This window comes from Bacillus sp. FSL H8-0492 (assembly GCF_038006145.1).
Classification (GTDB): domain Bacteria; phylum Bacillota; class Bacilli; order Bacillales; family Bacillaceae_G; genus Bacillus_A; species Bacillus_A mycoides.
The window spans coordinates 598,358-656,028 of sequence record NZ_JBBOUP010000001.1 but is presented as its reverse complement, the minus strand read 5'-3'; the positions used below and the strand labels follow the sequence as shown (position 1 = coordinate 656,028).

At 35.2% G+C, this 57,671-nt stretch carries 48 protein-coding genes and 1 pseudogene (2 of these 49 running past the window's edge); 17 read left to right on the top strand and 32 right to left on the bottom strand.

What is annotated here, in order from left to right:
* From glnH to MHH66_RS03280, 5 genes and pseudogenes are all read right to left on the bottom strand, one after another.
* Positions 1-632, bottom strand: the 5' portion of a protein-coding gene (gene glnH / locus MHH66_RS03300; protein WP_078185235.1) for a glutamine ABC transporter substrate-binding protein GlnH. It extends 199 nt beyond the left edge of the window; only the first 632 of its 831 coding nucleotides appear in the window; it begins with the start codon at positions 630-632; its stop codon lies beyond the left edge, outside the window.
* A gap of 12 nt (positions 633-644) precedes the next feature.
* Positions 645-1,566 (bottom strand): annotated as a pseudogene (locus MHH66_RS03295) (amino acid ABC transporter ATP-binding protein).
* Complete coding sequence (locus MHH66_RS03290) at positions 1,511-2,971, bottom strand: alanine/glycine:cation symporter family protein (RefSeq protein ID WP_002010512.1); 1,461 nt, start codon at positions 2,969-2,971, stop codon at positions 1,511-1,513. The pseudogene MHH66_RS03295 and the gene MHH66_RS03290 overlap by 56 nt, the downstream one beginning before the upstream one ends.
* A 159-nt stretch (positions 2,972-3,130) precedes the next feature.
* The gene (locus MHH66_RS03285; protein WP_078185234.1) at positions 3,131-4,102 is read right to left on the bottom strand and encodes a phosphotransferase enzyme family protein; all 972 of its coding nucleotides are present in this window, start codon (positions 4,100-4,102) and stop codon (positions 3,131-3,133) included.
* 23 nt (positions 4,103-4,125) lie between these two features.
* Positions 4,126-4,812: a CPBP family intramembrane glutamic endopeptidase gene (locus MHH66_RS03280; RefSeq protein ID WP_078185233.1), complete on the bottom strand. Its 687-nt coding sequence runs from the start codon at positions 4,810-4,812 to the stop codon at positions 4,126-4,128.
* Between the two features lie 151 nt (positions 4,813-4,963).
* Here MHH66_RS03280 and gerKA point away from each other — a divergent pair, with 151 nt between their 5' ends.
* The 3 genes from gerKA to MHH66_RS03265 are packed head-to-tail and all read left to right on the top strand — an operon-like array spanning position 4,964 to position 8,658.
* Complete coding sequence (gene gerKA, locus MHH66_RS03275) at positions 4,964-6,466, top strand: spore germination protein GerKA (RefSeq protein ID WP_078185232.1); 1,503 nt, start codon at positions 4,964-4,966, stop codon at positions 6,464-6,466.
* Positions 6,447-7,553, top strand: a complete 1,107-nt coding sequence (locus MHH66_RS03270; RefSeq protein ID WP_078185231.1) for a GerAB/ArcD/ProY family transporter — start codon at positions 6,447-6,449, stop codon at positions 7,551-7,553. The genes gerKA and MHH66_RS03270 overlap by 20 nt, the downstream gene beginning before the upstream one ends.
* Complete coding sequence (locus MHH66_RS03265; RefSeq protein ID WP_078185230.1) at positions 7,534-8,658, top strand: Ger(x)C family spore germination protein; 1,125 nt, start codon at positions 7,534-7,536, stop codon at positions 8,656-8,658. Before MHH66_RS03270 ends, MHH66_RS03265 begins: the two co-directional genes overlap by 20 nt.
* Before the next feature lie 31 nt (positions 8,659-8,689).
* Here the strand turns inward: MHH66_RS03265 and treC are convergent, their stop codons facing one another.
* The 3 genes from treC to treR all read right to left on the bottom strand — a co-directional run bounded on the left by treC (position 8,690) and on the right by treR (position 12,774).
* On the bottom strand, positions 8,690-10,351 hold the full coding sequence (gene treC, locus MHH66_RS03260; RefSeq protein ID WP_063218715.1) for an alpha,alpha-phosphotrehalase: 1,662 nt from the start codon (positions 10,349-10,351) through the stop codon (positions 8,690-8,692).
* 13 nt (positions 10,352-10,364) lie between these two features.
* A complete protein-coding gene (gene treP / locus MHH66_RS03255; RefSeq protein ID WP_078185229.1) occupies positions 10,365-11,792 on the bottom strand; it encodes a PTS system trehalose-specific EIIBC component in 1,428 nt (475 codons plus the stop codon).
* A 271-nt stretch (positions 11,793-12,063) separates the two neighbouring features.
* Positions 12,064-12,774: a trehalose operon repressor gene (gene treR / locus MHH66_RS03250; RefSeq protein WP_002010502.1), complete on the bottom strand. Its 711-nt coding sequence runs from the start codon at positions 12,772-12,774 to the stop codon at positions 12,064-12,066.
* Positions 12,775-13,212: 438 nt separating this feature from the next.
* On the opposite strand from treR, the gene MHH66_RS03245 reads away from it, so the two are divergent.
* Positions 13,213-14,622 (top strand): amino acid permease, encoded by a 1,410-nt coding sequence (locus MHH66_RS03245; RefSeq protein WP_078185228.1) that lies wholly within the window; start codon positions 13,213-13,215, stop codon positions 14,620-14,622.
* 30 nt (positions 14,623-14,652) lie between these two features.
* On the opposite strand, the gene MHH66_RS03240 is transcribed toward MHH66_RS03245, so the two are convergent.
* Together MHH66_RS03240 and MHH66_RS03235 are read right to left on the bottom strand one after the other, a co-directional pair.
* Complete coding sequence (locus tag MHH66_RS03240) at positions 14,653-16,356, bottom strand: putative bifunctional diguanylate cyclase/phosphodiesterase (RefSeq protein WP_002010499.1); 1,704 nt, start codon at positions 16,354-16,356, stop codon at positions 14,653-14,655.
* Positions 16,357-17,178: 822 nt separating this feature from the next.
* Complete coding sequence (locus MHH66_RS03235; protein ID WP_078185227.1) at positions 17,179-17,508, bottom strand: hypothetical protein; 330 nt, start codon at positions 17,506-17,508, stop codon at positions 17,179-17,181.
* A gap of 380 nt (positions 17,509-17,888) precedes the next feature.
* On the opposite strand from MHH66_RS03235, the gene MHH66_RS03230 reads away from it, so the two are divergent.
* The 3 genes from MHH66_RS03230 to MHH66_RS03220 all read left to right on the top strand — a co-directional run bounded on the left by MHH66_RS03230 (position 17,889) and on the right by MHH66_RS03220 (position 22,326).
* Positions 17,889-19,418, top strand: a complete 1,530-nt coding sequence (locus MHH66_RS03230; RefSeq protein ID WP_002010479.1) for a cardiolipin synthase — start codon at positions 17,889-17,891, stop codon at positions 19,416-19,418.
* A gap of 127 nt (positions 19,419-19,545) precedes the next feature.
* On the top strand, positions 19,546-20,439 hold the full coding sequence (locus tag MHH66_RS03225) for an ATP-binding protein (protein WP_000892986.1): 894 nt from the start codon (positions 19,546-19,548) through the stop codon (positions 20,437-20,439).
* 3 nt (positions 20,440-20,442) lie between these two features.
* Positions 20,443-22,326 carry a vWA domain-containing protein gene (locus MHH66_RS03220; protein WP_078185226.1) on the top strand — a complete coding sequence of 628 codons (1,884 nt, stop codon included), beginning with the start codon at positions 20,443-20,445 and terminating at the stop codon, positions 22,324-22,326.
* 38 nt (positions 22,327-22,364) lie between these two features.
* On the opposite strand, the gene MHH66_RS03215 is transcribed toward MHH66_RS03220, so the two are convergent.
* The 3 genes from MHH66_RS03215 to MHH66_RS03205 are packed head-to-tail and all read right to left on the bottom strand — an operon-like array spanning position 22,365 to position 25,048.
* Positions 22,365-22,787 carry an NUDIX hydrolase gene (locus MHH66_RS03215; RefSeq protein ID WP_063218721.1) on the bottom strand — a complete coding sequence of 141 codons (423 nt, stop codon included), beginning with the start codon at positions 22,785-22,787 and terminating at the stop codon, positions 22,365-22,367.
* 60 nt (positions 22,788-22,847) lie between these two features.
* Positions 22,848-23,813 carry an L-threonine 3-dehydrogenase gene (locus MHH66_RS03210; RefSeq protein WP_063218722.1) on the bottom strand — a complete coding sequence of 322 codons (966 nt, stop codon included), beginning with the start codon at positions 23,811-23,813 and terminating at the stop codon, positions 22,848-22,850.
* Between the two features lie 44 nt (positions 23,814-23,857).
* Positions 23,858-25,048 (bottom strand): glycine C-acetyltransferase, encoded by a 1,191-nt coding sequence (locus MHH66_RS03205; protein WP_000095918.1) that lies wholly within the window; start codon positions 25,046-25,048, stop codon positions 23,858-23,860.
* Between the two features lie 212 nt (positions 25,049-25,260).
* Here MHH66_RS03205 and MHH66_RS03200 point away from each other — a divergent pair, with 212 nt between their 5' ends.
* Positions 25,261-25,992 (top strand): class I SAM-dependent methyltransferase, encoded by a 732-nt coding sequence (locus tag MHH66_RS03200; protein ID WP_078185225.1) that lies wholly within the window; start codon positions 25,261-25,263, stop codon positions 25,990-25,992.
* Positions 25,993-26,175: 183 nt separating this feature from the next.
* On the opposite strand, the gene MHH66_RS03195 is transcribed toward MHH66_RS03200, so the two are convergent.
* The 3 genes from MHH66_RS03195 to MHH66_RS03185 are packed head-to-tail and all read right to left on the bottom strand — an operon-like array spanning position 26,176 to position 29,069.
* Positions 26,176-26,997 carry an ABC transporter ATP-binding protein gene (locus tag MHH66_RS03195; protein ID WP_012260297.1) on the bottom strand — a complete coding sequence of 274 codons (822 nt, stop codon included), beginning with the start codon at positions 26,995-26,997 and terminating at the stop codon, positions 26,176-26,178.
* Positions 26,998-27,009: 12 nt separating this feature from the next.
* Positions 27,010-28,068 carry a FecCD family ABC transporter permease gene (locus MHH66_RS03190; protein WP_002169174.1) on the bottom strand — a complete coding sequence of 353 codons (1,059 nt, stop codon included), beginning with the start codon at positions 28,066-28,068 and terminating at the stop codon, positions 27,010-27,012.
* Complete coding sequence (locus tag MHH66_RS03185) at positions 28,065-29,069, bottom strand: FecCD family ABC transporter permease (RefSeq protein WP_002029732.1); 1,005 nt, start codon at positions 29,067-29,069, stop codon at positions 28,065-28,067. The genes MHH66_RS03190 and MHH66_RS03185 overlap by 4 nt, the downstream gene beginning before the upstream one ends.
* A gap of 172 nt (positions 29,070-29,241) precedes the next feature.
* Between MHH66_RS03185 and MHH66_RS03180 the strand changes: the two genes are divergently transcribed.
* Both MHH66_RS03180 and MHH66_RS03175 read left to right on the top strand, forming a co-directional pair.
* Positions 29,242-30,210, top strand: a complete 969-nt coding sequence (locus MHH66_RS03180) for an ABC transporter substrate-binding protein (RefSeq protein ID WP_063218724.1) — start codon at positions 29,242-29,244, stop codon at positions 30,208-30,210.
* 379 nt (positions 30,211-30,589) lie between these two features.
* Positions 30,590-31,939 (top strand): peptide MFS transporter, encoded by a 1,350-nt coding sequence (locus MHH66_RS03175; protein WP_061674012.1) that lies wholly within the window; start codon positions 30,590-30,592, stop codon positions 31,937-31,939.
* 42 nt (positions 31,940-31,981) lie between these two features.
* Here MHH66_RS03175 and MHH66_RS03170 read toward each other — a convergent pair whose 3' ends face one another.
* Positions 31,982-32,161, bottom strand: coding sequence for an acid-soluble spore protein H (locus MHH66_RS03170; RefSeq protein ID WP_002010492.1), 180 nt, complete (start codon positions 32,159-32,161; stop codon positions 31,982-31,984).
* Positions 32,162-32,368: 207 nt separating this feature from the next.
* Complete coding sequence (locus tag MHH66_RS03165; protein WP_001075217.1) at positions 32,369-32,656, bottom strand: ArsR/SmtB family transcription factor; 288 nt, start codon at positions 32,654-32,656, stop codon at positions 32,369-32,371.
* A gap of 387 nt (positions 32,657-33,043) precedes the next feature.
* On the opposite strand from MHH66_RS03165, the gene MHH66_RS03160 reads away from it, so the two are divergent.
* On the top strand, positions 33,044-33,580 hold the full coding sequence (locus MHH66_RS03160; RefSeq protein ID WP_320609108.1) for a redoxin domain-containing protein: 537 nt from the start codon (positions 33,044-33,046) through the stop codon (positions 33,578-33,580).
* Positions 33,581-33,783: 203 nt separating this feature from the next.
* On the top strand, positions 33,784-35,403 hold the full coding sequence (locus MHH66_RS03155; protein ID WP_063218725.1) for a lactate permease LctP family transporter: 1,620 nt from the start codon (positions 33,784-33,786) through the stop codon (positions 35,401-35,403).
* Between the two features lie 38 nt (positions 35,404-35,441).
* On the opposite strand, the gene aspA is transcribed toward MHH66_RS03155, so the two are convergent.
* From aspA to gloA2, 3 genes are all read right to left on the bottom strand, one after another.
* The gene (aspA, locus tag MHH66_RS03150) at positions 35,442-36,875 is read right to left on the bottom strand and encodes an aspartate ammonia-lyase (RefSeq protein ID WP_063218726.1); all 1,434 of its coding nucleotides are present in this window, start codon (positions 36,873-36,875) and stop codon (positions 35,442-35,444) included.
* A 181-nt stretch (positions 36,876-37,056) separates the two neighbouring features.
* On the bottom strand, positions 37,057-38,355 hold the full coding sequence (locus MHH66_RS03145) for a hemolysin family protein (RefSeq protein ID WP_078185223.1): 1,299 nt from the start codon (positions 38,353-38,355) through the stop codon (positions 37,057-37,059).
* A 107-nt stretch (positions 38,356-38,462) separates the two neighbouring features.
* Entirely contained in the window at positions 38,463-38,849 is a 387-nt protein-coding gene (gene gloA2 / locus MHH66_RS03140; RefSeq protein WP_001017670.1) for an SMU1112c/YaeR family gloxylase I-like metalloprotein, read from the bottom strand.
* A 91-nt stretch (positions 38,850-38,940) separates the two neighbouring features.
* On the opposite strand from gloA2, the gene MHH66_RS03135 reads away from it, so the two are divergent.
* The 3 genes from MHH66_RS03135 (at position 38,941) to MHH66_RS03125 (ending at position 42,965) form a co-directional block, all read left to right on the top strand.
* A complete protein-coding gene (locus tag MHH66_RS03135; protein ID WP_078176247.1) occupies positions 38,941-40,119 on the top strand; it encodes a NupC/NupG family nucleoside CNT transporter in 1,179 nt (392 codons plus the stop codon).
* A 332-nt stretch (positions 40,120-40,451) separates the two neighbouring features.
* Positions 40,452-41,468, top strand: a complete 1,017-nt coding sequence (locus tag MHH66_RS03130) for an LCP family glycopolymer transferase (protein ID WP_002029713.1) — start codon at positions 40,452-40,454, stop codon at positions 41,466-41,468.
* A 234-nt stretch (positions 41,469-41,702) separates the two neighbouring features.
* On the top strand, positions 41,703-42,965 hold the full coding sequence (locus MHH66_RS03125; protein WP_078185222.1) for a VanW family protein: 1,263 nt from the start codon (positions 41,703-41,705) through the stop codon (positions 42,963-42,965).
* 54 nt (positions 42,966-43,019) lie between these two features.
* Here MHH66_RS03125 and MHH66_RS03120 read toward each other — a convergent pair whose 3' ends face one another.
* Positions 43,020-43,292: a hypothetical protein gene (locus MHH66_RS03120; protein WP_002091014.1), complete on the bottom strand. Its 273-nt coding sequence runs from the start codon at positions 43,290-43,292 to the stop codon at positions 43,020-43,022.
* Positions 43,293-43,306: 14 nt separating this feature from the next.
* Positions 43,307-43,825: an RNase A-like domain-containing lipoprotein gene (locus MHH66_RS03115; protein WP_063218731.1), complete on the bottom strand. Its 519-nt coding sequence runs from the start codon at positions 43,823-43,825 to the stop codon at positions 43,307-43,309.
* Between the two features lie 399 nt (positions 43,826-44,224).
* Here MHH66_RS03115 and MHH66_RS03110 point away from each other — a divergent pair, with 399 nt between their 5' ends.
* Complete coding sequence (locus MHH66_RS03110; protein ID WP_002029716.1) at positions 44,225-44,773, top strand: TVP38/TMEM64 family protein; 549 nt, start codon at positions 44,225-44,227, stop codon at positions 44,771-44,773.
* Positions 44,774-44,836: 63 nt separating this feature from the next.
* On the opposite strand, the gene MHH66_RS03105 is transcribed toward MHH66_RS03110, so the two are convergent.
* The 3 genes from MHH66_RS03105 to MHH66_RS03095 form a co-directional block, all read right to left on the bottom strand.
* Positions 44,837-46,537 carry a M4 family metallopeptidase gene (locus tag MHH66_RS03105; RefSeq protein WP_002091020.1) on the bottom strand — a complete coding sequence of 567 codons (1,701 nt, stop codon included), beginning with the start codon at positions 46,535-46,537 and terminating at the stop codon, positions 44,837-44,839.
* A gap of 168 nt (positions 46,538-46,705) precedes the next feature.
* A complete protein-coding gene (locus tag MHH66_RS03100; protein ID WP_016089358.1) occupies positions 46,706-46,834 on the bottom strand; it encodes an NprX family peptide pheromone in 129 nt (42 codons plus the stop codon).
* A gap of 1 nt (position 46,835) precedes the next feature.
* A complete protein-coding gene (locus MHH66_RS03095; RefSeq protein WP_078185220.1) occupies positions 46,836-48,107 on the bottom strand; it encodes a tetratricopeptide repeat protein in 1,272 nt (423 codons plus the stop codon).
* Between the two features lie 199 nt (positions 48,108-48,306).
* On the opposite strand from MHH66_RS03095, the gene MHH66_RS03090 reads away from it, so the two are divergent.
* Entirely contained in the window at positions 48,307-49,770 is a 1,464-nt protein-coding gene (locus MHH66_RS03090) for a nicotinate phosphoribosyltransferase (protein WP_078185219.1), read from the top strand.
* 224 nt (positions 49,771-49,994) lie between these two features.
* Here MHH66_RS03090 and MHH66_RS03085 read toward each other — a convergent pair whose 3' ends face one another.
* From MHH66_RS03085 to MHH66_RS03060, 6 genes are all read right to left on the bottom strand, one after another.
* On the bottom strand, positions 49,995-52,349 hold the full coding sequence (locus tag MHH66_RS03085; RefSeq protein ID WP_078185218.1) for a heavy metal translocating P-type ATPase: 2,355 nt from the start codon (positions 52,347-52,349) through the stop codon (positions 49,995-49,997).
* Positions 52,350-52,369: 20 nt separating this feature from the next.
* Positions 52,370-52,747, bottom strand: coding sequence for an ArsR/SmtB family transcription factor (locus tag MHH66_RS03080; protein WP_002010461.1), 378 nt, complete (start codon positions 52,745-52,747; stop codon positions 52,370-52,372).
* A 209-nt stretch (positions 52,748-52,956) separates the two neighbouring features.
* Entirely contained in the window at positions 52,957-53,508 is a 552-nt protein-coding gene (locus tag MHH66_RS03075; protein WP_078185217.1) for a class I SAM-dependent methyltransferase, read from the bottom strand.
* Between the two features lie 126 nt (positions 53,509-53,634).
* Positions 53,635-55,050 (bottom strand): amino acid permease, encoded by a 1,416-nt coding sequence (locus MHH66_RS03070; protein WP_002063741.1) that lies wholly within the window; start codon positions 55,048-55,050, stop codon positions 53,635-53,637.
* Between the two features lie 103 nt (positions 55,051-55,153).
* Positions 55,154-56,287, bottom strand: coding sequence for an alanine dehydrogenase (ald, locus tag MHH66_RS03065; RefSeq protein WP_002010453.1), 1,134 nt, complete (start codon positions 56,285-56,287; stop codon positions 55,154-55,156).
* 370 nt (positions 56,288-56,657) lie between these two features.
* On the bottom strand, positions 56,658-57,671 hold the 3' portion of the coding sequence (locus tag MHH66_RS03060) for a glycerophosphoryl diester phosphodiesterase membrane domain-containing protein (RefSeq protein WP_078185216.1). 858 nt of this gene lie beyond the right edge of the window; the window shows 1,014 of its 1,872 coding nt (coding positions 859-1,872); the start codon falls outside the window, past its right edge; the stop codon is at positions 56,658-56,660.

Here is a 57,671-nt window from a genome sequence, read left to right as displayed (position 1 = left end):
ATCGCATTATCTGTCGTTAAAACATCGCCTTTACCAGCTTTTAACGCTGTAAATGCCTCACTATAATTTTCAAATTCTAATACAGTCGCTTCTGGTGACTTTTGACGAATGTTATTTGTAGACGTTGAGCCTTTTACCGCTAACACTTTCACACCCTTTTTCACATCATCAATACTTTTAATATCGCTTCCTTTTTTCACAAGTAACGATTGCCCCGCTTTAAAATATACATCTGAAAAATCCACTTCTTTTTTACGTTCTTCCGTAATTGTCATTGTTGCGATAATTGCATCAATATCACCATTTTTCAGTAGTGGAATACGTGTTTTAGACGTTACTTCTTTTAATTCTAGTTTCTTTTCATCTCCAAGGATTTTTTTCGCAAGCGCCTTTGCGATATCAACATCAAATCCTTCTACCTGCCCAGTGGAAGGATTTTTTAATCCAAATAAGTTCGTATCATTCTTCACCCCAACTACTAACTTCCCGCGCTTCTTAATTTGCTCAACAGCCCCGCCTTGCTTCGTATTCGTTTCTTTCGCCTCATCTTTTTTACTTCCGCACCCGGCAATGACAAGTACGAATAAACATGAAAATACGATTAAGGTAAACAACTTTTTCATTTTAAGCATAAAATTCCTCCTTTAATGATTTAACACTCTTCTTAAAAATAGACGCGCTCTTTCTTGTTCAGGACTTGCAAAAAATTGCGCCGGTGTTGTATCCTCAATGATTTTGCCATCATCCATAAATAAAATCCGATCTGCTACTTCTCGCGCAAATCCCATTTCATGCGTGACAACGACCATTGTCATTCCTTCTTTAGCTAGTGTTTTCATAACATCAAGTACTTCCCCAATCATCTCCGGATCAAGAGCAGACGTAGGCTCATCGAATAGCATAATTTCCGGCTGCATCGCAAGTCCCCTAGCAATAGCTACCCTTTGCTGTTGACCTCCGGATAATTGATGAGGATATACACCTGCCTTCTCCGGGATTCCTACTTTCTCTAAATAAAACATCGCTGTTTTCTCTGCTTCTTCTTTTGAAACTTTATTTACTTTAATTGGTGCTAGTGTAATATTTTGAAGAACTGTTTTATGCGGGTATAAATAAAAGTGTTGAAAGACCATCCCAATATTTCGGCGCAATTCATTCATATTTGTTTTCGCATTGTGTACTTCCGTATTTTGTACAATTAATTCTCCATCGGTAATTGCCTCCAATTGATTTATACACCGAAGTAACGTACTTTTTCCTGACCCTGATGGTCCAACAACAACTACTACTTCACCTTTCTTTACTTGAAGATTAATATTTTTCAAAACTTGAAAGTTACCGTAATATTTATTAACTTTACGAAATTCAATCAACATAACCCCTCCTTCCCCTAAACAAAGCATGTACATTCTTTTTATATTCAAAAATAAGCAAAAAAATAACTTTCCTCTTCATTTTGCCCATAAAAAAGAGCAAAGGGATTTCCCTTTGCTCTCTTATTCCTATTCTATTAAGATACTTCTTCTTTTTTATCTTTTCCGTATTCATGCTCCCAGAAATCTGCATTTTTAATTCCTAATTTCTGCGGATCGAATACTGGATCTTTTCCTTCTTTTTTCTGCTTTTCATAATCCTTTAATGCGATCAATGCCGGTTTTTGTAATAATAGAATCGCAATAATGTTAACCCATGCCATAATTCCTACACCAATATCTCCTAAAGCCCATGCTGTTTCTGCTGTTTTTACACAACCGTAGAATACAACTCCTAAGAATACAAACTTTAGTACGATAGACATCCAAGGACGGTCTTTATCACGATTTAAGTAAGCTATATTCGTTTCTGCAATGTAGTAATAAGCCATAATTGTTGTAAATGCGAAGAATAGTAAAGAGATTGCTACGAAACCGTTTCCAAATCCAGGGAAAACAGATTCTACTGCTGCCTGTGTATAACCAGGACCTGGCTGTGCACCATTTAATTTATTGACGATAAAGTTTTTTCCGCTTGCATCAAATACGTTATACATGCCTGTAATAATCATCATAAATGCTGTTGCTGAACAAACAAATAATGTATCAATGTAAACGGAAAATGCTTGTACTAACCCTTGTTTAGCTGGATGCGATACTTCAGCAGCTGCTGCTGCATGGGCCCCAGTTCCTTGCCCTGCTTCGTTTGAATAAATACCACGTTTTACACCCCAAGAAATTGCTAAACCGATAATCCCGCCAAAAGCTGCTTCTAATGCAAATGCACTTTTTAAAATTAACATGAAAGCGTCTGGTAATTTTTCAATATTCATAGCTACAATTACACAAGCTACTAAAATATAGCCAAGTGCCATAAACGGTACTACAACTTGCGCTACGTTAACAATTCGCTTAACTCCACCAAATATAATAAGTGCTAATGCCGCTACTAATACCGCTCCTGATACAGAAGTATTAATACCAAAAGCTGTTTCTAGACTTACAGCAATACTATTCGCCTGAACACCCGGTAACAGCATCCCCGTCGCAAGAATTGTCGCTGCAACGAATACTAAAGCATACCATTTAACACCTAGTCCTTTTTCAATGTAATAAGCAGGACCACCGCGGAATTGCCCTTGATGCTTCGTCTTATATATTTGTGCAAGCGTCGATTCTACATATGCAGAACCAGCTCCTAGAAAGGCTACCGCCCACATCCAAAATACAGCCCCTGGACCACCAAAGGCAACAGCCGTTGCAACACCTGCAATATTTCCTGTTCCAACGCGCCCTGATAATGAAAGTGCTAAAGCTTGGAATGAAGAAACACCCGCATCCGATTTTTCCCCTTGAAATGTAAGTTTCACCATTTCTCCTACATGTCTTACTTGTAAAAACCTTGTTCGAATGGAAAAATATAGACCTACTCCTAAACATAAATAGACAAGTGCTGGACTCCAAACAATATTATTTATCCAACTTACGATAGCTTCCAACTTTCCCCCTCCTTCTTTATAAAGAATATTCAGAATATATATAAAATTATAAGTGTATACCGAATCTATAACAATATTATTTTAATAAAGCAAACATATTTTTGTATAAAAAAACAAAGTATATATTTATTTTATATACTTTGTTCCCTTATCTCTGTATTATGTATTCACTATTGCCTCTTGCTTTATAATTCTTTCATACAACTCATCTGATAACTTTTGAAAATCCTCTGGCATATCTTTCCCCTTAAATTTCTTTTGAATCGTACCGTATAGGCCTATATCACGTAACCGTAAAAATAACGGTAACGATTCATACCAACTATCCGCCAGTCTGTGCTCATATTCATAACCTTTTCGTAACACTTGTAACTGTTTGCAAGCAAATTCTTTCCTCTCTTCTGTAGTCCACGGTGTAAAAAGAACAGAGTAATAAAGAACCATTGCCAAATCATGAATGAAGTAATTATAGGCAGCGTCATCAAAATCAAAGATTGTTAGCCCTTTTCCATCATAATGAAAATTACCTGGATGAATATCGCCATGCATAAGGCCAAACGTTTCTCTTTCGATTGGAAGAGCCTTTATTTCATCCATTAATACAGTGGCAATCCCTTTCACCTTCTCATCTTCTAATCCATTAACAATGCTACTTTCATCCTCTTCCCACGTATCACGGTAGTCTGTTTTAGGATAATCCATTGTAAGGCGGTGCAGTTGTCCAATCGCTTTTCCCCACGCTTCAAAGTAAGCATCTCCCCAATAAGGCGATCCTTCTCCTTTTACTTGCTCACCTTGTGCATATGTAAATAAAGACGCGAAAAAGAAAGTGCCATCTTCCGCTCCAATTTCTTCTACAAGGTTTTGAGATATTGAATTACGAGGTCCCGCCACTTTTGCCCCACGCTCTGCAACATACCGTAAAAAATCTAGTTCGGCCTCTACCTCTTTTTTAGAACGATGAGAAGAATGAGTTAAGCGTAATACGTAATCTTCATTATTTTTACCCTTCGCCTTAAAAATATAATTCTCAAAATCACCAAGTGGTTTTTCTTCCACTGTTACATTAAATATCTTTGCAGCTTCTGCTAAAATCTCATTTGTAAAAACTCGTTCCACAGCTATTTCCATATGTATCCCTCCCATATATCTTCTTAATTCGACATAAATGTGAGAAGTACTGCTATGAAATTGAATAATGCATGGGCAACCATAGCTGATAAAATAGAATTTGTTTTCTCATATAACCACGCAAATACTACTCCGCTTAAAAAATTCACCGGTAATGTGTTATATGTGGGAATATGAACAACTGTAAATATTATTGAACTTATAAGCACACCGCCCCATATGCCATATCTATCTCGAAAAAACGTATAAAAAACACCCCGATATAAAATCTCTTCATATATTGGTGATATAACCGCCGCTCCAATTACCGCGATACAAAATGAATATATTGATTTATCATTTTGTACCGTCTCCGTTTTACTATTTTCAAAAGAAATCCCCAGTTTCTCCATTATCATTAATACTCCAATACTAACTACAATCAAAGAAATAACCGCTACAAATGTCCACAATAAATCTTTCCATGAAAGCTTCCGAATTCCAATATCTTTCCACGACAGTTTATATCTTTTTATGCAAAAAAGATAAACTAAAAATGTAAATATCACTGCCATTATAAGTCCCATTAATACTCCAGCATATAATGAGTTCCCTATTATTTTTAAAGCATAATCATAAAAAAGAGATTCAACCATTACTGGTACAATCAGAAATACAAAAACAAATAAATATAAAATTTCTTTCCATCCCCACATACATTTTAAAGTCATCTACACCATCCCCCTATATCCTATTTTCTTTAGTATAAAAGATGACGTAACGTAACTTTCAAGCTACTTTTTTTCAAATAATCTAAGCATAATTTTCTCACAAACAACAAAAATTAACAGAAGGAATTTTATTCTAAAAGAGGTGGAAATTATGACACAACAAGAAGAACAGCAAAAGAGTAAGAATCAAAAGCATATGTTTCCATCACTTCCGGAAAATATTAATTACATTGAAAATAAGCTCTGTCATTCAGATGATATAAAAAAATTAGATATCCCTTTTCAAAACGGAAAAGGAACAATTTTATATATCGAATCTTTAGCAGACCCAAATTTAATTCATCAATTAGCTCTTGAACCCTTATTAACTCGATCTGATCTATCTTTAGATAAAGCATTTTCTACATTAAATATGAAAAAAGAAACGAATTTAAATTACGGTGTACAACTCTTATTACAAGGTAAATCTTTATATTTCCATGAACATGTCGAAAGCTTTTGTATTTTTGAAACAGCATTATCTTTAAAGAGAGCTATAACAGAGCCTGATAATGAAGGGATTGTACGCGGACCACATACTGGTTTCGTAGAAGATTTAGCAACCAATTTAGCGTCTATTCGTAAACTCATAAAAAGTCCAAATGTCGTCGTTAAATATTTCACACTTGGTGAAGAAATGCACACGAAAGTGGCAATTGCTTATATTCAAAATATAGCTAATGACGATCTCGTTGCAGAAGTGAAAAGAAGATTAGAATTGATTAAGACAGATGCACTCATGCCACCAGGTTACATACAAGAATTTATAGAAGATACGTCTTTCTCACCATTCCCGCAGCAATTAAATACAGAGCGTCCAGATAGAACCGCCGCTAATTTAATGGAGGGACGAGTTGCTATTTTATCAGATGGGGATCCAACAGCTCTTATCGTTCCCGTCACATTATTTGCCTTTTATCAATCTCCAGATGATTATAATAACCGCTGGATTGTCGGTTCTTTCGTACGAATGATTCGCTTAGTAAGTTTCTTAATCGCCTTTCTCTTACCAGCTATATATATCGCAACCGTGGCCTTCCATCCTGATGTATTGCCACTTGAACTCGTTTATACAATTAAAGCTTCATTAGAAAAAGTACCGCTCCCTCCTATTTTTGAAGCTCTCTTAATGGAGTTGATTTTCGAATTATTACGAGAAGCTGGTATTCGTTTGCCGAGCCGCGTTGGACAAACAATCGGTATTGTAGGTGGTTTAGTAATTGGGGATGCAATTGTAAAAGCTGGACTCGTTTCTTACACAATGATTATCGTTGTGGCTTTAACTGCAATTGCGTCTTTTCTCGTTCCATCCAACGACATGAGTTCAGCAGTTCGTATTCTTCGTTTTCCGTTAATGATCCTTGCTGCTATATTCGGATATGTAGGGATTTCATTTGGCTTAATTATAACTTTCGTTCACTTATGTCAGCTTCATTCTTTTCATACACCATATCTTTCCCCTCTTGCACCAATGAATATAAAAGATATGAAAGATGCTTTTATCAGACTTCCAATTTGGTCGTTTTGGGAACGACCACATGATTCAAGACCGAAAAAAATGCAACGACAACTTGTAACGAGAGAGGATGAGAACGGTGACAAACACGCAAAGTAAAATTTCGCTAGTTCAATTGACCTTTTTCGTTATTCAATGCCAAATCGGTGTTGGTATACTTTCTCTACCAAACCGTCTTCACCCAATAGCTAAAGGCGGTGGATGGATTTCTACACTCGTAGCTGGTCTTGCGACTCAAATTATTATTTTACTTATGTGGTTTTTATTAAAAAGATTTCCTAATGCAAATATATATGAAATTGTTTGTATGATGTTTGGTAATAAATTAGGAAAACTATTAGGATTCTCTTATGTTTTTTATTTTACCCTTATCGGTATGACCGTTATGTTAAATGCTTGTAATGTCATTAAAGTATGGATTTTGCAAGCAACTCCTTGGTCTGCAATTCTCATATTATTTACAATCGCTTGTTGTTATGTAGCTTATAATACATTTAAAGTCATTGTACGATTTTATGTCATGGCCTCTATTCTCATTTTGCCCATGGCTCTTTTAATTGCCTTAGGGCTCACACGAGCTGATTTCTCTTATATTTTTCCCATTACAGAGGCTGGATGGTGGAATATTATTCAAGCATCGAAAGAAACAATTACGGCAATGTATGGTTTTGAAATTATTCTTATCGCTTTTCCAAAGGTAAATGGGAATCCTGTGGAACGGCTGAAAGCAATTTCTATCGCTAATGGATTCGTAACCCTTTTTTACACTTTTACGGTTTGGATTTGCTTTATCGTATTTAGTCCAAAGCAAATTGAGCTTATTCCAGAGCCAGTTGCTTACTTATTGCGCTCCTTACATATCGGGATTATAGACCGCACTGATTTAATATTCATACCAATTTGGATGATAACTGTCGTAGCTTCTATTGCTAGTTGTTACTGTGCTGCTTCTATAGGCATTGGGCATATATTCAACCTTGCTAATCATAAAAAAGCTGTTCCAATTGTTGGAATTGTCACTTTTAGTATCGCCTTATTTATAGATACACCTGAAGAATTAAAAGTGATTGCAAATTTCACTGATAAATTCACTTATATTTTCATTGTCGTTCTTCCCTTTTTATTTCTTCTTTATTCCTTATTAAGAAATAAGAAAGGAGCTCCATATGCGCAAAAAAATAGTTAAATTATGTAGCATCTTATGTGCTAGCTCACTTCTTTCTGGTTGCTGGGATCAAGAACCTTTAAGGGATGCTAGATTAGCTTATAGTATTGGATTTGATATTACAGAAGAAAATAAACTTCAACAAACCATCGAACTTGTAAGAAGTTCAGGAAGCGAGCAATCTTCATTTGAAAATGAAATACATTCAGCAACCGGACATAACATACGAGATACTAGCGATACTTTGAAAGAAAATGTGACTGGGAATATTCGCTATTTCAAATACGGTGTGCTGCTATTAGGAACAAAAATTCAAAAAAAAGGTATATTACCCTATTTAGATGTTAGTTTTCGAGACCCAACAAATCCAACTGCTCTGGTAAAACTTATTTCAGTAGATGGTGAAACAGCTGAAATACTAAAAAAAAAGAAAGTAGGAAATTTACTAATTGGAGATTTTCTAAAGAAAAAAATTAAAAGCTTAGAGGACATGAGTGTATTTCCGAAAGAAACTTTAGAAACAGCCGCTACAAAAATGTTAGATCCGGGTAAAGATTTCACTCTCCCTTCTATAAAAATAAAAGGAAAAGAAGTTATTACAGACGGGTTAGCTTTATTTAATAAAGACAAATTAACTGGACATTTACCCCTGAAACAAGCTGTTTTATTCGTGTTATTAACCGGAAAAATGGGAACAAGTGCCCGTATAACCCAAAAACTTACTAGTGATGAATCAGAGAAGACATCTGATTATTTAACAATGGAAGTGAGCAATCAGAAATTAAAACGAGACTTAAAAATAACAACAGATAAAAAAGGGAATGTTTATGCTCACATTAAGCTCCAACTAAAAGTGATAGTACTTGAGGCTCCAAGAGATAATATTTATAGAATGGAAGAAAGGAAAAAATTAAATGAAAAATTATCTAAACAACTCACAAAAGAAGCAAAACAAATAACGAAAAAGCTACAAAAAGCAAATTGTGACGCTTTCGGTATAGGTAGAAATCTTATCGCTTATCATCCAGAGTTATGGAAGAAAAAGAATTGGAATAAAGATTATGCAAAGGTAAAATTTAAACCGGAAGTAGAAGTAAAGATTTTATATAGTGGCGTCTTAAAATAAAAAGGTTGGACGCCCGCCGGCATCCAACCTTTTATTTCATATAACGATATACAATTGACTCATACGGTCTTAAGTTAAGATTGGTAATATCTTTACTTGAATCTTTGTAATTTGATAATAATACTTCTTGTTTCATTCCATCCAATTGAACATTCACTGGTGCAGAATACGTTATTTCTTCTCCGTAGAAGTTATTGATAACAAGTAATACTTCATTATTTACAGTACGTGTATACGCCCAAATGCTAGGATGATTTCCATCTAAAATAGCATATTTCCCTTCTGTAAGGACATCGTATTTTTTTCTAAGTTCAATTAGCTTTTTATAATGATAAAATACAGATTCTCTATCTTCTAATGCCTTCTCTACGTTTATTTCTTTAAAGTTTTCAGCCACAGAAATCCAAGGTGTACTTGTTGTAAAACCACTATTCACCTCTTCATTCCACTGCATCGGAGTACGGGAATTGTCACGAGATTTTTGTTTTAAAATCCCGATAATCTCTTTTTTTGATAATCCTTCTTCTAGCTTTATATCATATATATTTAACGATTCTACATCACGATATTGCTCGATGGACTCGAATTTAGGATTCGTCATACCGATTTCTTCACCTTGGTAAATGTAAGGCGTTCCTTGCAACATATGCATAGCTGTCGCTAACATTTTCGCAGATTCATTCCGGTACTTCTCATCATCACCAAACCGTGAAACGATACGAGGCTGGTCATGATTACACCAAAATAACGCATTCCATCCTCCGCCCTTTTGCATTTCAATTTGCCAATTAGACATAATTTCTTTTAATTTAATGAAATCAAAATCAGCTTGCGTCCACTTATCACCATTCTGATAATCTACTTTTAAATGATGGAAACTAAACGTCATGCTTAGTTCATTGCGCTCAGGATTCGAATATTTAATACAATTATCAATTGTCGTAGATGACATTTCTCCAACTGTAATTACATCTTTCCCTTCAAAAACATTTTGGCTCATCTCTTGTAAATATTCATGGACGCGTGGACCATCTGTGTAATATTTACGCCCATCACTTGTAGCCGTGGTGCCTTCATCACTTAAAAATCTTTGATCTTTTGAAATTAAGTTAATAACATCAAGGCGAAATCCTTTTACACCTTTCTCCAACCAAAAGCGCATCATATCGTACACTTCTTCACGAAGCTTTTCATTTTCCCAGTTTAAATCAGCTTGCGTCTCATCAAATAGATGTAAAAAATATTGCCCTGTTTTCTCATCATATTTCCAAGCAGATCCTCCAAATTTAGACTGCCAATTATTCTTTTCATCACGCCAAATATAATAATTTCGATACGGACTATTCTTATCTTCTTTTGCTTCTTTAAACCACTTATGCTCCGTTGAACTATGATTTACAACGATATCAAGCATGATTTCAATGTCACGTACTTTCGCTTCTTTTAAAAGCTCTTCAAACTCTTCCATCGTCCCGTAAGATGGATCAATGCTGTAATAATCACTTACATCGTATCCATTGTCATTTTGTGGTGATCGGTATATCGGTGTTAACCAAATATAATCCACTCCAAGTTCCTTTAAATAATCTAATTTCTCTGTAACTCCCTTTATATCACCGGTTTCTTTATTATAGTAACTATTAAAGCTCTTCGGATAAATTTGATAGACTACACTTTTATGCCAATCTTTCATGCTTAATTTCCTCCTACTTCTGTTTTACTCGTTTCGCAAATAACCATGTTAATGTAAATGGAATTACTACTGCGATTATCATCCCTACAATAAACATTGGAATCGATTTCGGAATGATAGAAATAAATGCTGGCAATCCGCCAATTCCGATTGCTGGTGCTAATACACCATTTAATGTAATACATATCGCTGCTATAGCAGACCCAATAATCGCTGCATAGAACGGGAATTTTTTTCTTAAATTCACACCGAACATCGCTGGCTCTGTAATACCGAAGTACGCTGAGATTGCTGATGTTGATGCCATACTTTTATCATTTTGATTTTTAGAAATCCAGAACATCGCTAGTGCCGCACTACCTTGTGCAATGTTAGAAAGAGCAATCATCGGCCAAATAAATGTACCGCCGTGCTGTGCAATTAGCTGTAAATCAATTGCAATAAACATATGATGCATTCCTGTAATTACGAGCGGTGCATATAATGCTCCAAATAATACTGCTCCAAGTACTGGTACCGTTTCATATACGCCAACTAATCCAGCCGTTAATAAATCGCCAATATGACGTGTAACTGGACCGATAATTCCTAACGCTAACACACCCGTTACAACGATTGTTGTAATTGGTACAACTAATAATTGAATTGCGTTTGGCACATGTTTCTTTAAGAAGATTTCAACTTTACTTAATACGAATGCTGCTACTAAAATGGGTAAAATTTGACCTTGATACCCTACCTTTTCAATTTGGAATAGCCCTAAAATATCGAAGTACTCAATCTTTTGTCCCTCTAAACCAGTCGCTGCTTTTCCATAATCCCACGCGTTTAATAAGGCCGGATGCACAAGCATTAATCCCATAACAATCCCTAGTATTGGACTACCACCAAAGCGCTTCGTTGCTGACCAACCAACAAGTGCTGGTAAGAATACGAATGCTGTATTGGCCATCATATTAATTAAATCCCAAAGCCCACCTAAATTCGGATATACTTCTAATAAATTTTTCCCATCAAAAAATAAGTCCTTTGCCCCTAACAGGTTATTAATCCCCATTAGTAAACCTGCCGTAATAATTGCTGGCAAAATCGGCATAAATACATCTGAAAATACTTTTACAAACTTTTGAACTGGATTTAATTTTTTATCCCCTGAACCTTTTACGTCAGCTACTGTCGATTCTTCCATACCTGCAAGCGTTATCAATTCAGCGTATACTCGATCGACATCACCTGGACCAATTACAATTTGAAATACCCCAGCGTTATGAAACGCTCCCTTTACTAATGAAACAGACTGCAATTTCTCATTATCTATTTTACTTTCATCTTTTAAAGCGATACGGAGCCTCGTTACACAGTGCGCAGCTTGTTCAATATTGTCTTTCCCACCAATATACTGCAACACTTCTTCTGCTGTTTTACGATAGTCTTTCCCCATATTCCCGTCCCTCTTTTCTTTTTTTGATACCGTTTACACTTACATATTAACTCGTATATATAAGTTGATGATTTTTTTATAAAGTGAAACTTTAATCAGTGGGGGTTTTGTTCATCCCCCACTGATTATTAGCCTTCACCAATCGGGCATTTACAGGCAGTTGATCTCCCACCTAACTTCTTTGCTCCAGCTGAATTTTGAGGTGGGAGTTTTACTGCCCACAAATAGCGGGATAAATAAAGAGATGGAACGATTATTTCGCTCCATCTCTTTATTTTCTTCGCGCCACATCCGAAAAGTGAAAAATATCTAAACGGTGACGTGATTCCGTATATTCGAACTGACTCCCATCGTATAAATGAGTAAAGTTTTTTACAACGACAACATAGTCTGTTCCATTTAAATCCAAATACTTTCGGTCATCCTCTGTACATGGTTGCACTTCAATTACCCGCTGTGAATAGCTAATATGTAGCCCTAATTCTTTCTCAATGTATTTATAAATCGATGCAGTTGCAATTTCTCTCGTTAATCCTGGAATATATTCCGATACAAAATGGTTTATATCTAAAATTACTTTTTCTCCATCAATATTTCGTACACGTTTAATATGATTTATTTCCGTTTTTTCTTTCACGTTTAATAACTTTGCTACATCTTGTGTCGCTTTCATTTTCTCTATTTCCACGACTTCTGTAATACAATGACGTCCTAAACGTTCATTTTCTTCTTGAAAACTTACAATACCACCAAAGTTAAATTCAATGTTTTTGCGCTTTAATACAAAAACACCTTTTCCGTGTATTTTTTGAACATATCCACGCTCTTGCAATAAATCTACAGCTTTTCTTACAGTACCCCTACTTGCCTCATACTGCTTCATTAATTCCGTTTCTGATGGGATTTTACATCCTTCTTTTAATTGTTTATTATCAATAGACTTGCTGATTTCTGTATAAATTTGTTCATACTTACTCATCATCTACAATAGCCCCTTGTCACCTTCTAGTTCTATATATATTATACCACGCTATACTCTTCTGCCAATCTCTCACTTATTTTCCAGTACAAGAAAACTATAGGTAAATATTTAGTCTCTAAAACGTATTTTTATAAATTTTTCTTTTCATTCAAAAAAACATGTAGTATACTAACTTCAAAATCAGAGGAGAAAGGGAGCAAAGAACTATGCTTACTTATACAACTGTAGTTACATTTGCACAAAAACATCATCATCATACTTAACCCTTGAAACCTAGCGGAAAAATTTCGCGTAGGTACAAGGGTTATTCCCGTTGTACCTACGCTTTGGCAAAGAGCCATGTAGGTATTTTTTATCTACATGGCTCTTTTTTTATTGCCAAAAATGCTAGTAAAAAATGATGTTTAAGCAAAACTTACTACAAAGGAGTTAACAAAAATGGAAACGAAAAAATGGGGATTATGGATTTTAACAGCTTTTGTTATCGGGAATATGGTTGGCGGTGGCGTATTTATGCTCCCAGCAAATTTAGCACACGTATCAGGTCCAATGGGATCTACACTGGCATGGAGTATTACAGGACTTGGTGTATTTATGATTGCACTCGTATTTGGAAATTTAGCAATCCGAAAACCAGAATTAAAAGCTGGACCACAAAGTTACGCTCAAGCAATGTTTACTTCTCAAAAGACAGGTAAAGTTGCAGGATATAGTATGGCTTGGGGATACTGGGCTGCTAACTGGGCTGCTAACTGGGCTGCTACAGCATCTGTAATTATTTCCTTTGCAGGATATTTATCAACATTCTTCCCAGTTTTACAAAGTAAGCAAATTCTCTTTTCAACAAACGGATTTTCATTAGAACTTGGAAAAGCTTTAACCTTCATAGTATGTAGTATGATGCTATGGGGAATTCAATATATTCTTTCTCAAAATATTGATAGAGCCGGAAATATGAACCTTCTTGCAACAATCGCAAAAATCATCGGATTTACAATGTTTATTGTAATCACATTATTCATTTTCAATGCCTCTAATTTCGGGGACGGTCAAACATTTATGAATGAAGCTGGACAACCTATTTCGTTGGGTGGACAAATAAATTCCGCTGCTATTGCAACACTTTGGGCGTTTATCGGTATTGAGTCAGCAGTTATGCTCTCTAACCGTGCAAAATCTCAGCACGATGTTAAGAAAGCTACGATTTTCGGATTAATCATCGCTCTTCTTATTTACATGGCAATTACTCTACTAACAATGGGCGCTCTTCCACAAGACGCTTTAAAAGAGTCTCAAAAACCATTAGTAGATGCATTAAATTTAGCAATTGGTACTAAAGGTGCTTATATAATGGCCTTACTTGCACTCGTATCTTTATTCGGCTCTACTGTAGGATGGATCGTTGTTAGCTCAGAAGTACCTTACCAGGCTGCTAAAAATGGACTTTTCCCTAAGTTTTTCAGTAAAACAAATAAAAAAGGTAGTCCTTCAAAATCATTATTTATTACAAATGTGATGACGCAAATTTTCTTATTCTCAACGATTTCTGGTACTGTTTCAGAAGCATATAATTTCGCTATTGTTGTAGCGACATTAGCATATTTAATCCCGTACCTTGTTTCTACCTTGTATCAGTTAAAATTAGTTATTACGGGGGAAACGTATGATATAATGCCGGGATCTCGAATAAAAGATGGAATCATTACTGCATTAGCATTTTTATATTCCATATGGGTTATTAAAACGGGAACTGCTGATTTAAAAACATTCTTCTTAGGCATTGGTTTGTTTGTATTAGGTCTTATTCTTTATCCAGTTTTAATGAAAGATTCACAAAAAAAACAATAAAAAAGAGAAGCTTTTCGCTTCTCTTTTTTATTAAAAATCAGTTAATAACTTTTCTTTTAGTTCCCCTATATCTAACGGTTTCGCATAATAAAAACCTTGTACAAAGTCGCAACTCATTGATTTTAATAAACTTTCTTGTTCTACCGTTTCTACCCCTTCAGCAACCACTAATAAATTTAAACTATGGGCGATTTCAATAACCGATTTTACAATCGTTCGCTCTGGTTGTGCATGATCATAATGAAACTCACGAATAAAATTACGATCAATTTTCACAATATCAAGTGGTAGTTGTTTTAAATAATATAATGAGGAATACCCTGTTCCGAAATCGTCTAAAGCGATTAAAATTCCCATACTTCTTAATTCTTGTAATGTAGCAATAATATAATCAAAATGACGTACAGCTATACTTTCTGTTATTTCTAATATTAAACGATTTGGCGGAAACCCTGTTCGCTTCAATATACTACGAACAGATAAAATAAATCGCTTTTGCATCAATTGTTGTATTGATAAATTAACAGATAACTTCAGTCCCTCTTGATAATCTGGTAAAGTTTTAAACAGTCGACATGACTTTTCTAGTACCCAGTCTCCTAGTTTTATAATAAGTCCACACTCTTCAGCTACAGGGATAAATTCACTTGGTGAAATAGGACCTTCTTCTGTCTTACAGCGTACTAAAGCCTCAATACCAGTACATTTCTTTGTTTTCAAATCAATAATGGGTTGTAATGCCACTTTTAATTCTTCGTCACGAATCGCTTTTTGCAAAGCAAATTCTATTTTCATTCTACGGTTTATTTTCGCACGTAATTCATCTGTAAAGAAGCACGCCGCATTTCTTCCTTGCTCTTTCGCACTATACATGGCTAAATCCGAATTTTTTAATAACGTTTCAACGTCTTTTCCATCTTGTGGATAGGAACAAAGTCCTAGACTAGCTGAAATATATACTTCATGACCTTCAAGCATAAATGGCGCTTGAAAGCATGATAACACGGATGTCGCTAACTGCCTCATCTCATCATGTGTATGAGTTTTTGTTAACAGCACAAATTCGTCGCCACCAAGCCTAGCCAGAACATCTTTCTCTCCTAGCACATAATGCAACCGTGAAGCAACTTCGCTTAAAAGTAAATCTCCTATCATATGACCTAACGTATCATTCACTAATTTAAAACGATCTAAATCAAAGTAAATCATGCCAAACTCTATTTTCTCTGCAATCATCTTATTTACAGTCGTAATTAACTGTAAACGGTTCGGTAAACTTGTTAACGCATCATGATAAGCAAGTTCCCTATAACGACTTTCGCTTAATCGTAATCTTTGTTCTGCTTCTTTCCTACTACTTATATCATTTCGAATTGCAATAAATTGATAAGGTTCTCCCTTTTCATTTAAAAATGGAACAATTGTTGTTTTAACCCAATAATACGTACCATCTTTTGCTTGATTTCGAATTTCCCCTGTCCAGACTTTTCCACTCAAAATACGCTTCCATAGGATTTGAAAAAATGCTTTCGGATGATATCCGGAATTTAAAATACGGTGATCTTTTCCTATTAACTCTTCTCTTTTATATTTTGAGATTTTACAAAATTTATCATTCACATATGTAATAAGACCATTTCGGTCTGTAATAGCAACAATTGAAGACTCATCTAATGCTAATTTTAAATCTTGCAATGAAGAGTCATATAATGCATGACCTCTTTGTTCTAGCATGCGCACCTCTCCTTGCTTCCTATCTGACTAAAACACAACTCGTTTCTCTTCATAGAAATAGAGATATTTCATTTTCTAACAATACGCCTTTACATAAAATGAAACTTTAATCAGTGGGGGGGATGTCCATCCCCCACTGATTATTAGCCTTCACCAATCGGGCTTTTATCTCCCACCTAACTTCCTCACATTCACCGAATTTTGAGGTGGGAGTCTTACTGCCCGTTAATGCGGGATAAATCACAATTTTTTTCTAAATAGGCCGATTAAAATAACATAATATTATTTATAAAAAAAAGCAATATGGTGCTGTTTTAATTATAGTAGAAGCTTCTCATCTCTCTACTTATCTAAGCTTATTATACAGTATTCTCTTACATTCTTTGAATTTGTAAAGTGACAATTTCATCACTATTAGCCTCTGCTCCCTACTAATACGACCTCACACCTAACCTCTTTTATTTCATTAAATGTTAAGATGTAAATCTAATTGCCGATACATAATGAAATAGAGATTAATATACAAAATGCAACGATTCACGAATAATAATATAAAGTGAAACTTTAATCAGTGGGGGTTTTGTTCATCCCAACTGATCACCAATCGGGCTTTTACGGGTAGCAGGGCTTCCACCTAACTTCTTTGTTCCAGCTGAATTTTGAGGTGGGGGTTTTACTGCCCACAAATAGCGGGATAAAGCCAAAATTTTCATTTAACATATTGAATTACAATAACAAAATATTAACATATTTTCACCTTGTTTTTGGAAATATTTTATAAATAAATTATTAAACTAAAAAAGAGGATATCCTCTTTTTAGTTTAATACTGATATGGTATTTGCTGATAACCCGGGTATGACATTGGATATGGTGCTGGATATGTTACTGGGTACGGTGCTGGATAGTAGCCTCCACCTGCTGCACCCGTTAATGCGCCAGCTGTAAGCCCACCTAACATGCCTCCAGCAAAACTTCCTGGGAAAAATCCTCCGCCCCACGAGCCGCCACCCCAGCCCCATCCACCACCGTGATGATGATGATGATCATCATGATTGTGTCCTCCATGGTGATTATGCCCTCCATGGTGATTATGCCCTCCCCCACCATGATGATTACGATAATATCCTCCGTGATTTAGCATATAGTTCATTTCTCTTCCTCTCCTTTTCAATTTCCCTACTTTAATATGTGTTGTATGAATAGTAAGGATACTGTTAATAATCCGTATAGTATGGATAGCAATATCCGCCATAACCAAACGCAGGACTAAGTAAAGCCCCTTCCAGGAAAGAATCCTCCTCCTAAAAATGGAGAATGTACAAATCCACCAAATGGAAGATCGTACATTTTATTCATCCCCTTTTCTATATAAAAATGTAATAATATACTGTATGTAGGACAAATGCGGAAAGCATGGGGAAAATGTCTATATTTTGTAAAAAAAACAAAACACTTTATAATAAGAATATCAGATTACACCTTTTATATAAGAAGTCTATATTTAAGAAAGATTTGAGGAATTTTATAGAAATGAAGAAACCTATCGTTCAATTATTATTAATATTTACAATCGTATCTATCGTTCTTTTCCTATTAAATACATCGGTTATTTCGTTATATACGTTTGTTGGTGCTCTATGGTCCATCACAATCGTAGGAATTTCATTCGTTATTTTTATCGAAAATAGATCACCCCAAAGTACCTTAGCGTGGTTTTTAGTATTAGCACTTCTTCCTGTTGTAGGTGTACTTTTATACTCTATTTTCGGGCGTAGCCGTTGGAGAAGAAAAAAACATCTTCATCGTTCAGAAGAACAAAGAAAGTTATTCCGCGAAATATTAGAAGGAAGACGACTAGAATTATCACTCACAGTCCCATTACATGAACGTTCTATACATTTAACAGAAGTCGTACAAAAATTCGGAGGCGGGCCTGCCGCAGATAGAACGACAACAAAACTTTTAACAAACGGTGATCAAACCTTTTCAGAAATTTTGAACGCAATCGAGAATGCAAAACATCACATACATATTCAATACTATATTTATAAATCTGATGAGATTGGTACCAAAGTACGAGATGCTTTAATACAAAAAGCAAAAGATGGTGTTATTGTACGATTCCTTTATGATGGACTCGGAAGTAATACGTTAAGACGACGATTTTTACAACCTATGAAAAAAGCTGGAATTGAAATTGTCGAATTTGACCCTATTTTTTCAGCTTGGTTACTCGAGACAGTTAATTATCGTAATCACCGTAAAATCGTCATTGTAGATGGAGAAATTGGTTTTACCGGAGGGCTCAACGTCGGTGATGAATATCTTGGTCGCTCAAAAAAATTCCCGGTTTGGCGTGATAGTCATTTAAAAATAGAAGGAAAAGCATTGTATAAATTACAAGCCATCTTTCTAGAAGATTGGCTTTATGCGTCTAGTGGATTGAATACTTATTCTTGGGATCAATTTATGAATAGACACTACTTCCCAGGAAAAGAAATTCCGGATGCAGAAGGTGCGGTGCAAATTGTAGCAAGTGGACCAAGCTCAGATGATAAAAGTATTCGTAATACATTACTAGCTGTTATGGGCTCAGCCAAAAAATCTATTTGGATCGCTACACCATACTTTATTCCGGATCAAGAAACTTTAACATTATTACGCTTAAGTGCAATATCTGGCATAGATGTACGCATTTTATATCCTGGTAAGAGTGATAGTATTATTAGCGATCAAGCATCTCAATCCTATTTCACTCCACTTTTAAAAGCTGGTGCTTCTATTTACAGTTATAAAGATGGATTTATGCACGCAAAGATTGTACTCGTTGACGATAAAATTGCAACAATCGGAACAGCAAATATGGATGTACGTAGCTTTGAATTGAATTATGAAATTATTAGCGTACTATATGAATCAGAAACCGTTCATGATATTAAACGCGATTTTGAAGAAGACTTTAAACACTCCACTGAAATTAAATGGAACTCGTTCCAAAAAAGAAGTATCAAAAAACGAATATTAGAGTCCTTTATGCGACTCATTTCTCCTTTACTATAAGCAATCAATGTGATATTGATTGCTTTTTCTTTTATATTTCCCCCTTCTCCTTTTCTTTGCATACCATATTAAAACAAGTTATCATAAGATGTATTACTTTATGAAAATAATGTTAGGTGGGAAATACATGTTAGAACAATTTCATATACATTCTGATTTAAAACAGCAGCTTTCTACAATTCATGAAAAGAATAAACAAGAAGCTGGTGAAAATGCACATTTAATTGGCAAGAAAATATATAAAGCATCTGATAACAGCATTATTGAAGATGCCATTACAGCACTTTTACTTGGTAAAAACATTCTATTAAAAGGACCAACTGGTAGTGGTAAAACAGTACTAGCGGAAACTCTTTCTTCTTTATTCCAAAAACCAATGCATAGCATTAACTGTTCTGTCGACTTAGATGTAGAAGGTATTTTAGGATACAACACATTACAAACGAAAGACGGCGCATCTGAAGTTACGTTCGTTAACGGTCCTCTTATGAAGGCAATGAAAAACGGTCATTTCCTTTATATTGATGAAATCAATATGGCAAAACCTGAAACGTTACCACTTCTTCATGGTGCGTTAGATTACCGTAAAATGATTACAAACCCATTTACACAAGAAGTTGTATACGGTGATGACGAATATCGCGTAATTGCTGCGATTAACGAAGGTTATGTTGGTACAAGTGAACTAAACGAAGCGTTAAAAAACCGTTTCGTTATTATTGAAGTTCCTTACATTCAAGGTGATACATTAAAAGAACTATTACTATCTGAATCAAAATTAAATGATGTTGCAACAATTGAAAAGTTCGTTGCATTCGCAAGCGATCTTATGCCTTTAGCTCGTGATGGGCGCGTAAGTGAAGAAGCAGCTAGTATTCGTGGCATTATCGATGCATGTGATTTAGGTGTATATATTCCTGTTATGCGTGCAATTGAACGTAGTATTATCGCAAAATTAAACGATGAAACAGAACAAATGACTGTCCGTGAATTAGCAGAAAGTTATTTCTTTGAGGGATAATTCATGAGACAAATTTTTAGTGACAAAAAAATTGATGCGTCGCTGTTTCTACAAATGGAAAACTTAATGTATGCTCTTCTAAAAGAAGACGATGCCTATCTTGAGTATGGCTATAAAGCATACTACGACGAAATTGAAAAAAAGGTTGTCATTAGTCACTTTTGGGATGATCGAAAAGAAGAGGATACAGTAATCGGATTAAAAAGCGAAGTGTTCTTAAAGGCACTTGGTAATAAACATTACTCGGACATGACTTTAATTCGTTCTTATGCGATTGAGTTACAAGAATCGCCTCTAAAAAAGTTTTTAACACAATTATTTGTTCTATTAGAAGATTTACGTGTTGAGGAAATCGTCAAAAATTTACGTCCTGGCACAAAACATATTTTTAAACGCCGAAAAGAAATGTATCGCAATTACTTTGGCTCACAAAATGAAATAAATCGTGTTCGTAACTATCACGGTGATCGTCTATTTTGTCTATGCTATCTTTCATTAACGAGTGATAAATATGAAATGTTTAATAATGAATATTTCGAGCAAATTGAATCAATTTTGCATGAAACATTCCAAGCTCGTAATACGGAAGATATTATGTATATTGTTGAGAACATTCGCTATCGTTTAGAAGGACTTCTTGAAAGTGATATGCTTAATAATTATTTCGGACATGCACCGCTTTATTTATCTGTAATTGCAGATGAGAAAGACAGTCGCGCTGAAAAATTAGCAAATGATGATACGCAGCTCCTAGATGACGATGATAACAAAAACAAAATGGATGAAAGCTTCTCGACATGGCACCGTGAAAATAAAAACAATGAAAACGAGAACTTTTTACGCTTTGATTTAGAAAGCGGAACAAAAACAAATATGATGGGTGATACTGCTCGTGAATCAGAAGATGGTGACCAAGCACTTGGTTCTGTACAAGGTACTTCCCAAAAAAGTACACAATCTAACTTTGATGGTGCTGATACAGAGGAAGCAAGAGCGTCTCATGCTTCTAGCCAAAACGACGGTGCATACGGCAAGTATAATGTGGGAGCTTCTCATACATTTAAAGAAGCTCGCAAATCGAATCCTGATGAGAAAAAAGATTACCAAGCTATCAAATCAGTCGTTAATAAAGATGTAAAAGAATTAAAGAAAATTATCGAAAAAACGATTGAAAACAAAACGAATGCAAACAGTGATAAATATTACGGAAGGCTTCGTAAGAAATTCCTTCGTATTTATACTGAAAAGCAGCCGCGTATGTTTTATAAAAAAGGACAAGAATCACAAGAGCTCGACGTTGCATTCCAACTATTAGTGGACTGCTCTGGTTCTATGTATAACAAAATGGAAGAAACGAAGAAGAGTGTGGTCCTATTCCATGAAGCGTTGAAATCTTTAAAAATCCCGCACGCTATTAGTGGATTTTGGGAAGATGCTTCTAGTGCTAAACCTGAAGATAAACCGAACGTTATCCATGAAGTTGTTACGTATAAAAACTCAACGTTACCAAACGTCGGTCCAGAAATTATGCAACTTCGCGAAGAAGAAGATAACCGCGACGGGTATATTATTCGTATCGTTTCCGAAAAGCTTGCGAAAAGACCAGAAAAACATAAATTCTTACTTGTCTTTACAGACGGTGAACCTTCTGCACTAGACTATCAACAAGACGGAATTTTAGATACGCACGAAGCAGTCAAACTTGCTCGTAAAAGTGGTATGGAAGTAATCGGCATCTTTATCGAAGAAGGCGAAGCGAAAGAAGCGACTTATCAACTAATGAAAAACATTTATAACCATCACTTCTTAGTTGCAAATCATGCTGAAGATTTACGCCTGAAGATTAAACCATTGTTGAAGAAACTATTACTGAAGACGATTGAATAGAAAAACAGGAGCCCCGAGGCTCCTGTTTTTTCGTTCACTCACTGTGTTTCTGGTTGAAATTTATATGGAATGGCTACTTCTAACAATGCTTCAAATCCCCCATCGTAGAATGGGAATCGTTCATTTGCGATTGTCCGATCCACCCACTCGATTGCGGAAATTTCTTCTTCATCTTCTGCACCAAGTTCACCTGTTACAACATTTGCTCGGAATGTAAAAAATAACGCATGATTCCCTGGTTCTTCAAAGAATTTTTCATTGATCGCAACAAGTCCACCTGCCGCAGCAGTTAAACCTGTCTCTTCTTTCACTTCTCTTACTAGTGCTTCCTCTAATATTTCACCTTTTTCAACAGCCCCGCCTGGCAATGACCAAACGTTTTGTTCTATATTATGTACCATTAATATTTTATCTTTTTCGCTATCGTGTATTAATGCATATACAACATCAACTCTTTGCATGTTGCTTTTCTCCCTTCCTAAAATAATTAAGAGCCAATTCCTAAGAATCGGCTCTTCTTATTAATTCATTACTAACTCAGATGCGAGCTTTTTTTTTAACTTGGCTAACATATCAGTTGTCATTCTGTCTAAATCATATTCTGCTTTAAAGCCCCACTCTTTCATTGCTGCTGTTGCATCAATAGAGTTCGGCCAGCTATCAGCGATTGTTTGACGAGCTGGATCTACTGCGTAATCCATTGTAAAGTTCGGAATGTGTTTACGGATTGATGCTGCAATTTGCTCTGGTTCAAAGCTCATTGCTGTAATGTTAAACGCATTTCTATGAACTAGTTTATTTGGATCAGCTTCCATTAATGAGATGATTGCTTGTAAAGCATCTGGCATATACATCATGTCCATGTATGTTCCTTCTGCAATGTATGAGGTGTATGTACCTTTTTTAATCGCCTCATAATAAATTTCAACTGCATAGTCAGTTGTTCCGCCTCCTGGAGGAGCTACGTAAGAAATTAAGCCTGGGAAACGTACACCGCGCGTATCAACGCCAAACTTTTGATGATAATAATCACATAGTAATTCTCCTGCTACTTTGTTTACCCCATACATCGTAGTAGGACGCTGAATTGTATCTTGTGGTGTATTATCTTTTGGCGTTGATGGACCAAATGCACCGATAGAACTTGGCGTGAAAAACTTACAGTTTAATTCACGTGCTGCTTCTAATGCATTTACAAGTCCGCCCATATTTAAATTCCAAGCAAATAACGGATTTTTTTCTGCAGTTGCTGAAAGTAAAGCCGCTAAATGAATAATTGTATCTACTTCATTACGCTTTGCAATATCATTTAATTTTTGTCCATCCGTTACATCTAACGTTTCAAATGGACCAGACGTTACTACTTCACTGTCTGTTTCACGAATATCTGTTGCAATAACATTTGATGCGCCGTATACATCACGAAGTTTCATTACTAGTTCAGAACCAATTTGCCCTAAAGAACCGGTTACTAGAATTTTTTTCATTTTTCCCACTCCCCATTTGCAAGCTATTCAAAAGATGTCGTTACTTAAATGATACCCATTTCTTTCCCTACTTTTTCATACTTACGAATTGCTTCATCTAGCATTTCTTTCGTATGAGCTGCTGTAGGCATATTACGAACGCGTCCCATTCCTTTTGCTACGGTTGGGAATACGATAGATTTTGCGTAAACGCCTTCTTCATTTAGACGTTTACTAAATTCTTGTGTTAATACTTCATCACCAATAATACAAGGTGTAATTGGTGTTTCACTTTCTCCAATGTTAAAGCCAAGTTCTTTTAACCCTTGTTTTAAATAGCGACCATTTTCCCATAAACGATCGTGTAACTCTGTGCTTTCCATTAGAATTTCAATTGATCTCATACAAGCAGCTGCATCAGCTGGTGTTAAAGCTGTTGAGAATAAGAATGGACGTGAACGCACTTTTAACCAATCGATTAAGTTTTGTTTCCCAGCTACATATCCACCAATTACCCCAATTGCTTTTGATAATGTACCAATTTGAAAATCAACTTTATCAGAAAGGCCGAAATGTTTTACAGTACCTGCACCTTTGCCAAGTACACCTGAACCGTGTGCATCATCTACATATGTCATTAAATCCAGCTCTTCTGCAATTTCAACAATCTCTGGTAATTTTGCAATATCTCCATCCATTGAGAAAACACCGTCTGTAATAACCATTAATTTATTATAAAGACCTGATTCTTTTGCCTCGATTGCTTTTTTGCGTAAATCTTCCATATCAGAATGCTTATAAACGATGATTTTCGCTCTTGATAGACGACTACCATCAATAATAGATGCATGGTTTAATTCATCTGAAAGAATCGCATCATTTTTATCCATAACAGCTGAAATCGCTGCCATATTACAGTTAAATCCTGATTGATAAGCAATTGCTGCTTCTGTATGTTTAAACTTTGCAATTGTTTCTTCTAATTTAATATGCAAATCTAAAGTACCGTTAATTGTACGAACAGCTCCTGCTCCAACGCCGTACTTATGAATTGCACCAATTGCTGCTTCTTGTAAGCGATTATCAGTCGCTAATCCAAGGTAGTTGTTTGAAGATAAGTTAATATATTCTTTTCCGCCAATTGTAATAATCGGTCCATTTGGACTTTCAAGCGGATCAATTACGTTATAAAGCCCCTTTGATTTTAAATCCTCTAAATTTTCTTCTAAAAAGTTTGCAAGTGTTTTACTAGACATCGTGAAGCCTCCCATCGTTCATGTAAGCGGATTATTATCTTAATAGTTCTAATAATCCCTCTACTAGCTTAACACGTTTTCAGAATTTATTATAGAAAAATAGTTTAAAGAAACCGCTTACAATTTTAGATTATATATGATTCATTACAAGAAATCTATCATTTACTTTTCATATTTGATAGAATTAAAAAAATATTTAGGAGGCTTTTAAAATGGCATTTACTGAATCTGATGTATATAATAACGAATCGTTTTTAGAGCAATATATGCAGCGAAGATATCGAGAAAATAGTCCAAACGAATCCCTTGAAAAACCAGCATTCTTTCAGCTCATTGGCAATGTAACAGGAAAACAAATCCTCGATTTAGGTTGTGGTGATGCTAAATTCGGCGAAGAATTATTAGAACATGGATGCCACTCTTACACTGGTATTGAAGGCTCCGAGCTTATGTATGAAAAAGCTAAAAAACAACTAGAAAATAAAAATGGCACCGTTCATTTTTTAAACCTCAAAGACTACACATACCCTCCTTCTACTTTTGATTTAGTAACATCTAGACTCGCCTTACATTATATTGAACACCTTGATATCATTTTTCAAAATGTGTTTCAAACTTTAAAAACAAACGGAACCTTCACCTTTAGCGTTCAACATCCCGTTATTACCTCTTCATTTGAAAGCTTGCAAACGAGTGGTAAAAGAACTAGTTGGCTCGTCGATGATTATTTCAAAACAGGAAAACGAGTTGAGCCATGGATTGATCAAGAAGTTATTAAATATCACCGGACTACGGAAGAATATTTTACATTATTACAACAAGCCGGATTTACGATTACAAGATTAAAAGAAGCTACACCAAATCGAAACTGTTTTCAAGATGAAGAAGAATATGAACGACGTTTACGTATTCCCCTTTTTCTATTATTTTCTTGCCGAAAATAAAGTGAAACTTTAATCAGTGGGGGATGTTCATCCCCCACTGATTATTAGCCCGCACCAATCGGGCTTTTACGGGCAGTTGATCCCCCAACCAGCTTCTTTGCTTTCGCTGGATTTTGAGATGGGGATCTTACTGCCCGTTAATGCAGGGTAAAAAAGACGATGAATCCTCATCGTCTTTTTTCGTTATCTCATCGCCTGAACAGCCTCTTTAAATACACGTCTTCCTCTTCCATGCGGGATACAGAGCGGTGTCCCAAATAACGGATCAGCGCTTATTTGACACTCCATACGGAATACATCCCGAACTAACTTCTGGTCAATAACTTCTTCTGGTTTACCTTGCGCATATATTTGTTTATCTTGAATAGCTACAATGTTGTCTGCATAACGACATGCCAAATTTAAATCGTGCAATACCATAACAATCGTTCTTTGCTCTGTTTCATTTAATTCGAATAATAAATCTAACACTTCAATTTGGTGCGTCATATCTAAATATGTAGTCGGCTCATCAAGCAAAATAATATCTGTATCTTGTGCAAGGGTCATTGCAATCCAAGCACGTTGACGTTGTCCACCTGAAAGGGCATGAACATCACGCTCAGCAAATTCTGTCATACCCGTTGCAGCAAGCGCTTTTTGTACCATTTCCTCATCTTTTTCGGACCATTGCTTCAGCCATGTTTGATATGGATAACGTCCTTGCTTTACAAGTTGCAATACTGTAAGTCCTTCTGGAGCTTGTGGCCCTTGCGGTAAAATTGCCATTTGGCGAGCAATTTGCTTCGTTTGCATACTTTGAATTGCTTGATTATCTAACAAAATGTCACCGGTTGTTGGCTTTAATAATCTAGCTAGTGAACGTAATAAAGTTGATTTCCCACAACCGTTAGAACCGATGAAGATTGTAATTTCCCCTTTTGGAATTTCTAAATTCAGCTCATCAATAATAATCGTTTCACCATACGACAGCGTCAAGCGTTTCGTCTCCAATGCTTTTTGCATATTCATCTCCCTTTATGAATTCCGACTTTTATAAAGTAAATAAATAAAATAAGGTGCACCAATTGCTGATGTAAATACCCCTGCTGGAATTTCAAGTGGTGCGAAAACTGTACGCCCAATTAAATCTGCAGCGAGTACTAGAATTGCACCGATAATCGCCGCAACTGGGAGCAATGCACCGTAGAAAGAGCCAACTAATCTTCGCGAAATATGAGGTGCCATTAAACCAACAAATCCAATTCCTCCTGCAAAGGCAACTGCCCCGCCAATTAAAGCTGTACTAAGTAATAACATGAATACGCGTGACTTCGTTAAAGGAACACCCAGTCCTACCGCAATATCATCCCCTAACTCTTGAGCATTTAAATGTCTAGCCGCTATAAATGATATTACCGTTAAAATAAGAACCCACGGCGCAAGTATCATAACGTTTTGCCACGAAGAGCCATAAACAGTACCTGTGATCCATACATTCGCTTGACTTGCTTGATAAATTGGTGCTAACAACATAAATAAAGTTGTTGCTGCTTTCGTTAATGCCCAAAATCCAACACCAATTAAAACAAGACTAATCGGTGATAATCCATCATTTTTCCAGGCAAATAAATATACAAAAAACGCTACAATTGTTGCCCCAGCAAAAGCTGCTAGCGGCATATAATGAATGCTTACTGTTAACGCATTGTTTTTATCACTAAATATAGCTAAAAAGAGTACAACTGCAACACTTGCCCCGCCCGTAATTCCGATGATATCAGGAGAAGCAAGTGGGTTTCGAACGAGCCCTTGTAAAATACAGCCCGCTACCGCAAGTGCAATTCCTACGAGGATAGCAATTAAAATACGCGGCATACGAAATTTATTTACAACCATATTTGACATCGCATCACCATTTCCGGTAATCGCTTGCCATACGTCATAAGGAGCAATTTTCATATCCCCCATACCTGCACTCGCAAAAAATAATCCTATTAAAACAACTAGTAAACTCAATAAGACGAGACAAGCTCGTTTATACATTAAAAACGAGAGCTCGCCTTTTCCAATACGAAACGGAATATACTTCTTCATTTGCTAAGCCCTCTCTTACGTGCAATATAAATAAAGAATGGGGCCCCGATAAATGCTGTCATAACCCCTACTGGTACTTCTTGTGGCATAATGACATATCTTGCTGCTATATCAGCCAAGATTAATAGTATTGCACCTAACAATCCGCTATAAGGTACTCTCCATCTGTGATCTACCCCAACAAGAGCTCTTGCGAAATGAGGAGTAACGATGCCAATAAATCCAATTGGACCAGCAACCGCAACTGAACCACCAGACAACAGTACAATAATAAGTAACACGAATGATTTCATTAAAATCGTTCGTTGCCCGAGCCCCTTTGCGACATCTTCCCCCATCATTAATGTATTTACTTTCCCTGCCATCATAAAAGATGCAATCCAGCCTATTAATAAATACGGGAATACTGATTGTAAAATCTCTAACTTTCTTCCTTGCACAGATCCGGCAAGCCAAAATAACACTTCTTCAAATGCTTTTTCATTTAATACAAGTAACCCTTGTGTTAATGATGAAAATAAAGCGCTTATCGCTACACCTGCTAATGTTAACTTAAGAGGCGTTGTCCCTTCTTTTCCTAAAGAACTAGAGGCAAATACAAGTACTGCTGCAACTGCCGCTCCTAAAAAGGCAATCCATGTGAAAGCTGATAATGATGTCACGGAAAAGAGTACAATTGCTACAACTATAAAGAACGCAGCGCCTGAATTTAATCCAATAAAATCTGGAGAAGCAAGCGGATTCTTTGTTAAAGTTTGCATTAAACAACCTGCAATGGCTAAACTAGCACCAACACTTGCTGCAATTAACGCCCTTGGTAGACGCACATTTTGAATAATAATATGCTCATTTGAACCATTAAAATGGAAAAAAGCATCTAAAGCTAATTTCCAGCTCGTATTTGTATATCCGAAAATAATGCTTCCCCAAATACAAATAACGACTGCAATGATTCCAACAAGTAATCCAATCCATTTTGCTTGATTTGTTTTTAATAACATGCAGCGTTTCCCCTTCAATGTATAATGATACGTTGTAAGTGTATTTCAACTTAATTCTCATTGTCAACGATAATGAGAACTATTTTCAGTAATATATATTGACAATCAAAAGATAAAGGCTTAATATCATGCTTGCTATTGAAAAATATTCTCAACATGTAGGGGGTACATAATGAATTTCATGCAAAAGAAATCGTTTACAGTATTTGTATTTTTACTAGCTTTTTCACTTCTTTTAAGTGCTTGTGGAAAATCAAATAACAAAGAAGAATCAACAAAAGAAGATAATAAAAAAGAAATGATTACGGTTGAGCACGCAATGGGTAAAACAGAAGTTCCTGCCAATCCAAAACGTGTAGTTATTTTAACTAATGAAGGAACTGAAGCTTTACTCGAATTAGGTGTAAAACCAATTGGGGCTGTAAAGTCTTGGACTGGTGATCCGTGGTATCCACATATTAAGGATAAAATGAAAGATGTAAAAGTTGTTGGCGATGAAGGACAAGTTAACGTTGAAACTATCGCTTCTTTAAAACCAGACTTAATTATCGGTAACAAAATGCGCCACGAAAAAGTGTATGAGCAATTAAAAGCTATTGCACCTACTGTTTTCTCGGAAACATTACGTGGTGAATGGAAAGATAACTTCAAATTTTATGCAAAAGCTTTAAATAAGGAAAAAGAAGGTCAAAAAGTTTTAGCTGATTACGGAAAACGTATGGAAGATTTAAAAGGAAAACTTGGTGATACAGTAAATCAAGAAATTTCTATGGTACGCTTTATGCCTGGTGATGTTCGTATTTATCATGGCGATACATTCTCTGGTGTTATTTTAAAAGAACTTGGATTTAAACGTCCTGGAGATCAAAACAAAGATGATTTCGCAGAACGTAACGTATCTAAAGAGCGTATTTCGGCAATGGATGGCGATGTATTATTCTACTTCACATTCGATAAAGGCAATGAGAAAAAAGGTTCTGAACTAGAAAAAGAATATATAAACGATCCTCTCTTTAAAAACTTAAATGCAGTAAAGAGCGGAAAAGCATACAAAGTTGACGACGTTATTTGGAATACAGCTGGTGGTGTAATGGCCGCTAACTTACTACTAGATGATATTGAAAAACGCTTTGTTAAATAATTTTATTGTAACCAGCTCCCTCTTTTATGGAGCTGGTTTTTTCATTTCACTGAAGTGTCACATTATTTCATTTTGTATTTTTATTACCGATATGTTATATTGTAAAAGTAAATATAGTTTATTTTCTCTATATCAGAATAAATATTTTAATCTAAATTTTCTGATTTATCACTATTTTACTTTATTTTAGAATTCAATTACTACATTTGAAAACGCTTATTATCTTGTTTTCAGGGAAAAATACAATAACGGTTGAAGAAAAATAGATTTTTTCAGAAATTTTCTTGCTATTTCCATATAATTCTATTGACTTCTAAATATTTTGTGAATTAAAATAATTACATAAATATCCGTTATACAGGATTAGGGGGAAACAAACATGGATGCAGCTTTAAAATTAGACAAAGCTGGAGAGCAACAATCACCAAAAAAACATCCACCAGGATTATATTTGTTGTTCTTTACAGAAGCATGGGAAAGATTTAGTTATTACGGAATGCGTGGCTTATTAGTTCTTTATTTAACAACGAGCTTAGTAAGTGGCGGTTTAGGATTTGATAAAGCAGTTGCAGTTCAAATTTACGGTATTTTCACAATGCTTGTATATTTCACACCGATTATTGGTGGCTGGTTAACTGACCATTTCATTACGAAACGACATGCCATTACCATCGGCGGTATCATTATGGCGATTGGTAACTTCGTACTATTTTCAATGAACACGAAAACTGGACTATTTTTAGGATTAGGATTATTAGTTATCGGTAACGGATTCTTCAAACCAAATATCTCGACTTTACTAGGTCAATTATATAGCGACAACGATTCTCGTCGTGATAGTGCCTTCACTATCTTCTACATGGGAATTAACTTAGGAGCTCTTATCGCTCCATTCATTTGTGGTTACTTCACAGATTATAGATACGGTTTCTTAACAGCTTGTATCGGTATGATTATTGGACAGATTGCCTTTAATTTCTTAGCACCTCGTTACTTAGGGTCTATCGGAACAACTGTTGTCGGTAAAAAATCTAAAGAACAAAATGCAAAACCTATTGAGAAAAAGCCTTTAACAACACAAGAGAAAAAGCGTACAACTGCAATTTTAATTTTAACTTGTTTCGTTGTATTCTTCTGGGCAGGATTTGAACAAGCTGGTAGTTCTTTAACACTTTACACAGATAAGTTCGTGGATCGTACAATTGGTGGATTTACAATTCCAACACCTTGGTTCCAATCTGTAAACCCACTATTCATTATCTTACTAGCATTACCAGTTTCTGCATTATGGATTAAACTTTCAAAAACAAAAAATGGTGATTTAAAAATCCCTACAAAAATGGCTTTTGGTATGATTTTACTAGGAATCGGGTACTTAGTTTTAACTTTAGCTGTTCTAAAAACTGGTAGCGATGAAGGTAACATTACAATGAAAGCAAACTTACTATTCATTGTATTCACTTACATGTTCCACACAATCGGTGAATTATTCTTATCACCAATCGGATTATCTATGGTAAGTGCAATCGCACCTCTTAAATTAGCATCTTTATTAATGGGTGTATGGTTAGCTGGTACTGGCTTTGCAAACTTATTAGCAGGACAATTAGCTGCTTTCACTCAATCTTTAGGATATTTAGAAGTATTCGCAAGCATCGGTGTTATCGTAATCGTGCTAGGATTAGTACTTCTTATGTTCTCTAAGAAAATTGCACATATGATGGAATAGTAAATAAAAAAGACGCTTCTACAATTAGAAGCGTCTTTTCTATTACATCTCTTCTAAAGCCGTGACATCCACGTGAACGCTCTCTCCTGGGTTGGATACGTCATACACTTGAGCACTACCCTTCTGCTCATCACAGCTCTCAATCCATACGGGGACTCCCTCGTATGTAACATCAATTCTACTTGAAGAAGATAATATCTGTTTCACACGTTTTACATCCATTATATTATTCCTCCTTTGGCTTACAACACTCCTTTCTATCTTTTCATATCCCTTCAGAATATATTCCGTCAATTTAGCACTTCAACCGATAGTTTGTTTCTTTCTAACACGCTAATATATACACTCTCAAATCTTCCTATTATTAGATCCTTTCCAAATAAAAAAAGACGTATATTTCACACGTCTTCTTTCCATAATATTCAAAAATTAAGAAAATAATGTTTTTACTACTTCACTTACTTTATCGTTATGAATTTGATAGTACACTTCTAACCCGCGTCTCTCAAAGCGTACTACTTTATTTTGTTTTAATTTCGTTAAATGCTGCGAAACAGTTGATTGCGGAATTTCTAATACCTCTTGTAATTGTGTTACATTACATGTTCCACGCTGCATCAGTTCCATTACTAAACGTAGACGAAGTGGATGAGCTAATGCTCTTAACATCTGTACGTCTTCTTCTGAAATACGACAGTCAAATTGGTTTTGGTTCATAAAATTCCCCTCATTTTCATTTTTTATTTTCTCTTTATTTATTTATATATCTGTTCTTATATTTCCTGTTACGACATAACTTTATCAACCTATAATGCTGAGAAAATTTTCCGACTTTTATCAGCACACAGTTCAAGAAAAAATCCCACCTGATTTTGAATATTATACTATATGATACAATAAAAAAGCAAAACAAAGGGCTAGCAATACTTTGCTTACAAACGTTGTTTTATCAGGCTTTTTGTTATATTTTCACCTTACTGAAATGTACAGTAATGATATTGTAAAATATCGTCCATAATTGATAACCTATCGTAAAGTAATTTGACCATATTTAACCACTTTGTTACGATAAAAAGGAAATTTAAGTAAGGAGGATGATGTAATATTAAAAAATGGTTTATTTTTGCGTTAATTAGCATTGCGGTTGGCTGGACCATTATCAATCACTTCCTATACAAAAAAGAAGATATAGCTTCAAAATCAAACACCCCCATTGGAACTGAAGTTGGCAATGTTGCCCGCAATTTCCTTCTAGAAACAACCACTGGTCAAGAAGTTCGTCTTACAGACTATAAAGGAAAAAAAGTAATATTGAATTTTTGGGCAAGCTGGTGTGGTCCATGCAAAATAGAAATGCCTGATCTGGAAAAGTTTTATCACGATACTAAAGATATGGGGATTGAAATTGTTGCTGTAAATGCGACAGCTACTGAAAAAGACCCGAATAATGTAAAACAATTTCTTGAAGAAAACAAATATACCTTCCCCGTCCTATTAGATCAGAAAGGCCAGGCAAGTGCCACATATCAAATCATCAGCATTCCAACATCTTTTGTCATCGATACAAACGGTGTCATTCAATATAAGCATGTAGGACCAATGACATATGAAAAAATGAAAGAATATGTAAATAATTTATAGAAGCGTAATCAAATCAATTTGATTACGCTTTTTGTCTACTTTATGAACAAAATGTTACTTTTAATACTATTATGGAATAATTATACTTTTTCACGTTGACAATAGTGTTGAAGGAGAATATACTAAGCATGTAAGTTGATTGTGAATAGTTTCACAAATAATGTGAATTTCTTCACATATAATAGATAGGAGTTGTCATTATTATGAGTACTTGGACACAAATTTATGACCCATTAAACAATATTTGGTTATCTGCACTAATCGCAGCACTCCCAATTTTTTGCTTCATTATTTGTTTAGTGGGATTCAAAATGAAAGGTTACATGGCTGGGCTTTATAGTGTGATCGTCGCTATTATTCTTGCTATATTTGTTTATAAAATGCCCGCAACTGTAGCTGTAGCATCTGCCGGATTCGGTGTTTTATCTGGATTTTATCCAATTTGTACTATCGTTATCGCAGCTATCTTCCTTTACAAATTAACTGTTAAAACAGAACAATTCAATGTCATTCGTGATAGCATTTCAAGTATTACAAATGATCAGCGTTTACAAGTATTATTAATCGCTTATTCTTTCGGTGCTTTCTTAGAAGGCGCAGCTGGTTTCGGTGTTCCAGTTGCTATTACAGCTGCATTACTTGTAGGTATGGGCTTTAATCCATTAAAAGCAGCAGGTATTTGCTTAGTAGCTAATATCGCTGGTGGTGCTATGGGTGCTATGGGTATTCCAGTTACAGTACCTGCACAATTAACTGGGCTAGATGCATTAACTGTCGGTCGTCAAGCTGTTTACATTTTGCCATTCATTAGCATTATTTTACCGTTCTTACTTGTTTCAATGGTAGATGGATTTAAAGGTATTAAAGAAACTTGGCAAGGTATTCTTGTAAGTGGTGTTTCTTTCGCAATTACTCAGTTCCTTGTGACTTACTTCTTAGGCGCTGAACTTACTAATATTTTCGCAGCAGTCGTAAGTATGGTCGCTCTGGCATTATTCTTACGTGTTTGGCAACCAAAATCTTCTGCTAAAGAAGAAAAACAAGAAGAAAAAAAATCTCATACATTCAATCAAATTTTATATGCTTGGTCCCCATTCGTATTCTTAACTGCATTCGTAACAATCTTTAATTTAAAACCAATTAAAGCTTTATTTGCTCCGGATGGTCCATTGGCAAACTTAGTATTTAACATTCAATTCCCTGGTCTTCATAATATGGTTATGAAAACTGCACCAATTACAAAGGCTGATACACCTTTCGCAGCGATTTTCAAACTAGATGTATTCTCTTCTACAACTACTGCGATTGTATTAGCAATCATCGTTTCACTTATCGTCTACCGTGTAAACGGCAAAATGATTAAAGAATTAATGATCGAAACAATAAAAGAACTAAAAGTTCCAGTATATACAATTTGTAGCGTTATCGCTTTAGCTTACGTAGAAAACTACTCTGGTATGTCATCTACACTTGGACTTGCATTCTCTTCTACAGGAAATGCATTCCCAGTTCTTTCTCCAATCTTAGGATGGATTGGCGTATTCATTACAGGTTCAGTCGTATCAAGTGGTTCATTATTCGCACCACTTCAAGCAGTAACTGCCGATCAGTTAAACATCGTACCATCTACTCTCGTTTCATTAAACGTAGTTGGTGGTACAATCGCAAAAATGGTTTCACCACAATCTGTAGCAGTTGCTTGTGCAGCAGTTGGACTAGTTGGTCAAGAATCTGCTCTATTTAAAATAGTAATGAAATATAGTTTAATCTTCTTAGCTATTATTAGCTTACTTCAACTTAACTCTGTATTTAATATCTTCTAAAAAAAAGCACCGATCCAAATGGATCGGTGCTTTTTACATTACATTTTTTTAGTCTTTAATAAAGAAGCACCAGCAATTTCAGGATGCGTCATTTCGTATGGATCCAAAATAATATCAAGCTCTTCTGCTGTAAGTACACCATGTTCTAAACATAGCTCCCTAACAGATTTTCCTGTCGCAATTGCTTCACGTGCAATGCGAGAAGCTGCTTCATAACCAATATGAGGATTCACTGCTGTAATAACTCCAACACTTTTTTCAACATATTGCTTAAGCAACTCTTCATTCGCTGTAATTCCCTTTATACAGTATTCACGGAATACACGGAAACCGTTATTCATAATACTGATGGATTGAATTAAATTAAATACTAATACCGGCTCCATTACATTTAACTCTAATTGTCCAGCTTCTGACGCTAAGCAAATTGTATGGTCATTTCCAATTACTTGGAAAGCAACTTGGTTAATTACTTCTGCCATAACTGGATTTACTTTCCCCGGCATAATAGATGAACCTGGTTGACGAGCTGGTAATTGAATTTCCGCCAACCCAACACGTGGACCAGACGCCATAATACGAAGGTCATTTGCAATTTTAGACATATTCATCATACATACTTTTAGTGCTGCAGATACTTCTGTATATGCATCTGTGTTTTGCGTCGCATCAACTAAGTGCTCTGCACCAACAAGAGGGAAACCACTAAAAATTCGTAAATGCTTCACAACTTGTTCTATATAAGTAGGGTTTGCATTTAATCCCGTACCGACAGCTGTCGCACCCATATTAACTTCGTATAAATGTTGACGAGACTGTTTAATTCTTTTTATATCACGCTCTAGCACTCTGCTATATGCTTCAAATTCTTGCCCAAGGCGAATTGGAACTGCATCTTGCAAATGCGTACGCCCCATTTTAATAACGTGATCAAACTCTTTTGCTTTATCATGAAAAGCAGAGTGAAGTTCTTCCATTGTAACAAGAAGTTCTTCCAGCATCATAAGAGTTGCTATATGAATCCCAGTTGGGAACGCATCATTTGTTGATTGGGCCATGTTCACATGAGTGTTTGGGCTAATTTTCGCATATTCACCTTTTTCGTATCCCATACGTTCCAAGGCTCTATTTGCAATTACTTCATTAGTATTCATATTAATTGAAGTACCTGCTCCACCTTGAATCGGGTCTACGATAAATTGATCATGGAACTTTCCATCAACAATCTCTTGTGCCGCTTCTGCAATTTCTTGTCCGATATCTTTAGCTAAGTAACCTGTATCTATATTCGCAAGCGCTGCCGCTTTTTTTACAATTGCCATTGCCGTAATGAGTGACGGATGAATGCGGTATCCTGTAATAGGAAAGTTTTCTACGGCACGTAATGTTTGTACACCATAATAAGCTACACTCGGTACTTCCTTTTCACCTAAAAAATCTTTTTCTATACGTATATCCTTCGTTGCTATCATTTTTCATCACCTATACTTTTCATTCTAAATCCTTATCTAAAGAATTCGCCCTATAAAATATGAGTATCATTAAATGAATTCTTCAGTATCCACTTTCACTATATAGCACCTTTTTTGAAAGCGCAAACATTTATTTTTCTATATATACTTTTTATTAAAGTTTATATAATAGAAAATCCATTCATTCTTCTACTTTCTTTATTTCAACTCGCTTAATTTGATGCATATCCTTTTCAAGAACTTTAAAAGAAAAGCCGTGTTTTTCAATAATATCTCCTTCAGCAACGATTTGCTTTTGTACCATAATCCAGCCACCAATTGTATCTACATCATCAGCGATTAAGTGTATGCCAAATAAATCATTTACTTCACTAATAAGCACTTTTCCCTCTACGATTTTATACCCTTCACTTATATGCTCTATAGGCGGGTGTTCATCTTCATCGTATTCATCTCGGATTTCTCCAACAATTTCTTCTAAAATATCTTCTAGTGTAACGATCCCCGCTGTACCACCATATTCATCATATAATACGGCTAATGGAATTCGTTTTCTTTGCATTTGTAATAGCAAATCATGAATAGGGATATTTTCTAACACTTCAATAACTGGTCTTGTATATGGCGTAATCGAGCACCCCTCGTCTCGATTACCATCCATATAACGAATAAATAAATCCTTTACATTAACCATCCCAATAATTTCATCTTTATCTTCACCAAATACGGGATATCTCGTGTACTTTTCTTGTGCGATTATTTTAATATGTGTTTCAAATGGTTCGTCCTCATATAAACCTACAACTTCCGTACGAGGTACCATAATTTCCTTTGCGACTCTATTATCGAATTCAAAAATATTATTTACATATTTAAATTCCCTTTGATTAATCTCTCCACTCTCATAACTCTCAGATAAGATTAATCGTAATTCTTCCTCCGAATGAGCTACTTCATGTTCAGAAGCCGGATGTAATCCGAATACCCCTGTTACAAGCCTTGCAGAACCATTTAAAGCCCAAATAAACGGATACATTACTCGGTAAAAGTAAATAATTGGCTTCGATAATAATAAGCTAACTTGCTCTGCCCTTTGTATAGCGAGCGTCTTCGGAGCAAGTTCACCAATGACAACATGTAAAAACGTAATAACTGCAAAGGCAATAATAAATGAAACTGTACTTGCAATTGCAGGAGATAGGTGTAGTTTTAAAAACAACGGCTCGAGTATATGTTTTATAGTGGGCTCTCCTAACCACCCAAGCCCTAAAGCAGTAATTGTAATACCTAACTGACATGCTGATAAATACTCATCTAAATTCGAAGTTACTTTTTTAGCTGCCAATGCTCCTCGGCGTTTTTCACTAACGAGTTGATCAATACGACTGCTACGCACCTTAATAATTGCAAACTCAACAGCCACAAAAAATGCTGTTAACGCAATAAGAATGGCTACCATCAGTAATTTTAAAATATCCACATATGTCCTTTAGCTTTCTTAGCTAAAGTTACACCTCCTTTAAAAAAGAAGTTTCACTTTAGTTTCTTCATTTATTTGAAAGCAACCCTATATAAAATTCACCAATTTCAAGCCTCATACAATTCTAAAGGCAAGCCATCAGGATCTTGGAAAAAGACAAATTTTTTATCCGTAATTTCATCCATACGTATCGCTTCAGTCTCCACACCGCATTGTTTTAAATGGTTTACAGCTTCTTCTATATTTGTAACAGCAAATGCTAAATGTCTAAGTCCAGCTGCTTCTGGAAAACTTGGGCGCTCAGGTGGACTAGGAAATGAAAATAATTCAATTTGATACTCTTCCCCTACACATAAATCTAACTTATAAGAATCTCGTTCTTTTCTATATACTTCATTTATCGCTTTAAAACCTAATATCCGGGTATAAAAATCCTTTGACAGTTCATAATTCGAACAAATAATTGCAACGTGGTGCACTCTACATATATTCATGCTCTCTCTATTCCTTTCTTTACCAAAGATGCATATTCTCCCTTGAAATGAAAAACATATATAGCAGAATATCTCTTTTAGGGGGCTTACTATGAAATTTATTACTTTTTTCGTGGGACTTATCGTTGTTTTCTTCCTTGCTTATATTGCTAGCAACAATAAGAAACATATTAAATTTAAACCAATTTTTATCATGCTTATTATACAATTAATTTTAACCTATTTATTATTAAATACAGAAATTGGTCTCATACTTATTACGGTAATTTCTAGCCTGTTTACGAGGCTGCTTGAGTATGCTGCCAGTGGTATAAACTTTGTATTTGGCGGTCTTGCAAATAAAGGGGAAATGCCATTTTTCCTTAACGTACTATTACCGATTGTCTTTATCTCCGTCTTAATTGGTATATTACAACATTTCAAAATATTACCATTCTTTATTCGTTGGATTGGTTTCTTTCTTAGTAAAATAAACGGTCTTGGGAAATTAGAATCTTACAACGCCATCGCTTCCGCTATTGTCGGCCAATCAGAAGTTTTTATTACGGTTAAAAAACAATTAGCCCAAATTCCAAAACATCGACTATATACACTTTGCGCCTCTGCTATGTCAACAGTATCTATGTCCATTGTCGGTGCCTATATGACAATGATTGAACCAAAATATGTAGTAACCGCACTCGTTCTCAATTTATTTAGTGGTTTTATTATCGTACTCATTATTAACCCTTACGACGTTAACGATGATGAAGACATTTTGGTAATAAAAGGGAAAAAACAAAGTTTCTTTGAAATGCTTGGAGAATACATTCTTGATGGTTTTCGTGTAGCAATTGTCGTCGGTGCTATGCTCATTGGATTCGTCGCATTAATGAGTTGCATTAATGACCTATTCCTCATTATATTCGGCATTACTTTCCAACAATTAATAGGCTATGTATTCGCCCCTATTGCATTTCTTATCGGCGTACCAAGTTCTGAAATTGTCACAGCGGGTAGCATTATGGCAACAAAGCTTGTAACAAATGAATTTGTAGCAATGATGGATCTTAGTAAAATTTCCAGCACTCTCTCTATCCGTACAGTTGGTATTATTTCTGTCTTCCTCGTTTCTTTTGCCAACTTTTCTTCCATTGGAATTATTTCCGGTGCGGTAAAAGGGTTAAACGAAGAACAAGGAAATGTTGTTGCCCGCTTCGGCCTAAAATTACTATACGGCGCTACTCTTGTTAGTATTTTATCTGCGATTATTGTAAGTATTATGCTTTAATTAGGTAAAATTTTATCATTTTCTTATCCCTGTCTTTTGTATACAATAACGAATAGATGTCTTATAAAGTGAAACTTTAATCAGAGGGGGCTATCCCCCACTGATTATTAGCCCTCACCAATCGGGCATTTACGGGCAGTTATCTCCCACCTAACTTCCTTGCATTCGCTGGACTTTGAGGTGGGAGTTTTACTGCCCGTTAATGCGGGATAAATAATCAATACATCTATTTTTTATACATGTACAATACCTTTTATTTAGCGTAAAATATTTTTTATGTGTTTTAATACGCTTCTAGATGTATACACTTTGATTGTTTTAAAGGAGAAAAAATGATGAAATCCGACATTAACAACGAAACTCGAGCCAAAAAAGGACGCTCAAAGAAAAAGCGCCTACTTTGGTTCATTCTTATTCCCTTACTTATTGTAGCAATGGGAGCAGGAGGCTATTCCTTCCATATATACAGTAAAGCAAAATCCGTCTTAAGCAACGCTTATTCTGAACTCGGCCGAGGAGATAAATCCAGCAAACGTGAAAAAGCTGTTAAACCTATGACTGATAATATTTCTGTCCTGATCATGGGTGTTGATGAAAGTGATATTAGGGAAAAAGGTTACGGAAAAGCGACTCGTACAGATGCATTACTACTTGCAACAATTAATAAAAATGATAAATCTGTTAAACTAGTCAGCATTCCACGTGATTCACGCGTCTTCATTAAATCACGTGATAAATATGATAAAATTACACATGCACATGTATTTGGTGGTGTAGACAGCACAATTGATACAGTAGAAAAATTTTTAGATGTACCAGTTGATTACTATGTAAAATTCAATTTCAAATCCTTTATCAAGATTGTTGATTCTCTAGGTGGTATAACTGTCGACGTTCCAGTTGAGTTCACAGAACAAAATAGTAGCGACGAAGCAGATGCAATTCACCTAAAAAAAGGGCGTCAACATTTAAATGGAGAAGAAGCACTTGCACTAGCTAGAACGCGTCATATTGATAGTGATTATATGCGTGGTCAACGACAACAACTTGTTTTAGAGGCTATTGCTGAAAAAGCCCTATCTCTCAATTCCATTAATAAAATCGGAAGCCTATTAGATGCTGTCGATACAGACTTAAAAACAAATTTAACTTTTGATGATATGATGACTATTGCAAAAAATTCAATGGATTCAAATTTAAAAATGGATAAATTGCAAGTGGAAGGTACTGATAAATATATAGGTGGTATTTATTATTACGTTCCAAACGAAAAGAGTGTTAATGATATATCGACAACACTTCAAGAACATCTCGGTGTTACGAATAAAAATGAGCATAAAAAATTATAATAAAAAGGCTGCTAGATTTTTCTAAGCAGCCTTTTTATTATAATTTTCAACATATTTCTCATGCATATTGTGACAAAAAGAGACAATTATTACAGCAGTGTAACATTTTTTACGAAAACATTACACACGTAGTGAAAATAATAGTATACTAGGACGTACATAATGTTATTTTCATCATTTTTATACAAAAAATGTAATACATATATTTATAAAAATTTTTCTGGGGGGAAATAAATGAAGCTAAGCAAAATACTGATTGGTTCCGCTATTGCTGGTGGCATATTACTTTGTGTTGGTGGTATTGGTGGATATCAATATGTATCCAAATTAAATAATCAACTAAATACAACTGCACTACCAAACACTACATTTGAAGGTATTTCTCTTGATGGAAAAAATAAAGCAGATATTCAAGCCCTTGTTAATCAAAAGATGAATGAATTAAATCAAAAATCTCTTAACTACGTATTCCAAAATGATAAGCAAAATTACACGTGGAAAGATTTAGGAGTAGATTATAAAGAGAAGGATATTGTCGACAATATCTTTAAAGAACAAGAAGGGAACGTAATGAATCGTTACAACATGCGTAAGCAAGCTGAAAACGGTGAAGTAAAACGTGACTATAAATTAACACCACAATTAAATACAACAACTTATGAAACCTTTATAAAGGATAAATATAATGAAACATTAAAAAATCCTGTCAACGCCGAATTAAGTGTTGAAGGCTCTACAGTAAATATTAGCCAAAGTCAAAATGGAGAAAAAATTGATAAAGGAAAATTAACCGATTTAACAAGCGCAGCTATTACTTCTGGCACACCCGATGTTATATTACCAGTTACACTAATAAAACCTGAACGTTCTACAGAAGATATACAACAAATGGGGATTAAAGAAGTGATTGCTGAATATTCTACCCCAATGGCTGGCCGTAATGGAAATCAATCCTATAACGTAAATAAGTCAGCTAATACGTTAAGTGGAGTTATTGTAGCACCTGATGAAACGTTTAGTTTTAATGGCCGTGTTGGCGTAACTGATGCTGCACATGGTTATAAATCCGCAGCAGTATATTCACAAGGTAAAGTTATACAAAGTGCAGGCGGAGGCGTTTGCCAAGTAAGTAGTACTTTATACAGCGCAGCTTTAAGGGCAGATTTAGGAATTGTTTCTCGAAGCAATCATTCTATGCCCGTAAATTATTTACCACTTGGGCAGGATGCAGCAGTGGCAGATTATGGTCCGGATTTAAAATTTAAAAACAATACAGGTAAGCATATTTACATTCAAGCATTTTCAAATGGCGGTAGTATTACTACACGTATTTTCGGTACAAATACTGGTAAAAATGTTGAAGTTTCTTCTCAAGTAATTAGTAATACTGGTGATAAAATAACAGCGGTTACGTATAAAAAAGTAACACAAAACGGTGAAGTACTCTCAAATGGACAAATTTCAAAAAGCGTATATAAAAGTGCCCCAAAACAATGAGATAATATCAAACGGACAAATTTCAAAAAGCGTATACAAAAAGGCGTGATCTACTCACGCCTTTTTCTTTTGCAATAATAGTAAAAAAATTTCCAGATGATCTTTCGTTTCTTCTAAAGACCACACACGATTGCCTTGCTTCGCAGCTAATACGCACGCTTCTTCCCACGCGTTCTTTTTCTTCATATTTACTAATTCATCGCGTAATTTCAAAACAATCTCTTCGTCCTCTTGCTCTATAAACTCTTCCATTACGCTTACTATTTCATCCTCATGAATACTTAACGTACAGTACGATTTAAGAAAGTATTGTAATGTTGGATACATATATACTCCCCCCTTTATTTATCTGATGGATAAGAAGTAATAATCTTAAATCCTAGATTTCCTGATTTATCTCTCGCTAAAACAGTAACAGTCTTTACTAGTTTGTCTTTTACATTCATATTTTTCTTTATTACTGTTTTTCCAACTGGGAATGAATGAGTTGTATTCAATACAAGACGAGCCTCTTTAGAGTTTTTCAACCAATCCTGAATTTCTTTATCATGTTGTTTTAAACTATCTTTCACAGCCTTTGTCGCTGTTTCCTTATCATAGTATGTACTTGCCGCTGAAACTTTATCTGTCTTCAAACGATTCTTCAAATCCTCTTCTGATTTGCCTACATGCCTTTCAATCGTATGACCATTTTTAGGTGGCCCTTCCATTTCATCTAAAATATTATCACTAATTTTTTCTACTGATGTAGAATGATCCTCTTTTGTTTTTTCTGTTTTTTGTTCTTTTCCTGCACATCCACTTAAAATCAGCATTAGTGCCAATAAACTACTCAAGAAAAGACTACTTAATCGTTTCATCGTATCACCTCTTCCATGATTATTATCGTAACTCCACTAAAAGTCAATTTCACAAAGAAAAAATGTATACAGTTTTAAAATCCTCATTCATTTTGCTATATTTTCCACCCCCCTTTCATCAAATCACTGTTTTTCGCCCTCTTTAAAATATACCCCCATGTTTTTATAATTATTTCCCGGACGAAAACACCAATCGAAACACTCCATAAATACTTTAAATACAGGATTTATGGAGTGTTTTTTAAACAAACTAAATATACCCCTACTTTCATATACCCAATACCTATATAAGGTATACAAACCCCTTTCCATCAACAGTTTCCTACATTATGTAAATTTGCACTTGCCTACATAATAGAAATATGGTGTAATGCAAAAAAAGATAAAGGATTTTAAACAATGGCTGAAACAATTCAAAACTTCTTAACAGACTATTATTCAATCGCAATTCCACTTAGTATCTTAATTAACATCATCATCAGTCTTTTAGGTTTTATCCCTAGTATTTTTTTGACCGCTATTAATATACAGCTCTTTGGTGTAACAAACGGAACCATTATTTCGATCGCAGGTGAGGCATTAGGGGCTATTATCTCGTTTTATATTTATCGTATAGGCCTTCAGAAATTCACTCACAACAAAGTAAATAAGTATCCAAAGGTAGAACGCCTACTTTATGTAGAAGGTAGAGAGGCCTTTCTACTCGTTCTATCGTTTCGATTCATACCTTTCATCCCATCAAGTATCGTTACTTTATTTGCAGCTCTAGGCAAAATGTCATTACTCTCTTTCAGTATTGCCAGCACAATAGGGAAAATACCGGCTTTATTGATTGAAGTATATTCTGCATATCATGTCATTAACGGAACAAATGAAGCGAAATGGATTATTACAATCGCAGGTTGTGTTGGATTATTTTATTTGTGGAAAAAATGGAGAAAAAAATAAAGAAGGAGCCTATGCTCCTTCTTTATTTTTGAGGTATTTTATTAATAACTATCCCTTAAAGCCTTAGTTTACACCAACAGCACTAAATGATTGCTTAACTGCTGCTACTTCTGCAGAGCTAGCACCATATAAATCAGCTGCAGCTTGTACTGCACCAGCACGTGCTTGACTAAATGTAGTAGATTGCGTGAAATACTGTGTATTTGCACGGTAGTAAATCGCACCTAATTTATCTTTACCGATACCAGTTACAGTTACACCAGAATGCGTACCACCATTTGCTAATAAATAAGCTTGTTTGTTAATAATACCACTGTTTGTATGAACGCCACCGTTATCACTTGAACCAGTGTAACGCTTAGAATAATGGTCTGGATCACCATATTTCGCTGGATCACTCATAGAACGAAGTGCATCTCCTGCTTGTCCAGGTGTATAAATATCTTCACCAATCTCCCAATCTGGGTTACGGTTATCATAGAATTCTACTAAAGTACCAAAAATATCAGAAATTGCTTCATTTAACGCTCCTGATTCATTTTGATAAATTAAATCCGAGCTATTTTCCGTAACAGCATGTGTTAATTCGTGTCCAATTACATCAATTCCACCAGATAATGAAGTGAATGTTACACCATCACCATCTCCGTATACCATTTGTGAGCCATTCCAGAATGCATTATTATACTTACTTCCGTAATGAACTGTTGATTTTAATGGCGCTCCTGCATCATTAATAGAGTTTCTGTTAAATGTAGCTTTATAGTAATCATATGTTTTACCTGCATAGTAATGAGCATCTACTGCCGCTGCATCATACGCTGCATTGAAAACATTATCTGCATCTGCCCATAATGTTCCTGGTAATGTTGAGCGGTTTTTCGCATCATATGTGAAAATTGTTGCTCCGCGCGTATTATCTTGTAAATAGTAAGACGATCCAGATAACGTTGTATTAAGCGATTTCGTATCTCCTAATACACCTTTACCAGTTCCAACCTTATTCGTCCCTGTTACAGGCTTTACAACCGCTTTCGCTTCCTGTTTAGGAGCATCTTGCTTAACTGGTGACTTATCATCATTCGTTACATGATCAAGTTTATTATATTTATTTAACACTTTACCGCTTTCCGCTTCAATGAAATAGTAATAGTTTCCTGGATTTGGCTCTAAGAAGTTTAAATTCACAACGTATGCATATGTCGTTTCTTCACCATTTTGATATACATATAAGTCCGCTTTTGGATCCACTTCATATTTAGGTGTTACTCCTAAATCTTGTTGCGCAATTTCAATTGCTTTTGCGCCTTCAATCTTATTTTTGTTTTTTAACTTTTCCTTCTTGTCTAAATCAGGCGCAACTGTTCCAGACAATACTTTTAAAGAACCATCTTTACTTACGTGAGCTACTTGAGTAGACCCCCATACAGGTACTCCCTCGTAAACTTGTTGCATACGTACTACTGTTGAATCAGTTACAGCATCTTTTTTCACTTGTTTCACTTTGAAAGAATCTTGTGCACTCTTTTCCCCTAGCTTATAATCACCTTTTGCTGCGTTTAAGTAATCAAACACCACAGATTCCGCTTTCTTACCAGTCGCTCCAGTTAGATCACCAGAAATAAACTCAGGTGACTGTACCGTCTCATTGTACTTCTTAGTAGAGAGTACATTTTTAGAATCCGCAAATGCAGAGCCTGTCCCTCCGAACGTAGTAACTGCCATTCCTGCCGCTAACACTAACGCTAAACTTTTCTTTTTCATATAGCCTTCCCCCTAATAAAAATTTTTTTTGAAAAAGAGTAGTTTTATCGTAGCACTATGTTTCCACTATTAATATACTAAAAATTCAAATAATTATTTTCTCAAGTTTTGTAGAATTTTGGGGAACAAATATTGAAAAACCCCTTTCCGATTGGAAAGGGGTTTTTATTAAGAATTTACCACTTCAACTACTTTTTCTCCTTGACCATAGATATCCGATGTCCAAGCATATTGCGGTTCCAATACCACTAATACAGCTACTAAAGCCAAAGCACCAATAATTATTTTCTTTTTCATACTATTTTCCTCCCTTTTCTTCTAATAGATTAATTGCTAATTTATAATAATTATTACTTTCCCTAAACTCTAATAATTCTTCATGATATCCTGCTAGTTCTAAATACACTATTTTTAATTCCTTTTTATTCTCTTCGCCTCTAAAAAATGGGATTGCCTCAACTTCTAAAAACTTTTTATAAACATCTTTAGTTTCAAAGTATTTATGCTTAAGCATTAAAAGTATATATAACATACTTTTATACTTTTCATCCCTCTTCGCGATATCTATCCCTTTACCAATCCAATCTTTCGCTTCTTCAAATTCTTTTAATTCAATACACTGTAAAGCGATTTCATACACTGCATCAATATAATTTAAATCCTCTTCCTTCTTGTACTTTAAGCATTGCAAATAATAATCTTTAGCTTTTGCATAATCTTTTAAGTTATAGTACAAGAAGCCTAAATTATTTAAAGCAATAGCTGTTATGCTTTCTTTATCGGCAAAAGAATTTGCTTCTCTCAAAATATTATTATAAATAGATAGTGCTTCATTATATTGTTTTTTTTGTATATAACTCAACGCAATAAGTAACTGGCAGTTTATCACATAACGAAACTTATATTCATTCTTAAACCCTTCCATTGCTACATTAGCAAAATGTAAAGTCATATGTTCAACTTCCAATTCATTATAAACAAGAGCTAAATTGAAATATATTCCATTCTCGTGATAACCTTGTTCCTTTGCCATTATTTCTGTTCGAGTCAAATACTCCAATGCCCTCTTATATCTATGCTGTAAAAAATAATATAATCCTTTGCTATACGTATATAATAATTTTTGGAATGGTGAATACTTTTTGTACATTTTCTTTAAGCTCTCTAACTCTTCTTTGACAGCAGGAAAATCCCTTTTCATAATTAAATACCGCGTATAAAGTAACTTATAATAATTTATAATTTCAAAATCCAACACATGCTTCATTTCACCTTGCAACTCTTCGTATATGCGCTCTACTTGTTGCTTGTCCAAATGAACTAATGCATTCAACCACTCGTCCAACTTCACTTTCACATCTTCTTCTACATCTCTCAAATCCGTCACAGCAATTTCTAGTCTTGTGCAGAGCAATTGTAGAATTTCTTCTGATGCTTCAATCTTTCCATTTTCGATCTTACTTAAGTATGAGACAGAACAAATGCCCTGACATAATTCTTCTTGTGTCATTTTTTGCTGTAGCCGTTTATAAAAAACTTGCTTGCCTATTTTTTCTAATGTTTGTTGCATTGTCCTCCTCCATTCTCATTACCCCCACTACTCTAATAATACATAAAATCTAGAGAAATATAAATTGATAAATGTAAATTTTCTAAAAAATATGCATTATTTCATTTTTTTCTCTCTTGACTTCAATCCCCTATTACTTCTTTGCTACGAAAGGGGAAAAATTGGTATACTATAACCAAATTACGGAGGTGTTTTCGCAATGAATCATTATAAAGACGATAGTTACGCCTTACATACAGATTTATATCAAATCAACATGGCTTATACATATTGGAAAGATGGTATTCATACTCGCCGTTCTGTTTTTGATCTATACTTTCGAAAGCTTCCATTCGAAAACGGCTATGCTGTTTTTGCTGGTCTTGAAAAAATTGTAGAGTACATAGAAAATTTCAGCTTTACCGAAAGTGACATCGCTTATTTAGCAGAGCTGCAATTTGAAGAAGACTTCCTTCATTATTTACAAAACATGAAATTTACTGGCACGATTCGTGGTATGCAAGAAGGCGAAGTTGTTTTTAATAACGAACCATTATTACGTGTTGATGCACCGCTTGGCGAGGCACAAATAATTGAAACCGCCCTCTTAAATATTGTAAATTACCAAACATTAATTGCTACAAAAGCTGCACGTATGAAGCACGCTGCAAATAATGATGAGCTTTTAGAGTTCGGTACAAGACGCGCTCATGAGTTTGATGCTGCCCTTTGGGGAACACGAGCTGCCTTTATTGGTGGTTTTTCATCTACAAGTAACGTTCGCGCAGGGAAACGATTTGGCATCCCTGTAGCTGGCACACATGCCCATTCTTTCGTTCAAGCATATCGCGATGAATATGTTGCATTTAAAAAATATGCTGAAACACATAAAAAATGTGTATTTCTTGTCGATACATACGACACATTAAAATCTGGTGTTCCAAATGCGATTCGTGTTGCAAAAGAGTTCGGGGATCGTATCGATTTTTATGGCATTCGCCTTGATAGTGGTGATATGGCATATTTATCAAAGGAGGCCAGAAAACAACTTGATGCAGCTGGATTTACAAACACAAAAATTATCGCTTCTAGCGATTTAGATGAATATACGATTATGCACTTGAAATCTCAAGGGGCAAAAATTGATGTATGGGGTGTTGGTACAAAGCTGATTACATCCTTTGAGCAGCCAGCATTAGGGGCTGTTTATAAACTAGTCGCTATTGAAGATACTGACGGAAAATTAAATGATACGATTAAGATTTCATCTAATCCTGAAAAAATTACAACCCCAGGACTTAAACGAGTTTATCGTATTATTAACCGTGTTAACGATCATGCAGAGGGCGATTATATTGCTTTAGAGTCAGAAGAACCCGGAAAAGAAGAGCGTTTAAAAATGTTTCATCCAGTTCATACATATATAAGTAAATTCGTAACAAGCTTTGAAGCACGCGAACTGCATCAAGATATTTTCATTAATGGTAAGAGAGCGTATGAATTACCTAATATATTAGATATTCAAAAGTATAATGAACGCAGCCTCTCACTATTTTGGGAAGAGTATATGCGAACTTTAAACCCAGAAGAGTACCCTGTCGATTTAAGCCAAGAATGTTGGGATCATAAAATGAATTATATTCAAACTGTTCGAGAACAGGTTGAAAAAAACATACAAAAATAAAGTGAAGCTTTAATCAGTGGGGTTTTGTCCCTCCCCCACTTCTCCATTTTTCAATACTATATAGATATTTGTAAAAAATATATTAAAATAATAAGAAGAATATTATATTTTTGTAAATTTATATATTAAATTATTTAAAAACAAAATAATATTTGATATTATTTTCTTGAGTCCATTTCAACAAAATAACCAATAAAAAAGAGGACGCAATTGCGTCCTCTTTTTTATAAATCTTTTACTCGTAGTACACGCATTGCATTTAATACTGCAAGTAACGTCACACCAACATCTGAGAAGACTGCTTCCCACATTGTTGCAATACCAAAGGCGCCGAGTAATAACACTAACCCTTTTACCCCTAATGCAAATATAATATTTTGCCATACGATGCTACGTGTACGTTTTGCAATTTTTACTGCTGTCACAATTTTTGAAGGCTCATCAGTCATAATAACGATGTCAGCAGCTTCAATTGCTGCATCTGACCCTAAGCCGCCCATCGCAATACCAACGTCTGCCCTTGCTAGTACTGGCGTATCATTAATACCATCACCGACGAATGCAATCTTTTCTTTACCGCGTTTTGCTGCATCAATTTTTTCGATTGCTTCTACTTTTTGGTGTGGTAATAATTCGGCATGAATTTCATCTAAACCTAATTCTTTACCAACAGCTTCCCCGACTGATTTTGCATCACCAGTTAACATGACTGTCTTCTTAATACCTAGTTCTTTTAACTTTTGAATTGCTTGTTTTGAATCCTCTTTTACCTCATCAGAGATAACAATATAACCTGCATATTTACCATCTACAGCAACATGAACTAGTGTACCTACTGTATTTGGTTGCTTAAATGTAATATTTTCTTTGCTCATTAATTTAGCATTACCTGCGAAAATTTCTTTTCCTTGTACTTTTACAACCGTACCATGACCAGAAATTTCACTATAATCTTCAATAGCATTTTCATCGATTGATTTTCCATATGCATTTCGAATAGATTGTGCAATTGGATGATTTGAATATACTTCTGCAAATGCTGCATATTCTAATAGCTCTTCAGCTGTGATACCTTCACTAGGCTCCATCTTCGTAACTTTAAAGACACCTTTTGTTAATGTTCCTGTTTTATCAAAAACGATATATTTCACATCATTCAATGCTTCTAAATAGTTACTTCCTTTTACTAAAATACCACTTTTAGATGCCCCACCAATACCGCCAAAGAATCCAAGAGGAATCGATACAACGAGCGCACATGGACAAGAGATTACTAAGAACACTAAAGCTCTATAAATCCAATCGGAGAATGTAGCACCCTCTAAAATAAGTGGTGGAATAAATGCCATTATTGCTGCTGTTATAACTACAACAGGAGTATAATAACGTGCAAACTTTGTAATAAAGTTTTCTGTTGGCGCTTTTTTGCTACTTGCATTTTGTACTAAGTCTAAAATTTTCGATACCGTGGATTCACCGAACTCTTTTGTAACTTCGACAATTAATACACCATTTTGGTTTACAAAACCACTTAATACGTCATTACCAACTTCTACTTCCCTCGGTACAGACTCACCTGTTAACGCTGAAGTATCCATCATTGATGTTCCCTCAACTACTTTCCCGTCTAACGGTACTTTTTCACCTGGTTTTACGATAATATACTCACCAATTTGCACATCTTCTGGTGATACTTGTTTCGTTTCGTTTCCAACTTTCACATTCGCATAGTCAGGACGAATATCCATTAATGACGTAATTGATTTTCGAGAACGATTTACTGCAATACTTTGGAACAGTTCCCCTACTTGGTAAAATAGCATAACTGCTACCGCTTCTGGATATTGTTGAATCGCGAAAGCTCCTAAAGTTGCAATTGCCATTAAAAAGTTTTCATCGAACACTTGGCCGCGAGTTATGTTTCTTACCGCTCTCCAAACGATATCTCCACCTATTAATAAATAAGCAAGGACGAATAATGGAATTGTTATCATTTGCGGTAATCCGGCTAACGCAGCAATTCCTGTAAAAATTCCACCGACTACTAATCGTCCTATCATCTTTTTCACATTTCCATCACCATGATCATGGTCGTGTCCTTTTTCCTCTTCACGAACAACTTTTACATCAGGCTCTAACTTTTGAACAACATTTTTTATATTTTGTACAGTCGATTCAAGTTCTCGTTTATTTGCAACTTCTACTCGTAATTTCTTCGATACGAAATCAACAGTCGCTTCTGAAATTGTTGGCATTTCCTTTACCTTATTTTCAATCTTCATTGCACAATTTGCACAGTCTAAGCCTTCTAATACAAATACTTCTTTTACTGATTTTGTTTTTTGCTCTTTTTGCACTTTAATATGTGGCTCTAATTTTGTAACAAGTTGCTTCGCTTCCGTAACAACTTGATTTTCTTTATTTTGCGTTGTTTCTAAAAGCATCGTTTTTGTTGCAAAGTTTACGGAACAAGATGTTACCCCTTCTATATTCCCAACACCTTTTTCAATTTTCATTGCACAATTTGCACAATCTAAACCTTCTAGCATAAGTTTCTTTTTCACTAATGCTTCTGCCATCGTTCTCCCTCCTCGCTTTTTTATTCTTCCTCGTTTACGTGTTCAAACGCTTGCTCGAAGATATGAATTACGTGTTGATCAGCTAATGAGTAATAAACTACCTTTCCTTCTTTACGGTTCTTTACAAGCTTCGCTTGCTTTAATACACGAAGCTGATGTGAGATTGAAGATTGCGTCATTCCTAATAAATAAGCTAAATCACAAACACACATTTCAGCTTCAAATAATGCATGTAATATTCTCGTACGTGTACGGTCACCTAATACTTTAAATAATTCTGCTACTTTACTTAAACTTTCATCAGTCGGAATTGTTTGTTTTACTTGATCCACGATTTCCTCGTGAATTACCGTTTGAGAACATGCTTCCTGTTGCGTTTCTACTTTATTTTCAGCCATCACAGCTCACCTCTTTATTTGAACATATGAACAACTATTCATATGTCTTATACCTTTATTATATGAGCGTTCATTCATATGTGTCAATGAATTCTCATACATTTTTTAAAACATTTCGTTCACATTTCAAAATAAACATATAAATATTCTCCGCATCTATCATGCCCTTCATACAAAAAGGATGCACGAAAACTACCGTGCATCCCTTCTTATTTATTAACTTTTACTGCATCCACAATTAACGAAGCAAATCCTAATTTACCATCTTGATTTCTATGATCAAAACGTTTCGATCGATAAATAAATCCACCGTTCTCTTCCCAATCACTATAATGAAACTGGCCATTCTCATCACAGTATTCTAAAAGCTTTACTTGAAAACCTACTGCTTCAAACATAGATATAATCGTTTTGTAGTTATGTACAATTTTATGACTTGCAGCTGGATGATCTAACGGGCCAGGTCCTCCCACTTGCACACCAAGCTGATATTCTTCATTGGGGAAAAATGCATCCGGCACTGCACAACGAATATAACCATCATCTTGTAAAAACTCAAAGCATATTTTAGCTGCTTCTATACCTTCTTCATACGATAAATGCTCCCATACATGTTCAGCTAAAATTACCGATAAAGAATTAGGCTGAAATTTATTAAGCCACGTTTCTCTTTTTAATAAATTTAATTCATCCTCATTTGTATGTAACCAACCTGGGTTATTATTATATCCCTCTGCTCCAACGACAACTTTCGTCTCCATCTTTCCACCCCTTCTTATATTCCGACATAAAAATTCGACAACATAACATTGGTCTCCTTTATTTCCCCAAAAGAAAAAGCCTTGCGCGCTCCCTAGACGCACAAGGCTTACTAACTTTATATCCCTTTAATTAGCTTTTTCTAAACTATCTTGCGAACTTCCATCGTCTTTTAAATGACTATGTTTTTTCGAATAAACAAAGTATACAACCACTCCGATTGCTAACCAAACACCGAAGTATATCCATGTTTTTAACGGTAGATTTACCATTAAGAATAGACAGCTTGCAACTGAAATAATCGGTAAGATTGGTACAAGTGGTACCATAAATCCACGTTGTAATTTCGGGTGCGTTTTACGAAGAATGATGACAGTTACACCAACCATCGCAAATGTTAATAACGCTCCAATATTCGCTAAATTCGACAATTCTTTTAAATCGATAAATCCGGCAATTAAAGCACTACCAATTCCTGTTAACCAAACTGAAAATGTTGGTGCTTCTGTCTTCTTGTTAATTTTCGCAAAAGATTTTGGCAATAAACCGTCACGGCTCATAGCGAAGAATACACGTGTCGTAGCGTAGATGTATGCGAAAATTACAGCCATAATACCAATTACAGCTCCAATAGCGATTACACCAGCCACTTTATCTTGTCCTACAACTTCTAATACATAGGCCATCGCTTCAGGTACATCTAATTCCTTATAAGAAACCATACCTGTCATAACGAGACAAACTACAACATAAATGATTGTACAAATGACTAATGAAGCAATAATACCAATCGGCAAATCACGTTGTGGATTTTTCACTTCTTCAGCAGAAGTTGCTAATGCATCAAATCCTAAGAAAGCGAAGAATACTGCTGCTCCTCCGGCAAAGACTCCACTTAAGCCGTACGGTGCAAATGGTATCCAGTTTTCTGGTTTCACGTAGAATACACCAACTGCAATGAATAAAACAACAATACCAATTTTAATTAATACCATTATGTTATTCACACGCTTACTTTCTTTTGTACCTCGTGATAATAACCAAGTTATCACCAACGTAACGATAACTGCGGGTAAGTTCACCATACCACCTTGCGATGGAATCGTTAACAACGCTTTTGGAATTTCAAGTCCCAATCCACTCACTAAATTATTGAAATAACCTGTCCATCCGCCAGCTACTGCGGCAGTCGTTACGACATATACGGATAGCAATGTCCATCCCATTAAATGGGCAACAAACTCACCAATTGTTGCATATGAATATGTGTACACACTACCTGAAACAGGAAGTGCAGATGCAACCTCTGCATAACATAAAGCTGCAAATCCACAAACAATTGCTGCAATCATGAATGAAAAAATAACTGCTGGACCAGCATCTCTTGCTGCTACTAATCCTGTTAATACTAGAACTCCTGTACCAATTATCGCACCAATCCCTAGCATTGTTAGGTCAAATGCCCCTAGCGTTTTCGTCAAAGTTTTACTTTTACTTTCCCCTAACAATTGCGTAACGGATTTCTTTTTAAATAGGTTGGCCACGATGAATGCCCCCTTTTACCAAGAAGAGCTAAGAGGTATTATCTCTTAGCTCTTATCATGTTGTTTTATATATTGTTCGATTTTGTTTTGTATAATGCTTCTATTAGCAAGATACTGTTTCTGCTTCTAATAATTCTTTAGCACCCTTGTACTCTACACCGTGAGCTTCTGCAACTGCTTCGAATGTTACATAGCCTTCTAATGTATTAATACCTTTTAATAATGCAGTATTGCCTAGGCAAGCTTCTTTGTAGCCTTTGTTAGCAATTTGTACTGCATATGGTACTGTTACGTTTGTTAATGCAAGAGTTGATGTACGTGGAACCGCACCTGGCATATTTGCAACTGCATAATGAACAACGCCGTGTTTTTCATAAGTTGGGTTATCATGAGTTGTAATACGGTCAGTTGTTTCGAAAATACCACCTTGGTCAATCGCGATATCTACAACAACAGAACCTTGTTCCATTGATTTAATCATTTCTTCTGTTACAAGTTTTGGCGCTTTTGCACCTGGGATTAATACTGCACCGATTACAAGATCAGATTCTTTTACAGCTTCTGCAATATTGTAAGGATTAGACATTAAAGTTTTTACTTGGTTTCCGAAAATGTCATCTAATTGACGAAGACGTTCTGCACTTAAGTCGATGATTGTTACATCCGCACCTAGTCCAACTGCAATTTTAGCAGCATTTGTACCAGCTTGTCCACCACCGATAATTGTTACTTTACCACGTTTAACTCCTGGAACACCTGCAAGTAAGATACCTTTACCGCCTTTGTTTTTCTCAAGGAATTGCGCACCGATTTGTGCAGCCATACGACCAGCTACTTCACTCATAGGTGCAAGTAATGGTAATGAACGGTTTTCTAATTGTACTGTTTCATATGCGATAGCAACAACTTTCTTTTCAATTAACGCTTTTGTTAATTCTGGTTCTGGAGCTAAGTGTAAGTATGTGAATAAGATTAAACCTTCGCTGAAGTGTTTGTATTCGCTTTCAACTGGTTCCTTAACTTTCATAACCATTTCCATGTTCCAAGCTTCTTCAGCCGTATCAACAATTTTCGCTCCCGCTTCAACATACTGAGCATCTGTGAAACCAGATCCTACACCTGCGTCCTTTTGAATGAATACTTCGTGATTGTTACGAACTAAATGTACAACACCTGCTGGTGTCATTGCCACACGGTTTTCGTTGTTTTTAATTTCTGCTGGTACCCCAATACGCATAATGAAATGCCCCCTTATAATTAACAGAAAAAAGGAATTCTTTTTTCTTTTTTAAATAATTAATAACTTATGTCCTTATTCTAGCATAACTTAAAAGTTATGAAAACGCTAACATACTATTTTTTTAAAGTTTATATATTTAGAATAGTGTAAATATATAAAACATTGATTTTATTGGGTTCTCCGTACCACTCCATCATCTATTACTCTATTTCTATTATATCCATTCAAAATGCATAGTAATTATTTATTATTTGACAATAATGTAACAATGTAAAAAAACTAAGCAATGACGTATACATATACACTTATTACTTTGTTCAATACTTTAGAAATATATTCTTTTCACAAAAAAAACAGCTACTGGCATTTAGCCAGCAGCTGGATAACTTATAAATAACTTTGAAAATAGATCTTCTGTCGTCTCACTAATTTTATCAAACATATCACTTTCACGATCTTCTTGCTCTTTTAACATCTTGATTGTTTCACGTGCGTCTTCAGGATAATCGGTAATGATACCATCCACGTTTAACTTATAATATGCCTTTAAACTCTCCATATCATTTACTGTCCATACGTAAATTGGCTTGTTTAGCTTCCTTGCTTCTTTTACTAATTTCTTATTTAACATGTATTCTTCTGCTACATAAAAATCAGCCTTCACATTCTTTAAGTTAGCTCTACTCGCATACAGTATGTATCCTACTTTTATATTTGGATTTGCACGTTTAAACTCTTTAATAAGCGGATAGTGTAACGTTTGAATGACACATTGCTTCTCAAATTCATTATCTTTAATCGCTTTTAATACTTTGTTTACGAAATCTTTTTCGCCACCATGGAGCTTCACTTCAATATTAAGTTTGATTTTTCCTTTTGCCAGCTTAATGATCTCATCAAGTGTACTTATTTGTCCTGAAAACCCATCTTGACTAAGGGTAAGCTGTCTTAACTCCTCCATCGTTAAATCTGACACGTGAACATTAGCATTCGCAAGACGTTTTAGCTTCAAATCATGTATAACTGCTAGTTCACCGTCTTTTGTTTGCAGTACATCAATTTCAGCGTAGTCTGCTTTGGCATCAATAGCCCCCTGCAGAGCTTCTTTCGTATTCTCTACACCTTTTGAAATATAACCACGATGAGCCATAATAATTGGTTCTTTATATGAATTTGAAATAAACGTTACAATGAAGGCAACGACCATTCCGGCAGTAATAATTCCTACAATATATACACCAATAAATTTCCAACGATGTTTTTGGAAGAAACATTTATCTGCTTTTGTTTTCGAATAATCTAATCCTTCTTCTAATAAAACATCTTCAACCGGAACCTTTTGTAAATACAATCGTGTTATTGCCATAATATAAAATGGTGT

What these genes read in the sequence shown, in the direction of transcription:
- MHH66_RS03285 (WP_078185234.1), bottom strand. Translation starts at nt 4,102, where the DNA reads ATGGAAATAGCTGTGGAACGAGTTTTTACAAATGAGATTTTAGCAGAA.
- MHH66_RS03280 (WP_078185233.1), bottom strand. Translation starts at nt 4,812, where the DNA reads ATGACTTTAAAATGTATGTGGGGATGGAAAGAAATTTTATATTTATTT.
- gerKA (WP_078185232.1), top strand. Translation starts at nt 4,964, where the DNA reads ATGACACAACAAGAAGAACAGCAAAAGAGTAAGAATCAAAAGCATATG.
- MHH66_RS03265 (WP_078185230.1), top strand. Translation starts at nt 7,534, where the DNA reads ATGCGCAAAAAAATAGTTAAATTATGTAGCATCTTATGTGCTAGCTCA.
- treC (WP_063218715.1), bottom strand. Translation starts at nt 10,351, where the DNA reads ATGAAAGATTGGCATAAAAGTGTAGTCTATCAAATTTATCCGAAGAGC.
- treP (WP_078185229.1), bottom strand. Translation starts at nt 11,792, where the DNA reads ATGGGGAAAGACTATCGTAAAACAGCAGAAGAAGTGTTGCAGTATATT.
- treR (WP_002010502.1), bottom strand. Translation starts at nt 12,774, where the DNA reads ATGATGAGTAAGTATGAACAAATTTATACAGAAATCAGCAAGTCTATT.
- MHH66_RS03245 (WP_078185228.1), top strand. Translation starts at nt 13,213, where the DNA reads ATGGAAACGAAAAAATGGGGATTATGGATTTTAACAGCTTTTGTTATC.
- MHH66_RS03240 (WP_002010499.1), bottom strand. Translation starts at nt 16,356, where the DNA reads ATGCTAGAACAAAGAGGTCATGCATTATATGACTCTTCATTGCAAGAT.
- MHH66_RS03235 (WP_078185227.1), bottom strand. Translation starts at nt 17,508, where the DNA reads ATGAACTATATGCTAAATCACGGAGGATATTATCGTAATCATCATGGT.
- MHH66_RS03230 (WP_002010479.1), top strand. Translation starts at nt 17,889, where the DNA reads ATGAAGAAACCTATCGTTCAATTATTATTAATATTTACAATCGTATCT.
- MHH66_RS03225 (WP_000892986.1), top strand. Translation starts at nt 19,546, where the DNA reads ATGTTAGAACAATTTCATATACATTCTGATTTAAAACAGCAGCTTTCT.
- MHH66_RS03220 (WP_078185226.1), top strand. Translation starts at nt 20,443, where the DNA reads ATGAGACAAATTTTTAGTGACAAAAAAATTGATGCGTCGCTGTTTCTA.
- MHH66_RS03215 (WP_063218721.1), bottom strand. Translation starts at nt 22,787, where the DNA reads ATGCAAAGAGTTGATGTTGTATATGCATTAATACACGATAGCGAAAAA.
- MHH66_RS03210 (WP_063218722.1), bottom strand. Translation starts at nt 23,813, where the DNA reads ATGAAAAAAATTCTAGTAACCGGTTCTTTAGGGCAAATTGGTTCTGAA.
- MHH66_RS03205 (WP_000095918.1), bottom strand. Translation starts at nt 25,048, where the DNA reads ATGTCTAGTAAAACACTTGCAAACTTTTTAGAAGAAAATTTAGAGGAT.
- MHH66_RS03200 (WP_078185225.1), top strand. Translation starts at nt 25,261, where the DNA reads ATGGCATTTACTGAATCTGATGTATATAATAACGAATCGTTTTTAGAG.
- MHH66_RS03195 (WP_012260297.1), bottom strand. Translation starts at nt 26,997, where the DNA reads ATGCAAAAAGCATTGGAGACGAAACGCTTGACGCTGTCGTATGGTGAA.
- MHH66_RS03190 (WP_002169174.1), bottom strand. Translation starts at nt 28,068, where the DNA reads ATGAAGAAGTATATTCCGTTTCGTATTGGAAAAGGCGAGCTCTCGTTT.
- MHH66_RS03185 (WP_002029732.1), bottom strand. Translation starts at nt 29,069, where the DNA reads ATGTTATTAAAAACAAATCAAGCAAAATGGATTGGATTACTTGTTGGA.
- MHH66_RS03180 (WP_063218724.1), top strand. Translation starts at nt 29,242, where the DNA reads ATGAATTTCATGCAAAAGAAATCGTTTACAGTATTTGTATTTTTACTA.
- MHH66_RS03175 (WP_061674012.1), top strand. Translation starts at nt 30,590, where the DNA reads ATGGATGCAGCTTTAAAATTAGACAAAGCTGGAGAGCAACAATCACCA.
- MHH66_RS03170 (WP_002010492.1), bottom strand. Translation starts at nt 32,161, where the DNA reads ATGGATGTAAAACGTGTGAAACAGATATTATCTTCTTCAAGTAGAATT.
- MHH66_RS03165 (WP_001075217.1), bottom strand. Translation starts at nt 32,656, where the DNA reads ATGAACCAAAACCAATTTGACTGTCGTATTTCAGAAGAAGACGTACAG.
- MHH66_RS03155 (WP_063218725.1), top strand. Translation starts at nt 33,784, where the DNA reads ATGAGTACTTGGACACAAATTTATGACCCATTAAACAATATTTGGTTA.
- aspA (WP_063218726.1), bottom strand. Translation starts at nt 36,875, where the DNA reads ATGATAGCAACGAAGGATATACGTATAGAAAAAGATTTTTTAGGTGAA.
- gloA2 (WP_001017670.1), bottom strand. Translation starts at nt 38,849, where the DNA reads ATGAATATATGTAGAGTGCACCACGTTGCAATTATTTGTTCGAATTAT.
- MHH66_RS03135 (WP_078176247.1), top strand. Translation starts at nt 38,941, where the DNA reads ATGAAATTTATTACTTTTTTCGTGGGACTTATCGTTGTTTTCTTCCTT.
- MHH66_RS03130 (WP_002029713.1), top strand. Translation starts at nt 40,452, where the DNA reads ATGATGAAATCCGACATTAACAACGAAACTCGAGCCAAAAAAGGACGC.
- MHH66_RS03125 (WP_078185222.1), top strand. Translation starts at nt 41,703, where the DNA reads ATGAAGCTAAGCAAAATACTGATTGGTTCCGCTATTGCTGGTGGCATA.
- MHH66_RS03120 (WP_002091014.1), bottom strand. Translation starts at nt 43,292, where the DNA reads ATGTATCCAACATTACAATACTTTCTTAAATCGTACTGTACGTTAAGT.
- MHH66_RS03115 (WP_063218731.1), bottom strand. Translation starts at nt 43,825, where the DNA reads ATGAAACGATTAAGTAGTCTTTTCTTGAGTAGTTTATTGGCACTAATG.
- MHH66_RS03110 (WP_002029716.1), top strand. Translation starts at nt 44,225, where the DNA reads ATGGCTGAAACAATTCAAAACTTCTTAACAGACTATTATTCAATCGCA.
- MHH66_RS03105 (WP_002091020.1), bottom strand. Translation starts at nt 46,537, where the DNA reads ATGAAAAAGAAAAGTTTAGCGTTAGTGTTAGCGGCAGGAATGGCAGTT.
- MHH66_RS03100 (WP_016089358.1), bottom strand. Translation starts at nt 46,834, where the DNA reads ATGAAAAAGAAAATAATTATTGGTGCTTTGGCTTTAGTAGCTGTATTA.
- MHH66_RS03095 (WP_078185220.1), bottom strand. Translation starts at nt 48,107, where the DNA reads ATGCAACAAACATTAGAAAAAATAGGCAAGCAAGTTTTTTATAAACGG.
- MHH66_RS03090 (WP_078185219.1), top strand. Translation starts at nt 48,307, where the DNA reads ATGAATCATTATAAAGACGATAGTTACGCCTTACATACAGATTTATAT.
- MHH66_RS03085 (WP_078185218.1), bottom strand. Translation starts at nt 52,349, where the DNA reads ATGGCAGAAGCATTAGTGAAAAAGAAACTTATGCTAGAAGGTTTAGAT.
- MHH66_RS03080 (WP_002010461.1), bottom strand. Translation starts at nt 52,747, where the DNA reads ATGGCTGAAAATAAAGTAGAAACGCAACAGGAAGCATGTTCTCAAACG.
- MHH66_RS03075 (WP_078185217.1), bottom strand. Translation starts at nt 53,508, where the DNA reads ATGGAGACGAAAGTTGTCGTTGGAGCAGAGGGATATAATAATAACCCA.
- ald (WP_002010453.1), bottom strand. Translation starts at nt 56,287, where the DNA reads ATGCGTATTGGGGTACCAGCAGAAATTAAAAACAACGAAAACCGTGTG.